43 protein-coding genes and 3 pseudogenes are annotated in these 52,610 nt (G+C 50.9%); 20 read left to right on the top strand and 26 right to left on the bottom strand.

Translation table 11 applies throughout. The features are described from left to right. Window positions 1-148: 148 nt before the first annotated feature. The 11 genes and pseudogenes from C4B57_01680 to C4B57_01630 form a co-directional block, all read right to left on the bottom strand. A complete protein-coding gene (locus C4B57_01680) occupies window positions 149-775 on the bottom strand; it encodes a hypothetical protein (protein ID PXF55738.1) in 627 nt (208 codons plus the stop codon). A gap of 333 nt (window positions 776-1,108) precedes the next feature. Then, a complete protein-coding gene (locus C4B57_01675; GenBank protein ID PXF55737.1) occupies window positions 1,109-2,326 on the bottom strand; it encodes a hypothetical protein in 1,218 nt (405 codons plus the stop codon). Further along, window positions 2,274-2,644: pseudogene (locus C4B57_01670) on the bottom strand (four helix bundle protein). The gene C4B57_01675 and the pseudogene C4B57_01670 overlap by 53 nt, the downstream one beginning before the upstream one ends. Before the next feature lie 60 nt (window positions 2,645-2,704). Next, a complete protein-coding gene (gene asnB / locus C4B57_01665; protein PXF55736.1) occupies window positions 2,705-4,582 on the bottom strand; it encodes an asparagine synthase (glutamine-hydrolyzing) in 1,878 nt (625 codons plus the stop codon). Continuing rightward, window positions 4,552-4,782 (bottom strand): hypothetical protein, encoded by a 231-nt coding sequence (locus C4B57_01660; GenBank protein ID PXF55735.1) that lies wholly within the window; start codon window positions 4,780-4,782, stop codon window positions 4,552-4,554. Before C4B57_01660 ends, asnB begins: the two co-directional genes overlap by 31 nt. Beyond that, the gene (locus C4B57_01655; protein PXF55734.1) at window positions 4,782-6,014 is read right to left on the bottom strand and encodes a hypothetical protein; all 1,233 of its coding nucleotides are present in this window, start codon (window positions 6,012-6,014) and stop codon (window positions 4,782-4,784) included. Before C4B57_01655 ends, C4B57_01660 begins: the two co-directional genes overlap by 1 nt. Next, window positions 6,011-7,291: a hypothetical protein gene (locus C4B57_01650; GenBank protein ID PXF55733.1), complete on the bottom strand. Its 1,281-nt coding sequence runs from the start codon at window positions 7,289-7,291 to the stop codon at window positions 6,011-6,013. Before C4B57_01650 ends, C4B57_01655 begins: the two co-directional genes overlap by 4 nt. A gap of 314 nt (window positions 7,292-7,605) precedes the next feature. Next, window positions 7,606-9,186 (bottom strand): oxidoreductase, encoded by a 1,581-nt coding sequence (locus C4B57_01645; GenBank protein PXF55732.1) that lies wholly within the window; start codon window positions 9,184-9,186, stop codon window positions 7,606-7,608. A gap of 258 nt (window positions 9,187-9,444) precedes the next feature. After that, complete coding sequence (locus C4B57_01640) at window positions 9,445-10,392, bottom strand: glycosyltransferase family 2 protein (GenBank protein PXF55731.1); 948 nt, start codon at window positions 10,390-10,392, stop codon at window positions 9,445-9,447. Between the two features lie 258 nt (window positions 10,393-10,650). Beyond that, window positions 10,651-12,888, bottom strand: coding sequence for a hypothetical protein (locus C4B57_01635; protein ID PXF55730.1), 2,238 nt, complete (start codon window positions 12,886-12,888; stop codon window positions 10,651-10,653). A 65-nt stretch (window positions 12,889-12,953) separates the two neighbouring features. Further along, entirely contained in the window at window positions 12,954-15,827 is a 2,874-nt protein-coding gene (locus tag C4B57_01630) for a bifunctional [glutamate--ammonia ligase]-adenylyl-L-tyrosine phosphorylase/[glutamate--ammonia-ligase] adenylyltransferase (protein PXF55729.1), read from the bottom strand. A 526-nt stretch (window positions 15,828-16,353) separates the two neighbouring features. On the opposite strand from C4B57_01630, the gene waaF (C4B57_01625) reads away from it, so the two are divergent. From waaF (C4B57_01625) to C4B57_01575, 11 genes are all read left to right on the top strand, one after another. Continuing rightward, entirely contained in the window at window positions 16,354-17,388 is a 1,035-nt protein-coding gene (gene waaF / locus C4B57_01625) for a lipopolysaccharide heptosyltransferase II (protein PXF55728.1), read from the top strand. A gap of 242 nt (window positions 17,389-17,630) precedes the next feature. Continuing rightward, the gene (locus C4B57_01620; protein PXF55727.1) at window positions 17,631-18,209 is read left to right on the top strand and encodes a D,D-heptose 1,7-bisphosphate phosphatase; all 579 of its coding nucleotides are present in this window, start codon (window positions 17,631-17,633) and stop codon (window positions 18,207-18,209) included. Next, entirely contained in the window at window positions 18,185-19,228 is a 1,044-nt protein-coding gene (gene waaF / locus C4B57_01615; GenBank protein PXF55726.1) for a lipopolysaccharide heptosyltransferase II, read from the top strand. The genes C4B57_01620 and waaF (C4B57_01615) overlap by 25 nt, the downstream gene beginning before the upstream one ends. Before the next feature lie 29 nt (window positions 19,229-19,257). Further along, entirely contained in the window at window positions 19,258-19,446 is a 189-nt protein-coding gene (locus C4B57_01610) for a hypothetical protein (GenBank protein ID PXF55725.1), read from the top strand. Between the two features lie 299 nt (window positions 19,447-19,745). Then, on the top strand, window positions 19,746-20,726 hold the full coding sequence (gene rfaE1 / locus C4B57_01605; protein PXF55724.1) for a D-glycero-beta-D-manno-heptose-7-phosphate kinase: 981 nt from the start codon (window positions 19,746-19,748) through the stop codon (window positions 20,724-20,726). Window positions 20,727-20,757: 31 nt separating this feature from the next. Further along, entirely contained in the window at window positions 20,758-21,291 is a 534-nt protein-coding gene (locus C4B57_01600) for a DUF4416 domain-containing protein (protein PXF55723.1), read from the top strand. 87 nt (window positions 21,292-21,378) lie between these two features. After that, window positions 21,379-22,386 (top strand): YicC family protein, encoded by a 1,008-nt coding sequence (locus C4B57_01595; protein ID PXF55722.1) that lies wholly within the window; start codon window positions 21,379-21,381, stop codon window positions 22,384-22,386. Window positions 22,387-22,404: 18 nt separating this feature from the next. Continuing rightward, window positions 22,405-22,689, top strand: coding sequence for a DUF370 domain-containing protein (locus C4B57_01590; GenBank protein ID PXF55721.1), 285 nt, complete (start codon window positions 22,405-22,407; stop codon window positions 22,687-22,689). Between the two features lie 192 nt (window positions 22,690-22,881). Beyond that, the gene (locus C4B57_01585; protein ID PXF55720.1) at window positions 22,882-23,496 is read left to right on the top strand and encodes a guanylate kinase; all 615 of its coding nucleotides are present in this window, start codon (window positions 22,882-22,884) and stop codon (window positions 23,494-23,496) included. A 102-nt stretch (window positions 23,497-23,598) separates the two neighbouring features. Beyond that, window positions 23,599-24,363 (top strand): 23S rRNA (guanosine(2251)-2'-O)-methyltransferase RlmB, encoded by a 765-nt coding sequence (locus tag C4B57_01580; GenBank protein ID PXF55719.1) that lies wholly within the window; start codon window positions 23,599-23,601, stop codon window positions 24,361-24,363. A 21-nt stretch (window positions 24,364-24,384) separates the two neighbouring features. Then, on the top strand, window positions 24,385-25,674 hold the full coding sequence (locus C4B57_01575; protein ID PXF55718.1) for a hypothetical protein: 1,290 nt from the start codon (window positions 24,385-24,387) through the stop codon (window positions 25,672-25,674). A 40-nt stretch (window positions 25,675-25,714) separates the two neighbouring features. On the opposite strand, the gene C4B57_01570 is transcribed toward C4B57_01575, so the two are convergent. Next, window positions 25,715-26,608 (bottom strand): type III pantothenate kinase, encoded by an 894-nt coding sequence (locus C4B57_01570; GenBank protein ID PXF55717.1) that lies wholly within the window; start codon window positions 26,606-26,608, stop codon window positions 25,715-25,717. 100 nt (window positions 26,609-26,708) lie between these two features. Between C4B57_01570 and C4B57_01565 the strand changes: the two genes are divergently transcribed. The 6 genes from C4B57_01565 (at window position 26,709) to C4B57_01540 (ending at window position 31,563) form a co-directional block, all read left to right on the top strand. Continuing rightward, on the top strand, window positions 26,709-28,250 hold the full coding sequence (locus tag C4B57_01565) for a bifunctional ADP-dependent NAD(P)H-hydrate dehydratase/NAD(P)H-hydrate epimerase (GenBank protein ID PXF55716.1): 1,542 nt from the start codon (window positions 26,709-26,711) through the stop codon (window positions 28,248-28,250). 43 nt (window positions 28,251-28,293) lie between these two features. Next, a complete protein-coding gene (locus C4B57_01560) occupies window positions 28,294-28,515 on the top strand; it encodes a cytoplasmic protein (protein ID PXF55715.1) in 222 nt (73 codons plus the stop codon). 21 nt (window positions 28,516-28,536) lie between these two features. After that, window positions 28,537-29,631 (top strand): peptidase M24, encoded by a 1,095-nt coding sequence (locus tag C4B57_01555; protein ID PXF55714.1) that lies wholly within the window; start codon window positions 28,537-28,539, stop codon window positions 29,629-29,631. Then, on the top strand, window positions 29,621-30,400 hold the full coding sequence (tatC, locus tag C4B57_01550) for a twin-arginine translocase subunit TatC (protein ID PXF55713.1): 780 nt from the start codon (window positions 29,621-29,623) through the stop codon (window positions 30,398-30,400). The genes C4B57_01555 and tatC overlap by 11 nt, the downstream gene beginning before the upstream one ends. A gap of 505 nt (window positions 30,401-30,905) precedes the next feature. After that, window positions 30,906-31,154, top strand: coding sequence for an AbrB family transcriptional regulator (locus tag C4B57_01545; GenBank protein ID PXF55712.1), 249 nt, complete (start codon window positions 30,906-30,908; stop codon window positions 31,152-31,154). Further along, on the top strand, window positions 31,138-31,563 hold the full coding sequence (locus tag C4B57_01540; GenBank protein PXF55711.1) for a VapC toxin family PIN domain ribonuclease: 426 nt from the start codon (window positions 31,138-31,140) through the stop codon (window positions 31,561-31,563). The genes C4B57_01545 and C4B57_01540 overlap by 17 nt, the downstream gene beginning before the upstream one ends. Here the strand turns inward: C4B57_01540 and C4B57_01535 are convergent. The 3 genes from C4B57_01535 to C4B57_01525 form a co-directional block, all read right to left on the bottom strand. Beyond that, complete coding sequence (locus C4B57_01535; GenBank protein PXF55710.1) at window positions 31,545-31,763, bottom strand: hypothetical protein; 219 nt, start codon at window positions 31,761-31,763, stop codon at window positions 31,545-31,547. The genes C4B57_01540 and C4B57_01535 overlap by 19 nt on opposite strands. Before the next feature lie 157 nt (window positions 31,764-31,920). Beyond that, window positions 31,921-33,513, bottom strand: coding sequence for a DUF1957 domain-containing protein (locus tag C4B57_01530; protein PXF55709.1), 1,593 nt, complete (start codon window positions 33,511-33,513; stop codon window positions 31,921-31,923). 2 nt (window positions 33,514-33,515) lie between these two features. Then, on the bottom strand, window positions 33,516-34,364 hold the full coding sequence (locus C4B57_01525) for a hypothetical protein (GenBank protein PXF55708.1): 849 nt from the start codon (window positions 34,362-34,364) through the stop codon (window positions 33,516-33,518). Window positions 34,365-34,801: 437 nt separating this feature from the next. On the opposite strand from C4B57_01525, the gene C4B57_01520 reads away from it, so the two are divergent. From C4B57_01520 to mviN, 3 genes are read left to right on the top strand one after another with little or no spacing between them, the layout of a single operon-like run. Further along, window positions 34,802-37,189 carry a cysteine--tRNA ligase gene (locus C4B57_01520; GenBank protein ID PXF55707.1) on the top strand — a complete coding sequence of 796 codons (2,388 nt, stop codon included), beginning with the start codon at window positions 34,802-34,804 and terminating at the stop codon, window positions 37,187-37,189. Between the two features lie 8 nt (window positions 37,190-37,197). Beyond that, window positions 37,198-38,046: a hypothetical protein gene (locus C4B57_01515; GenBank protein ID PXF55706.1), complete on the top strand. Its 849-nt coding sequence runs from the start codon at window positions 37,198-37,200 to the stop codon at window positions 38,044-38,046. A 10-nt stretch (window positions 38,047-38,056) separates the two neighbouring features. Then, window positions 38,057-39,658, top strand: coding sequence for a murein biosynthesis integral membrane protein MurJ (mviN, locus tag C4B57_01510; GenBank protein ID PXF55705.1), 1,602 nt, complete (start codon window positions 38,057-38,059; stop codon window positions 39,656-39,658). 59 nt (window positions 39,659-39,717) lie between these two features. Here mviN and C4B57_01505 read toward each other — a convergent pair whose 3' ends face one another. From C4B57_01505 to C4B57_01455, 11 genes and pseudogenes are all read right to left on the bottom strand, one after another. After that, window positions 39,718-40,800: a mannose-1-phosphate guanyltransferase gene (locus C4B57_01505; protein PXF55704.1), complete on the bottom strand. Its 1,083-nt coding sequence runs from the start codon at window positions 40,798-40,800 to the stop codon at window positions 39,718-39,720. An 18-nt stretch (window positions 40,801-40,818) separates the two neighbouring features. Further along, window positions 40,819-41,770 (bottom strand): annotated as a pseudogene (locus C4B57_01500) (glycosidase). Further along, window positions 41,751-43,103 carry a mannose-6-phosphate isomerase gene (locus C4B57_01495; GenBank protein PXF55703.1) on the bottom strand — a complete coding sequence of 451 codons (1,353 nt, stop codon included), beginning with the start codon at window positions 43,101-43,103 and terminating at the stop codon, window positions 41,751-41,753. The pseudogene C4B57_01500 and the gene C4B57_01495 overlap by 20 nt, the downstream one beginning before the upstream one ends. Window positions 43,104-43,107: 4 nt before the next feature. Beyond that, entirely contained in the window at window positions 43,108-44,076 is a 969-nt protein-coding gene (locus C4B57_01490; protein ID PXF55702.1) for a glycosidase, read from the bottom strand. A 31-nt stretch (window positions 44,077-44,107) separates the two neighbouring features. Beyond that, window positions 44,108-45,463, bottom strand: coding sequence for a phosphomannomutase (locus C4B57_01485; GenBank protein ID PXF55701.1), 1,356 nt, complete (start codon window positions 45,461-45,463; stop codon window positions 44,108-44,110). Window positions 45,464-45,493: 30 nt separating this feature from the next. Further along, entirely contained in the window at window positions 45,494-46,720 is a 1,227-nt protein-coding gene (locus C4B57_01480) for a hypothetical protein (protein PXF55700.1), read from the bottom strand. After that, entirely contained in the window at window positions 46,710-49,043 is a 2,334-nt protein-coding gene (locus C4B57_01475; GenBank protein PXF55699.1) for a glycosyl transferase family 1, read from the bottom strand. Before C4B57_01475 ends, C4B57_01480 begins: the two co-directional genes overlap by 11 nt. Before the next feature lie 13 nt (window positions 49,044-49,056). Then, the gene (locus C4B57_01470) at window positions 49,057-50,187 is read right to left on the bottom strand and encodes a hypothetical protein (protein PXF55698.1); all 1,131 of its coding nucleotides are present in this window, start codon (window positions 50,185-50,187) and stop codon (window positions 49,057-49,059) included. Then, window positions 50,105-50,533 (bottom strand): hypothetical protein, encoded by a 429-nt coding sequence (locus tag C4B57_01465; GenBank protein PXF55697.1) that lies wholly within the window; start codon window positions 50,531-50,533, stop codon window positions 50,105-50,107. The genes C4B57_01470 and C4B57_01465 overlap by 83 nt, the downstream gene beginning before the upstream one ends. Before the next feature lie 552 nt (window positions 50,534-51,085). Continuing rightward, window positions 51,086-51,940 (bottom strand): RimK family alpha-L-glutamate ligase, encoded by an 855-nt coding sequence (locus C4B57_01460; GenBank protein PXF55696.1) that lies wholly within the window; start codon window positions 51,938-51,940, stop codon window positions 51,086-51,088. A gap of 284 nt (window positions 51,941-52,224) precedes the next feature. Continuing rightward, window positions 52,225-52,482, bottom strand: a pseudogene (locus tag C4B57_01455) (cytoplasmic protein). Between the last annotated feature and the right edge of the window lie 128 nt (window positions 52,483-52,610).

Raw genomic sequence — 52,610 nt, 5'->3', positions numbered from 1 at the left:
GCCCCTTGCGATATTCTTTGCTTATGGCGATAACCTCCCATGAGCAAGTTTACCACGATCCCTTAACTGCTGAAGCCTTTCGCCTGAAAGGCGAAGGTTTTAGACCTGGCGCATGGAAAAATAAAACTACCCCAAACCACTCCAATCATCACATCAGCCCTTCAGTTATCTTCCTCTCATTATTGATAAAGAATGCCTTGACTTCATCCCAGGTTGTTCCGTTCAGAGATACGGGATCCGGAGAATCTTCCGCATCCTGAAAATAGAAAAAGGACTTAAGTATATGATAGCAATTGATTCGTCGCCTTCCGTATTTTTTCAAAAACATGTCTTTTAGCTCTAATGGCTGGAAATGCTTCAGGATTTCATATAAATCATAAAAGTCTTTCTTGTCGGCCCGCTGGGAAATGGCAACGACTTTCATGGAGGCAATGTCTTCAATGCCGGCTATTCTTATACCGTTAAATTTCTGTAAAGGCTTGATGAGCTTATATGGGTAAAGCAGCAGTGACAATTTCATGCCTTCGATATCGGCGTGTATCGTTTCTTGTTCGGCAATTAGTATTTGTCCGTTCAGGTTTTCAATTGTTTTACATAATTTTTCAATTAAGAATTCTCTCTCCGAGAACAGATCAAGGTCATCACTTTTCCTGTGACCAAGATGCAGTGCCAAAGCAGTACCGCCGGCCAGGTAAAACCTCTCTGCAATGTCGGCTATGGAGAAAAGCTTTCCGGCTAATAAAAGCAGTCTTGAATCAACGGCCTGTTCAAACATAATATTTCCTTTTCGGGGATATGGTAATGAATTGACCAGTAACTGGCCGTTTTTCGATCTATTGTTTTAGATCTTTTGATAACGTCAACGATATCATCTTTCGAATAATGATCCAGAAGCCAGTGAATATCTTCCGGCCTTCCGTATTGGAGCATTCTCTCAATAACAAATCGTTTGTGTCTATGTAGGTCCAGGGTGTCCTGGTCAATATCCCAAAACAAATAAGTTGGTAGCACGTTTTGCATAATATAAGGTTTTTTCTGAAAAAGAGCCAAAAAATGGGAAATTTTCGATCAATTTTATTGTTCAAAATACATCTAAGCAAGACGATAGTCAAGCCCTGGTTTCTGCTATGCCTTGTAAAAGACGGACGTACTTTGAACCTATCTGTTCAAGGTCAAAGTCCTGTGCCCGTTTTCTTGCCTGATCCTGAAAGTACGCTCTGCGGGGTTCATCAGCCAGCAGTCCTTCCACGCCGCGGGCCAGGGCCTCGGGGTCGTCCACCGGCACCAGCAGGCCATATTCATTATCGCCTAGCATTTCACGCGGTCCTGTTTGACAGTCAGTGGCTATTACCGGGCAACCACACGCCATTGCTTCCGCTAAGACGTGAGGCCGACCCTCGTATCGAGAGCACAGGATAAGGGCCTTGGCTCGAGCCATAAATGCAAAAACGTTTTCCTGCCATCCTGCCAGAATAACCGATTCGGCAAGATCCAGGTCCTTGACCATGACTTGGATTTGCTTTTTGTCAGGTCCTTCGCCTACAAGGATCAACTTCAGATTCGGATGGCCAGAATGTAATTTTTTAAAGGCATTGAGCAGGATATCATGGGCCTTATGAGTTACCTTCAGCCGTCCCACATGGAGCAGGTAGTCACCAGGCAGGGCAATGGATGGTTCCCTTTTTGACATTTTAGCTATAAATGATATGTCCACCGGATTTGGGATTACTGCTATCCGTCGAGTATCCAGAAAGTAATCCGATATAATGATTTCCTTGATTCCGTTCGACACGGCAATAATCCGGTCAGCCTTTGGATAGAGCCGGGCAGATGTCTGTGAGATCGCCCTGCCCAATAGGCCTTTGCCCTTATATTGTTGCCTGGGATTTATATGTTGAGAGATAACGGCATGGTGGCCTGTAATATATGAGGCCATGATATTTATGATATTTGCCTGTTCCATGAAACTCAGGACTACTCTTGCCCTGTGTCTGCGTATGAGCCGTGCCAAAGCCAGGATGTGATATGGGATGCGGATAATATGGGCTGTGTGGCTGTTAAGCGATTCGGAAAAGGCCGCCACCGCCACTTCTGCCGGTATTGGATATGACCGGCGGTTCTCAAGCAACACCAGAGTCAGGTCAAAGTGCCGGGCCAAGTACGGGAGCAAGGTGGTTGCCACCCGCTCGGCCCCGCCGCCTGCCAGAGACGGAACGAGAAAGATCAGCCTGGGGCGGTCTGTTAATTCGTGTATTCGTTTATTTATCAAATCGTCAACTCGTTGAGTTGTTTTTCTTCTTGCTGTGGAGATGGCGGATGTAGCCATTGAGCAACATTAGGGTCTTTTCGATTTTATTAATGATTTCTTGCACCTCTTCTTTCCCTATATATTTGCATTCTTCCGCAACTAAAATATGATCAATTAATTCATATAGTGAACCGCGAGCCTGACGACAAAACTGAATATTCTCTTGATAATGATATCGGCCACAGCCCTCTGCAATGTTCGCGGTAGACGACCGGGATGCCCGTATGATTTGATCTGCTAGCGTTCATTTGGCGGTAGACGAGAAGATAATTCCCACATTGCCATTCGAATTTTACGGCACTCTCGCCAAGTTTCCAGGTTTCGAAAATCTCCCATAAGCTCTCGCCAATTGCCTTTCAGTGTTTCCTCGACTCCACAAGTCAACGAATCAACGATTCAACGATTCCACCACTTATGCCATGCATGCAAAAAGAGCAAGAGCCAGAGCCGGTGCCCGTGGTCCGTACGTCCGTATTGGTGGTCTTTAAGGAGTCGTCCGGCCTCCTCCTTGTTTACCAAGTCTTCCATGGAACTAGATAGCACGATATCTTCATAGACAGCCTTGAGAGGTCCCTGGAACCAGTCCCCCATGGGGACTGCAAAGCCGTGTTTCTGTCTCTTGAGGGGTCCTGGGGGAAGATCTTTTGCAAAGGCCTTGCGCAACAGATGTTTGGTGGTCAACCCCCTCAGCTTGTATTGCAGGGGCAGGCGGCAGGCGAACTCCACGACCCGGTAGTCCATAAATGGAGAGCGGACTTCAAGGGAATGGGCCATGCTCGCCCGGTCCACCTTTGTCAGGATATCGTCCGGCAGGTAGTGTAATATATCCGAGCGCATCATAAGCTCTATTGGGTCCATCTCTTGAGCTGCCGTCATTTCAACATTTTGATGTTCATGTTCAATAGAAATCTGTTCAGGATCAAGGAGCCGGGCAAGATCCTCTGTCTTGAAAAATGCAGGATAGATATCGTTCGGATTGTCGGTCACCCGCTGGTCCAGGTCCACAAAGAGGCGCAATTTTTTGATGAGACTGTGGTCGTAATATGCGGTGCCCTCCGGCAGACGCTTTATCAGGGCTGCCAGGCACTTCCTGCGTACTGATTGCGGCAGCTTCTGATACCACGCCAGCAGACGGCGGGCCACATACCTGCGATAGCCGCAGAACAGCTCGTCCCCACCGTCACCTGAAAGGGCCACGGTAACATGACGGCGGGTCTCCTGGCAGAGATGCCATGTCGGTATGGCCGAAGAGTCTCCGTAAGGCTGACCGTAATGACGTACCAGATCAAAGAGTAAGTCCCCGGCCCGCAAGGCCTTGCGGCTTTCATGGTGAGTGGTGCCCATGTAATCCGCAACCTGTCTGGCAAATGGACTCTCGTCAAAGCTCGCCTCTTCAAACCCGATGGCAAAGCTATGGATGCCTGTTTCTCCGAGGTCCCGCATGGCGGCAACGATGACGCTTGAATCCAGGCCGCCGGAGAGAAAAGCCCCAAGTGGGACGTCGCTCCTTAGTCGAAATTGTACTGCAGAGCGAACAAGGTCGCGCAGCTCTTCAGCAAGCTCGGACTCGGATCTGTGTTTCCACCCGGAGTCAGGCAATGGAGGCTCCCAGTATGGCCGGACTTCAAGTCCATGCCGGCTGTAACGCAGGAAATGGGCCGGCCGCAGTTCCCGGACCCCCTGGAATATGGTGTCAGGGGATCGGATGAAACCATGGCGCAGGTACTGGACAAGAGCGGATGGACAAACGGAAAAGTCCAGGGGCAACCCGCGCAGGGATTGAAGCTCGGAGGCAAAGGTCAACAGGCCTCCGCGCCCTTGGCCAAAGAAAAAAGGCTTTACGCCCATACGGTCCCTGGCAGCAAAAAGTATCTGCTCCTGCCTGTCCCAGACCGCAAAGGCAAACATGCCGTTCAGGTATTCAAGACAGCCAGGACCATAGGTGATATAGGCGGCCAGCAGGACCTCCGTATCTCCCTCTGTTCTGAAACGGATTCCATGTTTTTCCAGGTCTGAACGGAGTTCCAGATAGTTGTATATCTCGCCATTGAAGACCAGGATATAGCGGCCGGTTGGGTCCTGCATGGGCTGGATGCTGCCTGCCAGATCTATAATGGAAAGGCGGCGGTGTCCCAGGGCGACACCAGGTCCATGCCAGAGGCCCTCGGCGTCCGGTCCCCGGTGCACCAGACGGTTGGCCATTAAGCGGACAGTGGATGGCAACTCGAGGCCGCTTCTCATATTCAAGTCAATAAGTCCACAGATTCCGCACATTTAATTTTAATGCTTTTAAAAACCGCTTCCTTTTTTAGATTATACTGATTCCACTGAAAAAAGTCCTGAAATATGATTCCGCTCAAAAAACCCAAGATGCAAGGCGCGAAATTTTCCAGGAATAAGGCGTACTTAGCGTACGTCGCAATGACTGGAAAATTGAAGCAACGCCGCAGATTGGGTTTTTTTAGCGGAATCATTATGCTGATTTTAATGCCTCCATATATAAATTACGATATAGTCCAGCCGTATTATCCCAGGTCAGCCCTTGCTCCAGCATCTTCTGCCGGCCGGCAAGGCCGGCTGCCACAAGATTTCTCTTGCCGCTGATGATATCATCAAGCGCGCTTGAGAGTGCGTCTGTATCTCCCGGAGGCACCAGCCAGCCGGTTTGACCATCTGTAACCAATTCGCGTGTCCCGTTGATATTCGTAGCCAATATGGGCAAGGCAGCCGCCATGGCTTCGAGGACCACGTTTGGCCTGCCTTCTCGATAGCTGGGGAGAATAAGGATATGGTGATCATTCATAAGCTGAGGAATTTTCTCAGGCGATACGCTTCCGAGGAAACGGATGTTTGCGTCAATTTTTAGGCCTGTTGCAATGGATTTGAGATGATCTCCTTCAGGACCGTCCCCGGCCACGGTCAGTGTCCATGAATGCAGCGAGTCTATCACGGCCAGCGCCCTTAAAAGCACATCCAGGCCCTTACGAGGAATCAAGCTCCCGATGAAAAGCAGCTTGAATGGGGATGTAGCCGGATATTCGCGTCCGGCCGGCAAGGCATAGAAAGCACTGTCCACGCCATTCGGAATAAATCTGATCTTGTCTGCCATGCCGGGATGTTGCCGTCCGAGTTTATCAGTTATGGCCTGGCTCACACCGACTATAAAGCTCGAGCCCTGGACGGCCTTTTTGTGCAGTAGAGAAAAGGCCCCGGCTTTATTTGCCCTATGGATATCTGATCCCCTCAGAGTAGTGATAACCGGCTTTTGGTGAATTGGTTGTGTCAGCACGGCCACGGCCCCGCAGACAGACCAGTGGGCGTGTACAATATCATTCTGCCCGGCCAGTCTGATAAGGGACAGGGCCATACCGGCCAGAAAAGATGGAAGCAGGCCATACAGCCAGGGCCGGCCGGCCAGTGCCGCGGGTATTCCCCCGGGCCGCTGGGCCAGGCGTTGCCAGGACCATGGCGCATAACGGAAACGGCATACCTTATATGCATCAGGCCAAGTCGAGGTGTTCGCAGGTGCAGGGGTGAGGACACGGCATTGGATACCTAGCTTTTCCTGAGCCTTAAACAGACGAAAAATAAAAAGACCGGCGGCATCGTCTGGTCCTGAAGGAAAGGAAGTAGTGAGGTGCAGGATGCACAAGGAATTGCCCACTATTCCACCTGATTGTAGCGCATCTGGTGTTCTAAATATCATTCAAGCAGCCATTTCCAGACCGGAATCACTTTGATGTCAACACCTTCTGCGCCAAAGGTATCTTCATCATCCCAGGTAAAGATTATGCCTTCATCTATGGCAAGCCATTTGCGTGCCTTTACCAGCCCGTTCACCTCTCTTTCTCTGCTTTTTTCATTCAACTCCAGGCTTACCTGCATGGCAGACAACCTGTCATCTTCACCCCTTGCTATAAAGTCACACTCTATCTTCTCATCAAAGTAGAAAATCTCCTGTCCTTTTCTCTTCAATTCCAAAAATACGAGATTCTCCAGCAGCCTGCCCTGGTCCAACGAGGTTGTCCTTCTGCATATTCCAGTATCTACAGGATAGATCTTTGCAGGGTTTCTCATCCTCTTGTAAGTGGATTCAGAAAACTTCCTCACCTCAAAGATGAGCATGCTCTGGAGAAAATACCTGTAGTATCTGAATAGCAAATCCTTTGAGAAAGGAAACCTGCCCCTGTACTGTTTGTAAAATGCGGTTAAAGAGAATTTTACGGAAAATGAGGAAAAGAGCCTGTCCGTGAGGCTGTCTAATAAGGGTATATTTGTTATGTCATATCTTTCCACCAGATCCCTGAAATACATTGCGCTGAGATATTCCTTTAAAAGCTTTCTTATTTCAAACTCAGACTTAAGCAAAGAGACCTCAGGAAATCCGCCCCATTTCATATATTCAAAAAAGTGTTTTTTAACAAGCGCCTTTTGGGGTCCGTAAATAAGATTTTTATCATTTATATCAATATGTTTTGCGATCAAATATTCTCTAAAGGAAAAAGGGAATACCTCTACGCTCCATGCCCTTCCTCGCAATTCAGTCTGAATTTCGTCAGGCATCATCCTGGAAGATGATCCGCCGGCAAAAACCCTTATATTTTCCCGCTCCGCCGCCCTCCGGCAAAATTTTTCCCACCCCTCAACATTCTGGACCTCATCCAATAGAAAAACCAGTTTTTTTCCTACTAAATGCGGCTTTAGATCCAGAAACGCGTCTTTCAATAGCCTGAAATCCTTGAGTTCAAAATCCAGCAGACGCTCATCTTCAAAATCGAGATATAGAGAGATATCCCGGTATTTCTTAAAAAGATCATATAAAATAAATGTCTTGCCGCTTCTCCTCACCCCGTAAAGCACTACAACCTTGCTTAAGGTTTCAGGAAATAGGACCCCCTCCCTGGCCACAATATTTCCCGCATACTTCAGGATAAACTCTGCATTTGTTGTGATTATTTCTTTTAGAATATGCTTGCTTATCATGTACTATACATCCTTACCATAAGGACAATTACCAAATTTTATGAGCTTATGTCAAGGATATAAATGCTCCGATGACAAAAACATTGGAACTGTACACTATTCAAAAATCAATCACGAAAACACGAAGGTACGAAAACACGAAATAAGACATAGAAATGCACTTAGCCGCCTTCGGGCGGCTTAGAAAATTTTGAACACAGATTTTCGCAGATATACACAGATAATATTATTGTTCATAAATTTAAAAATCTGTGTTCATCTGTGTTCATCCGTGTCCAAAAGTGGAAATTCCTATACCATCAAGTTACGGCAAATCAGCTACTTCCCGGCTCAAGCCCCTTTTCAGATTCCTGATATACAACACCGCATACCGGGCAAACAAGATCATCACCAAGGCGTTCACCGCACTTGCACATCCAACCGATCCGACGAGCAGGATTCCCTACCACCAGGGCATGGTCCGGAACGTCTCTTGTAACTGTGGCTCCGGCCCCTAAAAAGGCATAGCGGCCAATAGTGACCCCGCAGACAATAGTGCAGTTTGCACCCAGAGTGGCCCCGTGGCGCACAAGCGTGGGGCGCAGTTCCTTCATGCGGGGGATCTCTGCCCTGGGGTTGAACACATTTGTGAACACGACTGATGGACCGCAGAACACATAGTCTTCAAGGGTTACGCCTTCATAAATCGAGATGTTGTTCTGGATTTTGCAACCTTTGCCGACCCGGGCACGAGGGCCTATGACTACGTTCTGACCAATGTTGCAGCTTCCGCCGATTACAGATCCGCTTAAGATATGGCTGAAGTGCCAAATGCGGGTCTTGGGACCGATCGTCACGTCGTTGTCTATTACGGCTGTGGGGTGAATAAAGACCTGGTTAGCGGAAACCTCTCTTCCCAGGAGCGGCACTGCCTGATTCTCCCTGAGGGCTCTTTGACAGGCATTGAGGACCCTGAGCACCTGCAGGCCTTCTTTCCCGTCCGTGCGAGGCTGCTCTCTGGTAGCCATGCAGTGAAGAAAGTGCGTGCATTCAGCCCGCAGTGGTTCTTCCTGTTCTACAGCAACTGGTTCGGCTTCCGCCTTTACTGCCAACGGGATATTGCCATGCCATGCCACATGGTGCGGATAGAGAGTGAGTTTTTCACCCCACTGAGCAGTGTCGTCAAAGACCGCCATTTTCTCATTGCCCACCACAACCAATTTTTGTTCCTTAAAGGGATGGAGCCAGGAAACAAAAATATGGGCCTTTATCCCACTGTCAAAGGACAAGAGAGAGACAGTGACGTCAGCGATTCTCTGATGGAGGTAGTTGCCGCCCTGTGCCTGAACTGATTCGGGCATCTCTTCAACAAGGCCCAAAATTACTGAGACATCGTGTGGGGCAAAGGACCAGAGGACGTTTTCTTCACGTCGAAGCCTTCCCATATTAAGACGATTGGAATAGATATAGCGGATGCGGCCAAGATCGCCGTTGTTCACCAGGGCCTTTAGCCTCAGAAGGGCCGGATGATACCAGAGCAGGTGCCCCACCATGAGGATCCTGTTACTCTCCTCTGCTAATCGAATAAGCTCCTGTCCCTCAGTTTCGGAAAGGCAAAGGGGTTTTTCGACAAATACGTCCTTTCCGGCAAGCAGCGCCTCTCGTACCAGGGCCCCATGGGTCTCGGCTGGCGTAGCAATAGCTAAGCCATTAATGGCCGGATCGTTGAGGACTTCTGAGTAGGAGGCTGTTACCTTGGCGTCAGGATAATCCCCGGCCATTCGGTCAAGGATTTCGGAATTTGTGTCAACTATTACTTGAAGGGCCCCCAGCGCGCTGAAATTCCGGACCAGGTTTTTCCCCCAGTAGCCGGTTCCTATAACAGCAATGGAGGGATCTGTTGATTTATGTTCCATAGTTGCCTTTCTCTCTTTTCTATCCACAGATTAAGCAGATTAATAAGACCAATTATTATCCCCATAACCTGACATGGGGCCGCTTGAGTATCTCCGGACCCAATCGTTCAAACTCTTCCTGGGAAAATCCCAGCGTACGTATCTTCCTCTCAATATATCGTTCGGTTTTTTTGTTAAATTTCCTATGTATGAACGGGCCTGAAATATTACCAGGGTTGGAGGGAAATGACGTTGTAGGGTGAAGTACATGTAATGGCATTATCGAAGATGTCGATTGTAGTCCATGTCAAACCACATAGCGAAGAAAAGGGACTGGAGCCCTGAGATATAGAGGAATGCGGCAAAGAGTGCGCTGGTTTCATTCACAGGGCCGTCCAGAAGACGATAGAGTAAAAGATAGAATCCAAAAAAGAAGCCGCCTGGTGTAAGGGTCAGCCCTAAAAGGTAGAAAAAGACCAATGGATGGAAGTCCGCAATAACATATTTGGTGAACAGACGCCTGAAGAATCCCTTCATGAGAAGCCATGGGATGGTGAACAAAACCTTCCTGAGCCGTATCCCTGATTGTTCACCTACATTATAGACCGGACGGATAGGCACGTCGCGCACACGCAAGTTTTTCTCGTTCAACCGAATCAGGATATCATTCGGCATGCCGTAGCTTTTATAAATGCGGTCAAGATCCAAGAGACGCAGGGCCTCCAGCGAAATGGCAGTGTATCCTGCCTGTGAATCTGCTATATGCCAGTATCCCGAAGCGATTTTTGTAAGCAGTGAGAGGAATGAGTTGCCCAAGTAACGGTATTTAGGCATAATTTTCCATGCCTCGCCGTGAAAGAGACGGTTGCCCTTGGTGTAATCCGTTTCGCCTGTTGCAACCGGCCCCACGATATTGGAAAGATCTGCAGGGTCCATCTGGGCATCGCCTGCCATCACTACAGTAACATCTATATTGTGATCCCTTGCCCATTTGTAACCGGTCACAATGGCGGCTCCGACACCTTCGTTTCGCTTATGACACAGTAATACTACCCTGCCTCCCGGCTCAATATAACGTCGAGCCACATCAACCGTTCGATCCTGACTGCAGTCGTCCACGACTACAATATGGTCCACAAGTTCCGGCATGGTCTCAATGACCTTACCAAGTAAGTACTCTTCATTGTAAGCCGGGACAACTACAGCTACTGATTTTTCCTTAAACATATAGAATCCTTCAGGATCTGAAATACCCCATGTAAATATCCGGTGAACCAGTGGTCCACTGTGGAAGTTGCCATCCGCGCCCTGCCGCAGGAGCGGTTTGCCTTTTGCAGGGTTTCGATCGCGGGCCGGATTGCACTGCCTCTCCGGTCCGCGATGAGTGAGCTTTGAAACCCGGAAAAAGGTAACCGCTTCAAGGCAGGATATAACGGGTTCACCGGATATTTACTACCCCATTGTAGTCACAAAACAGATAGGCGTTCATGGAGCGCCGTCCATATCTCCAACTACCTCCAATAATTGATAAGATGGGGTATTCGTGGCCACAGGTCTGAAGTACTTTGGATTAAAGGTATGCCTTAAAAACAATTTATTGAAAACCGACCCTGAAATATACTCGTCCATCAGGGCACCAAACCTTGAAGGGGCAAATATCTCAAACCGCAGTCCGTGATCTCTTTGGTAGCTTTTGGTCAGCACCCTTTGTCCATCACATTTAACCAGATGCGTAAGGCCTATTATGCGATTGCCTGTGCGCAATTTCCCCTTTTTTATATCTATATCCAGCCCCTCGTTTCCTTTTATATGTCCATTTTTCTCATGTATATCATAAAAGGCCTTGTACAGCGGATGTATTCCTTCTCTCTTTTCCACGTCCCATGTACCTAGCCAATACCACCAGTAGCTGGTGATGGTGAGCCGCCAGTCAAGAAAGAGATATACGGGACGCGTCTTTTCAGGATAGAAGAAGCGAAGCCACTGATCCACATTCTGCAGATTTCCTACGGGCGCGAGTTCGGCCGCGGCCAGCAACCCTCTTGCCTTTTCAGGACCAACAGAAAGGACATTTTTTATAAGATTCACACCTCGGACAGGGTCATTGCCCACGGCCTTGTATACATTTCCGATGCCATCCATTCCGGAATTGACATAAAAACGCATGAAGTTGGCTGCCAGACGTTCGTCGTGCGTAGCAAAGGGAAGACCATTGTAAAATGACCTGTGCCCGCCGTGAAGCGTACCATCACCCACGGTCCCCCTTCCGGCCCAGTAATTAAGAGGATATCCGTGGTCCCACCACGCCCATATTACCGCATCTTCGGGAGTTTCTTTTGATGCCATATCCATCCCGGCAATAAGGTGCGGGGGCTCCTTGGGCCAGAAGGTCTTGGTCATGTCCTTGCTCAGGGCCGGCCAGACAAGAAAGATCACCAGGATCGGTGCCAACAGGGAAAGCACGAAAAATCTTCGGCGCCAGTACCAGATTTCGGATATCGCATACCCTATTCCAAGGGCTGTAACAGGGGCCAAAAAGATCATAAAACGTTTTGCGAAAAGAAATGACAATGCAGCCAGGATCAATGGCACTGATATAAACAGGCTCTCCTTGGGACGGCGGTAGAACAGCCAAGCAAGACCCGCGCCGGCCACAATGAAGGCAGGCAGGCTGTCAGTTGTCTTGGCGACGATCTCGTTGAGTGACGGTACGGCCTCTTCTGAGATTGTGGCCCCTATGGGAGGCCATATGCCGGCTACTTCCTTGGTAGATATGTAGTGAAACGTACCGGCTATACTTCTAAAGATCTTGAGCGGAAGATCCAGTCCCATCCACAGGAGTATCACTCCGATTCCCAATCCTCCTGCTCCCAGAAAGATACACGCCTCTCTTCGTCCGGGACGATAGAAAAATACCAGTGCCACAACTAACGGTAACATCGAAACAACAGTCGCTACCTGAGGCGTTGAATCCCACCACCACAGGAAAAGCAAAAAGATAGCAATTCCGCTGATAAAATACAGATACCGCTTCCGGCCGGCTTCAACGCCAAACCGCAGGAAGCAATAAGCGGCCCCTGTAGCCCAGGTGACGTTCATGCAGTCCGTGTCGAACCAGCCCAGACTGCTCCTATAGACATAGTAGTGTGAGAGCAGCCCCATCAGCGCTGCAGTAAGGCCCATGGCCGGACCTCCGTAGAAACGTCCTAGTGTATACAGGGGCAGGGCCAGCAAAAGACCAAGCAATGCAGGGAGGACCGCTCCAATCCAGTTCAGGGAAAAGGGCGTTATCCGGGCCAGGCCTGCGGCTGTCACGGAAATGAGTGGAGGCGGGAATCTCCTGGATACACCCTTTGGCACATCACGATTGTTGTCTATAGATGTATAGGTGCCTTCAGCCAGGTCCTTTGCCAGGGTCAGATAGAAATAGCCGTCAAAGGTGGTAAGTAGGGGTTCCCCCTTGTAGAGGGCCAGCTCAGGATGGGCATTCCAGTCACGAACATCTTCGATACGCACAAGCAACCCCACTACCAGGATAAGAAAAAGCGCCATGGCCTCTATCCATCGGCGGTATGGGGTAAGGTATTTAGTCCTATCCTTTACGGAGCTTTCCCACTCATGAATACGCAATCCCATACCTTGAGAGCTTGTCGTTGGAACGGCAGTGCCGGGAGCGGGTTTCTTTTTGGTTTTGGCCAAAGGCCTTCTTCTTTTACGGCCCACTATATCTTCCTGGAAGGGTTCAAAGGTTCAGGGTTACCTTTGAACCCCTGAACCCCTTCTACACCTCATTTCATGACCTCATCCCAGATTTCCATTACCCCGGACCTCAGGCCCGCGAAATCGCCGGCCTCCACACAAGCCGGTCTTTCCTGCAGGCTGAGCCTGTTTATCGCTTTTCTGTAGCTCACATATGCCTCCAAAAGTATATCCGCATATCTCTTTGGTATCAGGCCCTTCTGTTCAAAGGCCTCAAGCAGTCCGATACTATTGCTCAATTCAGCAAGGTCCGGATACCGGAAAGCATTTGCCAACACCGTATACTGGATCAGGAATTCTATGTCAGTCAGCCCGCCGGGATCATGTTTAAGGTCAAATTTGTCCGGATGCCTGTTTCCATATTGGCTTATCAATCTGTCTCGCATGGAGATGACGGAATTCTTTAAAATATCAATGTCACGGGAACTGGCAATCACTTTTTTTCTCAATTCATCAAATTTCTTGCAGACCCGGATGTCACCGGCAATCGCCCTCGCTCTCACAAGGGCCTGATGCTCCCATGCCCAGGCCCGGTCCGTTTGATACCGGGAAAAGGCCTCCAGGCTGCTGACCAGGACTCCTGATTCCCCGCTGGGACGAAGGCGCATGTCTACTTTATACAGGATTCCTGCCTGGGTATGGACTGTCAGAATATGAATCATTCGCTGTCCCAAACGGGTATAAAACATGGTGCTGTCCAGGGGCTTGGGACCGGAAGTCATCCGGCCCGCTTCAGCGGTATGGAGAAAGACCAGATCCAGGTCCGAGCTATAGCCCATCTCCTTTCCTCCAAGGTTGCCGTAGGCAACAACCGCAAAACCACTGATCCCTCTTTCATCTTGGCCGGATATGCACTGGGGCATGCCATGCCGGTCCATCAGGTGGTCCCGGGCAAGTACAAGGACCCTGTCCACTATTACCTCGGCAGTGTCCGTAAGGTGCTGGCTCACGTCCAGGACAGACAGGGCTCCTGAGATGTCAGCCGCAGCTACCCTTAGCATATTTGCCTGTCTGAATCGCCTGAGTTCGTCCATCTGCTGCTCCAGGTCGTCCGGCGGTACTCTGGAGAGCATTTTCTTTATATCCCTCTCCAGACTCGGCCTGTCAGGAGGCGAGTAAAGGGTCAGCGGGTCAAGGAGTTCATCCAGCAGGACAGGCTGTCTCAATAGAAGCGTCGCGATCCATGCCCCCCTTGAACAGAGCCTTGTCAGGTGCGACAGGGCATCAGGATTTTCAAGCAGAAGGGAGAGGTAGCAGGTCCTCCTCCCAATTGATTCAATCAGGTCGAGAGTCCTTTTGAGGGCAAGGTCCGGCTGTTCCGTCCCTGCGGCTTCCTTGAGCACAAGAGGGATCAAACGGTTAAGCAGGTCTCGTCCTGGCGAACTGAGACTCAATCTCATCCTGGAGTCCTTAAGGCCATGGAGAAAGTTCAAAACCTCATCGGCTTTATGAAAACCCATTGATTGAAGAGTTTGTACAGCATGGCCTTTGTCAACCGTACCGAACCAAATGCCTGACAGGAGCTGTTTCGCTGAGTCCTTACCCTGATCGTCCTCTCTGGAGAAAAGTCCCTTAAAGTAATAATGGACTATATCCATGTGCCAGCGGAGCGTATCAATATATTCTTTCCATGTCTGAAAACCCATGGATAGTGCGAGGCGGATCTGAGAAAGAGGCTCGAGAGGCAGCCTGTGGGTCTGCTGGTCAGCGTATTCCTGCAGACGATGTTCGGTATTGCGCAGGAATATGTATGCATTTTTTAATTTCCGGCATACGTCTTTGGGCAGGAAGTTATGGACGGCCAGGAGATCCAGGACCCGAAGAATGCTCCTTTCGCGAAGTTCGGGTATCCTGCCGCCCCGGATGAGTTGAAAGGCCTGGCATGTAAACTCGATCTCACGTATCCCTCCTACGCCCAGCTTTATGTCGTCTTTAAGGCCTTTTTTTTGCGTCTCCTGCTCTATCAGTTGTTTCATTTCCCTTAAGGATTCAAATGCTCCGTAGTCCAGATAACGGCGGTAAACAAAGGGCCTCAGTATTTCCATCAGCGTGTCTCCATAAGTGCCGCCGGCAACCGGGCGGGCCTTGACCATCGCATATCGTTCCCACTCTCTCCCCCGGCTTTGATAATATTCTTCCATGGCATCGAAGCTCAGGACCAGGGGTCCGTTTTCTCCATATGGCCTGAGTCTCGTGTCCACACGAAAAACAATGCCGTCAGCAGTAGCCGTGCCTATAACACTTATCAATCTGCGGCAAAGCCGGGCAAAGAACTCTTCGTTAGTGACGGATTTTGCCCCGTCTTTAGTATATCCGGGCTCAGGATACGCAAATATCAGGTCGATGTCCGATGAAAAGTTGAGTTCTCCGGCTCCGAGTTTACCCATCCCGAGGACGACCAGGGATTGGGGGTCGCCCTTCTTGTCTGCAGGGCAGCCAAGTTCCTGACACTGCCAGGAATGGAGGAGGCTGAGAGCGCCCTTCAGACAGGCCTCTGCCAGGGATGAAAGGTCCGCCATGGTCTCTTTGAGATCTGACCACCGGGCAAGGTCTCTCCATGCTATCCTGACCATCTCCCGTCTTCTCAGCCGGCGCAGGATTATTCCGAGTTCTTTATGGTCCCTGGCCTCCTTGATCGAATTATTTACTATCCGGTCATAGTTGCCGTTCGCATAGGATTTTACCAGATCACCGCTTTCCAAAAGATCTGACAGCAGCCCTGGTTCCTTGATACAGTTCCTTGCGACAAATTCGCTAAAGACCCATACCTGTTTTGCCGTATTTATTATGTATGGGTCATCAGGGACCGTAAGTCCGGATGACAGCGAAGCCTCAACGAAACTTTTCCAATAGTTATCCGCCTTTGACATAAGTCCTTCAGGTAGTAGCCTTTGGAGCAACATTTTTTCTCGAACAAGATTCTGGAATTTTGTATCCAGCGTATTATGTTCTTACAGTCTTTACAGTGAAATTAGAAATGTAAATATTCGGTGAACCCGTTATATCCCGCCTTGGAGCGGTTACCTTTTTCCGGGTTTCAAAGCTCACTCATCGCAGACTGGAGAGGCAGTGCAATCCGGCCCGCGACCAGAAACCCTGCAAAAGGCAAACCGCTCCTGCGGCAGGGCACGGACGGTAACTTTCACAGTGGACCACGGATTCACCGAATATTTACTTGGAAATTGGGAAGAACACAAAGATTTAAATGTGTTACTTAATTTCAAATTTTGACATAGGCATTTAATTCGATAATACATGCTTTTTCGAAAGAAGTATAAACTGGTAAATGAATGATGCCGTCTTTTTTATTTATATATTATAATATTTAAACAGATCAAAGGACAGGGTTCAGTCTTGAGCACTGGAAATGATTTAGGGTCAAATCCCCGGATATTGATTAGATCTGCTAATTGGATAGGAGATGCCATCATGACTACACCGGCATTGATGGCGCTCAGAAAAAACTATCCAAAGGCCCATATTTCTGTCCTGGCAAGGCCTTGGGTAGAACCTGTCTTCTCCGGGAATCCCGCTGTAGATGAAGTTATATCTTGCGGCAGTACAGGACGTAATAGTTCGATTTTTGAAAAGATGGTACTAGCCAGGTCTCTTAAAAACAAAAAATTTGATCTGGCCCTCCTGTTCCCGAATTCCTTTGAGTCGGCCCTGATTGCATGGCTTGCCCGTATACCCAGGCGCGTGGGATATGCCACTGACGCAAGACGCATGATTCTTACCTTACCGGTATCAGTACCTGAGGACCGCAGGAACAGACACGAAATATTCTATTATCTGAACCTTGTTGATCATATAAGCCGCTTGAGTTTTAATACCCGCTCAAAAAATGAGGAAGTCAGTAAAGGGCGAGCCGGGCTGTTTCTTGAGGTCCCGGCCCAAGGGGAGTCAGGGGCTGGGCGGATACTTAATCAAATGGAGTTGGATCAAGGAGCGTTACTCATAGGGTTTAATCCAGGCGCTGCATACGGGCCTGCCAAATGCTGGCCTGTAGAGAGATTCGTATCTTTGGGGAAGGCCCTGGTCGGGCGTTTCAAAGATTGTCATGTACTTGTCTTTGGGACCAATAAGGAGGTATCGGTGGCAGGGGATATCTGTGATCCTCTTGGTGAAAAAGGCCACAATCTGGCAGGAAGGACAAGCCTTGCTGAGGCCATGGGGCTGATATCAAGGCTCGATTTGCTCGTGACAAATGACTCCGGTCTCATGCATGTCGGCGCGGCACTGGGAGTTCCCTTGGTTGCCATTTTCGGCTCTACAGACTCGGTTACAACAGGTCCCTGGTCAACCAATACTGTTATAGTCCGCCACGATCTTCCATGCAGCCCATGTCTTAAGCGCAGTTGTCCAACGGATTTTAGATGCCTGCTTGGGATTGAGGTTGAGGAAGTCTTGCAGGCCTGTCTGCAACAGTTGAAAGCCGTTTACGGCCTGAAATTGGAAATTTGAAATTAGAAATTGGGGAAAGATAAACTACTAAAAAAATGAACATCGAACATCGAACGCCCAACATCGAATGTTGAATGGGGAAAAGATGAAGAAGCAGAAGTGGTTGGTATTGAATATTCGTTTTTCATTCGATGTTCGATGTTCGATGTTCGATGTTGGACGTTCATCTTTTAGAACAATTCCGTATGGCATAAATGAAACCCTGAACCTTTGAACCCCTGAACCCCTGAACCCTCACAGAAATGAATATTAAAAGAGCGGTATTTCTCGACAGAGACGGAACAATCAATGAAGAGGTCGGTTATCTTTGCCGGATGGAGGATCTTATATTGATAGAAAGGGCGGGTTCAGGTATTCGCCTCCTTAATGAGTCAGGATATAAAGTCGCTGTGATAACCAATCAATCCGGGGTAGCGAGAGGCCTCTTTGATGAAATCCATGTCAGAGAGGTACATGAAGAGATGGCAAGGCGTCTCTCAAAAAGTGGGGCCTATGTAGACAGGTGGTATTACTGTCCGCATCATCCGACCGAAGGAAAAGGAGGGTACAAGGTAGAGTGTGGTTGCCGCAAGCCATTCCCAGGCATGATAGATCTTGCCGCCAGGGAATTGGGTGTGATTCCGGAGGAATCCTTTGTTGTAGGAGATAGCTTGAGGGATTTAGAGATTGCCTGGCGTGTGGGGGCAAAGCCCGTGCTTGTCTTGACCGGTTATGGAAAGAAGACCCTTTCACGGCTTTTACCTTACCAGAAGGAGCGGTTGCCCCACGTTGCATCTGATCTGTTTGATGCCTGTACATGGATATGCGAATACTGCTGGTAAAGCTCAGCTCTATAGGCGACGTGGTACATACGCTTCCTGCCCTTGCCGCTTTGCGCAAGAGATATCCTGATGCACATCTGAGCTGGTTGGTGGATGAAGCAGCCTCTGACCTGCTCTGCTCTCATCCCATGTTGAATGAAGTAATAATCTACCCCAGGCGCGGATTTGGAGAATTAAGCAGCAATCTGAGGCAGTGGCCAAGATTGATTAAAGAGGCCAGGAATTTTATTAATCACCTTCGAAGTAAAAGCTACGATGTTGTGATAGACTTTCAGGGTCTGCTGAAAAGCGGCGTCTTGACCTGGCTTTCTCGGGGGACACGCAAGCTTGGTTTTGCAGAAGGAAGGGAGTGGAGTTCCATATTTCTGACGGAAAAACTGCCCCGCTATGATCCAGACGAGCATGCAGTGCTCCGCTATCTGAGGCTGGCCTCCCATCTGGATGCAGACGTTGAGAAACCGGAGTTTCCCTTGGCTATCGGGAAAGCTGACACAGAGAGGGCAGGCAGACTGCTGGAGGAAGCGGGTGCGGGAGATCGCCGCATACTTTGCCTTAATCCGGGAGCTGCATGGGAAACAAAGAGATGGACCCCAAAAGGATTTGCTAAAGTAACAGACAGTTGTTTCGAACGCTGGGATATGGTCACCGTCATAATCGGAGGGCCGGGCGACAATATCCTTGCTTCTGATATTGCAATGTCTGCAAGGCATCCTGTTATTGACCTTACCGGACGAACCAGACTCAGGACCCTTGCCGCCCTGTATCAGAGGGCAGGGGCTGTAGTGAGCACTGATACAGGTCCCATGCATCTGGCAGCCGCAGCCGGAGCACCTCTGGTTGCTCTGTTCGGACCTACGGCCCCATGGAGGACCGGTCCTTTCGGCAGGAAACAACAGGTCATTAGATTGGGACTTTCGTGCAGTCCATGTTTTAAACGTCACTGCCATGACCCGAAATGCATGATGGATATTTCTCCTGAGCAGGTAATCGAAGCGGTCGGGAAAATCAGGAGGTGGTGATTGAGTGATTTGGTGATTGGAGGTAAGTTATGAGCAAGCCCATTAGTTCCGAACTGCTGAATATTCTTGCGTGTCCCAAATGTAAGGGTGAGGTAAAGCTTACCGAAAAGGAAGACGGGCTGATTTGTGAGAGCTGTGGTCTGTTGTATGAGATACGGGAAGGCATTCCCGTGATGCTGATAGATGAGGCCAAACCTTATCCTGTAAATAAAAAATAACCGTTCATGGTTCAGGGTCAAGGGACAAGAAAAAGATGAACATCGAACATCGAATGTCCAACATCGAATGTTGAATGGGAAAAGATGAAGACTTATGACCCGGGAAGAAAGGCTGCTAATTATTGCAGGAGATGGTATATCAGTATACTTCAGCCTTCAGCCTTTAACCTAAATGGCTAACATACAGAAATAGCCTCTGAATGTTCGGTATTGTATATCTGTTTTTCATTCGATGTTCGATGTTGGACGTTCGATGTTGGACGTTCATCTTTTAATGTAACCTGTGAACGTTTACAAAAATGAAAGATCGCATAAAAAGACTCAAGGAGGCCGTCCGCCGGTTTGACTCCTCTTGCCTGCTTGTGGCCGGAGATATTATGCTGGATCAGTTTGTTTGGGGTGAGGTGTCGAGGATATCGCCCGAAGCGCCGGTCCCTGTGGTGAAAGTACAGGAGGAAACCGTGCTCCTTGGCGGTGCGGCGAATGTGGCAAACAACCTCAGGGCCTTGGGCAGCCCTGTAATCCTTGGGGGCGTGGTCGGAAAAGATGCCATGGGCGAAAATCTCAGAGAACTCGCCAGATCCAGGGGTATAGATACGGCTGCCGTTGTTGACGGCATACGCCCTACCACGATCAAGACCAGGATAATCGCCAGAGGTCAGCAGGTAGTGAGGGTTGACAGGGAGAGCAATAACACACTCAATGACTCATCAATTAAGGCCTTGGTCGAGGCCTTTGAGAGGCTGGCTCCCGGAATTGACGGAATCATTGTATCTGACTATGCTAAAGGTGTGGTTGCGGTTCGCATCATGGATGAATTAAGGAAAATCTCAGACGCAAGAGGTATTCCTTTTTTAGTGGATCCCAAGCCTGCAAACAGTCACCTTTACCATGGAGTTACATTAGTGACCCCTAACCGGCAAGAGGCAGAGGCAATGGCAGGCCTTGAGATCAAGGATACGGAGAGCCTCAGTCAGGCTGCACAAAAGATCCAGGCAAGGCTGGGAACAGAGGCGGTACTCATCACCCGGGGATTGCACGGGATGGCCCTCTGGCAAAGAAAAAACGGATTATTTACCGTGCCAACCATGGCACGCGAGGTCTTTGACGTTACCGGTGCAGGTGATACGGTCGTAGCAGCCATGACCTTGGGAATAGTCAACGGGCTCAGTTTCCCTGAAGCAGCCTATTTAGCAAATATTGCCGCGGGTGTAGTTGTTGGAAAGATCGGGACTGCTACTGTAACTGCTGAAGAGATCATGGAGATATTGGAGAGATAAAGGACATTACATATCCAGCAAAACCCGGATAATGAGCACATTACAGACACCGCCACCAGCCAAGCTGGTTTGTAGTATATTTTCTCAACGAGAAAGGCTTATAAGCAGAGTGGCCGATGCCTTGTCCAGTGCATACGGCGCTATTGATTTTGAGAGCCCGGTCATGCCGTTTGACCGGACTTCTTATTATGAGCCGGAGTTCGGGAACAGCCTCAAAAGGATATTCATAAGTTTTGCCGAATTGATATTTCAAGATATCCTTGCCGAAATTAAGCTCGCCACTGATAAACTGGAGCAGGAATTCTGTACAGAAGGAAAGAGGCGGGTAAATATTGATCCAGGCATTTTAACTGCTGAACGTCTTGTGCTTGCTACCGGCAAAAATTATTCCCACCGGATTTATCTTGGCCGGGGCGTATATGCAGATCTGACGCTTATATACCGGAAAAGTTCTTTCAGACCCTTACCATGGACTTATCCGGACTATGCCTCACAAGAAGCGGTAGAGTTCTGGAACAGGGTAAGAAAATCCTATCTGAAAGGGCTCAGAGGGGCGAGAGCCTGACACGATCCAATGGCTGGAGGCGCCTCAAGTAATCCGTCATGGATATGATTACACTGCGAAAAGTCCTGAAACAGGATTCCGCTCAAAATGCTCCAGATGCAAGGCGCGAGATTTTCGAGGAACGAGGCGTACTTAGCGTACGTCGCAGTAACGAGGAAATCGAAGCAACGCAGCAGATGGGGTATTTTGAGCGGAATCAGAAATGGTGATCCAATGCTGCGCAGCATGACTTCATTTGCACGTATGGAATATAAAGGAGATGGCTGGCATTGCGCAATGGAGCTGAGGTCTGTAAACGGAAGGTTCTGTGATGTCAATATTGGGTTGCCGAAGTGGATGAATCCCATTGAAGACCGTATAAAAAAAATGGTGCAGGAAAAGATGATTCGCGGCCGCATTGACCTGAGCATACAGTACGAGGGTAGTGAGGCGGCAAGGTCCGTCTTTGTAGCCGATCTGGAGCTTGGACGTTCTTATCTGGATGCAGCCAGATCTCTGGCTGATGGTCTTGGTTTAGAGGGCACCCTGGATCTTCCGACGCTTTTGTGTTCTTTAAAGGACGTTATCAACGTCCGGGAACAGGGACCGGACACCGAAAAGGCATGGGAAAGGATGAAAGGTCAATTAGAGGATTTGCTTGACAAGGCTGTAGCGATGTCAGCCAAGGAGGGAGCTGCTCTGGAGAAAGATCTGGAATCAAGGCTGTCTCAGATTGAACAATGGATTGAAGACATATCAAAGCGGACAGAAGAGCACCTCAGGAAGGCCCAGCAGGCGCTCAAGGACAGAATCCAGTCAATTTTAAGAGATTTTTCTGCAGACGAAGGACGTTTAAATCAAGAGATGGCTGTACTTGCCGATAAGTTGGATATAACAGAGGAGATAGTCAGAGTTCGCAGCCATATAGAGCAGTTCAGGAAGTTTTTTGCCGGGCGGGAAGCCGTCGGCAGGAAAATGGATTTTTTACTCCAGGAGCTGTTCAGGGAAATTAATACTATGGCATCCAAGTCATCTGACTCCCTGATTTCTTATTTGGTGGTTGAGATCAAGGGTGAACTGGAAAAGATGCGCGAGCAGGTTCAGAATATAGTGTAGGGATAAGGAGAACATATTATGAGCTGTAGATGCAAACTGCTTAATATTGGTTTTGGCAATACCATAGTGGCTGAACGTGTCGTTGCCATAGTCAATCCGTCATCTGCTCCCATGAAGCGTTTGAGAGAGGAGGCAAAGGTCAATAACCGCCTTATTGACGCCAGTCAAGGTCGTCGAACTCGTTCCATAATTATAACAGACAGCAACCATATTATACTCTCTGCCATACAGGCGGAGACGGTTTCCCAAAGACTCGGTGCAGACGTTTTGACCAAAATGGAAGAGAAAGACCCAAAATATTAATTCAGACCTCGTTAAGTGGTTGAGTAGTTGATTAGTTGAGTGGTTATTACTGTTTGAATTTATGTGGTTTGCGCAAAAATTGGACACTTGATGTAGTTGACGATCTCTGTACTGATTTAACATGCTTATTTTCCGACTCAACGACTCAACGACTCAACTATTTGACGATCTCTGTAATTATATCCGACTTCAATGGAACAGGGGAAACTATTTGTGATTTCCGCCCCTTCAGGGGTTGGGAAAACCACTTTATGCCGCAGATTGCTCGATCGGATTTCCGGGCTCTCTTTTTCTGTGTCATATACTACCCGTGATCCCAGGCAAGGGGAATTTGATGGTATAGACTATCACTTTATTTCCCAGGATAGGTTCGAGGAGATGATCTCTGCTGATGCGTTTCTTGAATGGGCACGGGTATACGGCAACTTTTACGGAACAGGTAAATCAGAAGTGCTGTCAAGGCTTGAACTGGGAGAGGATGTACTTCTGGACATAGATATCCAGGGGGCCAGACAGATCCGCAGGCTGTTCCCGGAAGCCGTTCTGATATTCCTGCTGCCTCCGTCGTGGTCGGTATTGGAGGCACGGCTCAGGGATAGAGGAAGTGAGGATTCCTCGAGGTTGAAACTCAGGATGGCCAATGCAAAATCAGAGCTGGAGGCAGTGCATGAGTTTGACTTCGTTGTGGTAAACGACGACCTTTCAAGGGCCACTGAAGACCTGAAATCCATAGTGATCGCCCAGAGATGCATAACACCCAGGGTTTTGGCAAGGCATGGCCTTATTCAGGCCCTTAAGTCTTGGTAGCCATTCATAGGTTCAAAGGTTCAGAGTTCACCAAAAATCTGAGCCGTTGATTCGTGAATTCTGAAAGGTAACCCTGAATCTTTGAACGCCTATTATTCTTCAATGCCTCCCGAATCAAGAAGTAAACCCATAATTATCTGGGGCATACATCCGGTAAGGAAATTTTTAGAAATCTGTCCTGATGACTGTCATAGGCTATTTGTGCATCCATCCTTTGGAAAGAAAAAAGTACAGGCTGGTCTGTTAACTCTGGCAGAGAGGCGGGCGATTTTTGTGGAACGCTCGGAAGACCTCAAAAATGCGGGCGTTCCTGCAGGCGCTGTACACCAGGGAATTGCCGCCCTGGTAAAACCTGTCTGGTCTATTGACTTTTCCGGTCTGCCCTTGTATTGGAAAGATAAAAGTCCGTTAACAGTGATATGCGATCAGGTAACCGATCCACAAAATGTGGGAGCTGTTATACGTTCTTCGGTTGCCTTGGGCGCCCAGGCAGTTTTGCTCCCCGGCCGGAGAACCGGCCGGATTACCGGAGCGGTGGCAAAGGCGTCTTCCGGTGCACTGTTTCACATAAAGGTATGCCATGTGGGAAATTTAGTAACAGCCATGAGGCAGCTTAAGGAAATGGGACTCTGGATAGCAGGGTTAAGCCCTGACGGCGAGCATCCGCTCTGGGAATTAGATTTAAACAGGCCTTTAGCTCTGGTGGTTGGTGCAGAGGGGGCGGGGTTGCGCCGTCTGGTCAAGGAGACATGTGACTTCCTTGCAAGAATACCTCATTTTTACCCTGTTGGTTCTATTAATGTTGCCTGTGCTGCCAGCATAGCCTTGTATGAGGTTGCCAGACAGCGTCATTATAAGCCGGTTTAGGCGGCATGAGGCGGTGATTTTATGATAGGCCTGTATGAGAAGATGACCGGGGCCGCATATGCGGTATTCAGCCCTTTCCTGGAATTGTGGTCCAGATTGGAGGGAAGCAGTGGAATGTGGTCCGGTCGCCTGGGACATCTCTCCAACCATGTTGCTGCAGCAGGTCCTCAGGATTTATGGCTCCAGGCGGTTTCAGTGGGAGAAGTAGCCGTGGCGGAGGCCCTGGTCCATGCCATTGACCGCCGGGCACCGGAACTAAAAATACTCATATCAGTTACTACGCCGGCGGGTTTTGCAAGGGCAACGTCCTCCCTGGGGGCCCGCTGCTCCATAATTCCTTATCCTCTTGATTTTCCACAAACGGTACGCAGGATGACACGTGAGGTCCGTCCCAGAGTGTATGCATGCCTTGAGACCGAACTCTGGCCAAACCTTATCAGCACGGTGAGGCAATTCGGTGGCAAGACCGTACTCCTGAACGGCCGCATTTCAGCCAGGTCTTTTCCCAGGTATTTGAGATTGCACTCTATTACCAGGCCATTGCTTGCCGGTTTTTCAAAGATCTGCGCCATTTCTGACGTCCATGCAAACCGGCTTGCCGCACTTGGGGCCCCCATGGACAGGATACTGGTCACAGGAAATGCCAAGTTCGAGGGTCTTTTGTCCAGACCTGATCCTGCTCGCATGATGGGGCTTCGCAATCGACTTGGCATTGAAGAGCCAACCAAGATCCTTGTTGCGGGAAGCCTGAGAGGAGGCGAGGAGAAAGAGATAATGTACGCCCACGATTTACTTCGGTCCCGCTGGCGTGACATGATATTCTTTTTGGTTCCGAGGCATCTGAAAAGGGTTTCTTCTATTATAGGCATGTTAGACAAGAAGGGCATACCATACCAGCTCTGGAGTGAACTGGAGGTAAATCAGTATCGGACCGAAGGGGTCATAGTGGTGGATGTAATAGGCCCGCTTTTCGATCTCTATGGATTGGCTACAGTGGCCTTTGTAGGAGGTTCTCTGGTGCCAAAAGGTGGACAGAATCTTATGGAGCCGGCTGCCTGGGGATGTCCTGTTATCTACGGTCCCCACACGGACAATTTTGAAGAGGCAAGAATAACCCTTGAGTCCCGCGGTGGAGGTCAAGAGGTTGCTAACGGAAAAGACCTGGCGGAGTCGGTAGATCGATTATTTGAAGAGCCTTTAAAAAGAGAAGAGCTGGGCAGGTTGGCACGCAGGGCCCTTGAAGATCTTTCCAGCGGGGTTGCTGCAAAGCAGACAGATATACTGCTGCAGGTGCTTGAATCCCAGAGTTGATCCTGCTCAAAATATCTCGTTTTAAATCCAAAATTAAAATCTAACTGCCGGCAGCCTTAAATCTCTTATAGACTATCAACAGGCCTTCCAAAATAAGGTTTGGCAATACTGTTTCTACCAGAGAGCAATACGGGACTATTATAGAAGCCAGTCCTCCTGTAGCTACCACTCTTGGTCTTTGGGCAAACTCTGTTAAAAGACGACTTATGATGCCGTCTGTCAGGCCGGCAAAGCCGTATATGATACCGGCCCTTATTGCCGAGGCAGTATCCTGGCCCATAGCAGTTTCAGGTCCGGTAAAGAATTCTACCCTTGGAAGTCTGGATGTACCTTTGAAAAGGGCCTCTGTCGCAAGAAGCAGGCCCGGAGCTATAGAGCCTCCCAGGTATTCACCTTTTGATGAGACACAGTCAAAAGTGGTTGCAGTTCCATAATCAACTATAATTACAGCATCTTTATACCTTGAATACGCAGCCAGAGAATTTACGAGCCGGTCTGCTCCCACTTCATAGGGGTGCTTATAAAGAATGGGCATTCCAGCAGGTATATTTTCCTGAACGACCAGGGCCTTTTTTTTCACATAATGAAGGCTTAGTTCCTCCCAGCTATGTATTAAGGGTGGCACAACACAAGATATCACTATGTCAGAAACATCTCTCAGTTCTATTCCTGCAAGCCGGCACAACTGGTCCAAAGACATGGCAAGTTCATCAGATGTGGCTTCCCTGTCCGTATGAATTCGCCAGTCTCTGAGGAGATAGTCATCCTGGAAAAGACCGATTACAGTATGCGTGTTGCCAATATCTACGGCCAGAAGGTATTCTCCAGAGTGTTTACTGTTTTCCATGGAAGATATGACCCCTTGATTATCTTCTCGTATTTTTATGTTATTGGAACTAATATGGCCTGGATATTTCAAATGGAGTAATACCATAGCCAGGCCTTGGACGGCAACGGCGCAAATAAATGATTGCTAAGGTTACTTACACTAAACAACGAAGAACCTTATTTATTTCTCGCAGGAGGATTCTATCATGTTACTGGTAACCACAGCCCAGATGCAGGAATTAGATAAAAAAGCCATGAAAGAGTTCGGCATCCCGGGCCTGATACTCATGGAAAACGCCGGCCGCGGAACCTTTGAGCTCATCTGCCGGCATTTTGCAGCAAGGCTCCGCCAGGGGGTCACCATCCTGGCGGGACCCGGCAACAACGGTGGTGACGGTTTTGTCATAGCCAGGCATCTCAATCAGGAGGGGGTTAAAGTTGAGCTCCTGATCCTGGCGCCCGGGGAAAAATTCAGGGGAGACGCCCTTGTAAACTACAATATAGTAAAAAAGTTGGGGCTTCCTGTCACAGAGTGCCTGGATTCCGATACCCTTTCAAGCATGTCCGAAACCATCGAGAAATCAGGCCTTATTGTTGACGCCATTTTCGGAACCGGTCTTGTCAGGGAAGTTACGGGAAGGTTCGCCCAGTCCATTGAGATGGCAAATGCGAGCCCGGCACCAATAGTCGCTGTTGATATCCCTTCCGGATTATCATCTGATACCGGGCGTCCGCTCGGTACGGCAATACGGGCCGATCTCACCGCCACCATGGCCCTTGCCAAGCTGGGGCTCGTCCTGCATCCCGGAACCGAATATGCGGGAGAGCTCCATATTGTTGAGATCGGCATACCCGATACGGCAGTTGCTGAAGCAGATATCAAAACCGAGCTACTTGACGAAAGCATATTCAGGGCCATCCTTCGACCAAGGCCGTCCACAGGCCACAAAGGCACATTCGGGCATCTTTTAATACTGGCAGGTTCAAGGGGAAAGACAGGGGCCGCTGCACTCGTGGCCCACGGAGCACTCAGGTCAGGGGCAGGGCTTGTCACTGTGGGATGTCCAGCAGATGTACAGCCTGTGCTTGCCCAGAAACTCACTGAAGCCATGACTGAGGATCTCCCTGAAACCAAGTCAGGAACTGTTTCCAGCAAGGCCATTCCGATAATCAAGACCCTGCTGGAGAGAAAAAAGGCCCTTGCCATCGGACCCGGCCTGGGGCTTAACGATGAAACCCGGGATGTTGTGCGCCACCTTTTTGAAGCAGCCCCCGTACCCATGATAGCAGATGCTGACGCGCTCACCGTCCTGGACACGGATCACAGTCCGGTGGCACGGGCAAAACAGCCCCGGATATTGACGCCCCATCCTGGTGAAATGGCCCGTCTGCTCGGATGCACAATTGCCGAGGTCCAGCATGACCGCATGGCAGCAGCCCTTTCCCTTGCCTGTTCCTCAAAGGCCGTTGTGGTCCTTAAGGGGGCCGGGACTGTAATTGCCGCACCTGACGGAAGGGTTGCCCTGAACTCCTCGGGGAACTCCGGTATGGGAGCAGGGGGCATGGGGGATGTGCTTACCGGCATTATTGGAGGCTTTTTAGCCCAGGGTTATGATGCATGGGATGCTGCAAGGCTTTCTGTCTTTGCCCACGGGCATGCGTCGGATCAACTGGCAAGGGTCAGGGGCAGATGGGGATACCTGGCAAGTGAGGTAGCTGATTGGATGCCTCACCTGTGGACCTCATGAACCTCTTTGTAATGATAAAATTTAATCTGAAGGAATTGAACTCATGAATTTTTCCTCCCGTACTATCACACAAAAAGCCGGTTTCGATCAATTTGAGGCAACAGCTCTCTACTGCCCCAAGTGTAAAAAAGCCGTTCCGGTTAGAAAACATCTCCTCCTTATCCTGCCTGAAGGAGACAAATACGATTATGTTTGTGTTTACTGCGGCACTTCACTCGGCAATAAAATAGACAAGACGTCAGGTCAGAATGCCATTCTGGTCTGATACTTTGTGGATAAGAAATATATGAAATCTCATTACTTACAGCGTTTGAAGCGGGTGCGTGCCATCCTGGCCGGCCGGGGCCTGGATGCGTTTCTTGTAACGTGTCCTGAAAACCGCCGCTATTTAAGCGGATTTACCGCAGAGGATGTGGGCATCTCCGAATCGGCAGGCGCCCTCTTGATCCTTTGCAGAGAGGCCATTTTGCTCACAGACGGACGCTACGAGGTCCAGGCAAGGGATGAGGCCCCTGACTGGCGCCTGGTCATATACAGACAGGGCCTGGCCCAGGCCCTGAAAGATCTGATGCATGACTGCAGTGTACACAACCTTGCTTACGAACCTGATTATTTGTCTTGCCGGCGCTTTGATGCCATTAAAAAGGCCCTGCCCGAGACAGAGCTTGTTTCGCTCGGGGGCCGGATCGAGACTATGCGCTCAATTAAATCGTCTTCAGAGATTGAGTCTATAAAAAAGGCCGTTTCCGCAGCCGAGAGAGTGCTTGAAAGCATATGGAGAGATATTGGACCCGGCATGACTGAAAAGGAGATTGCCTGGCGTATCATCGAGGAGCTATGGCAATATGCTGAAGGCCCTTCCTTTTCTCCCATTGTGGCCTCAGGACCCAATGCCGCCCTGCCCCACGCCGTTCCCACGGACAGGCCAATCCAAGAGGGCGAACCCGTACTCATAGACATGGGTGCCAGGCTGGGAGGTTACTGCTCGGACATGACAAGGACTATTTTTCTTGGTGAACCTGAATCGCTCTTCAGGAAAATATACATTATAGTCCGCAAGGCCCAAATTGCCGCCCAGGAGGCCCTTAGAGCCGGGCTAACAGGCAAACAGGTGGATCAAGTAGCCAGAGATATAATCAAAGATGCCGGCTATGGCCCAGGATTCGTCCATTCCCTGGGGCACGGAGTGGGACTTGCAGTCCACGAGGCGCCGATCCTCTCACAACGGTCACGGAAAAAGCTCAGGCCCGGGATGGTGGTCACTGTTGAGCCTGGAATATATCTCCGGGATCAGGGCGGGGTGCGTCTTGAAAACATGGCGCTTGTAGAGGCCGATGGGGCCACAATACTCAGCAAAAATGACTGGTTCTATGAATTTTGATAAAGCGAATAGACTGCCTGCTTATTGCCTGCTGCTCGCCGTCCGGGAAGAATCAAGTCTTACAGAGCACCTTGCGGAATTACGCCGGCGTCTGATCGTCTGCTTTATTGCAGTATTTGCAGGCTTTGGCATTTGCTACGCCTTGATCGGGCCGATCTTTGCCATGCTTTCAAGACCCCTTGAGGAAGTCCTGCCTCCTGGAACAAGCCTGATCTTTACATCATATCCCGAGGCCTTTTTTACCTATCTCAAGCTGGCCCTTACATGTGGAATCTTTCTGGGAAGCCCTGTTATTCTGTATCAGATATGGGCATTTGTGGCCCCGGGACTGTATGAACACGAAAAGCGCTGGACCCTGCCCTTTGTCATATGCTCGTCATTCATGTTCATCGGGGGCGGGTTCTTTGGATACATGGTGGTATTTCCCGCTGCCTTCAAGTTTCTTGCCGGTTATTCAGGTGAGGGCCTTCGCCTCTTGCCCAGTGTGAGCGAATACTTCACGCTGACGATCCGCCTCCTTCTGGGTTTTGGGCTCGCCTTTGAGCTACCTGTTTTCATGGTATTTCTGGGCCTGATAGGCCTTCTGGACGCCCATACACTCAGAAAACACCGCAAGTATGCCATTCTCATAGCATTCCTTGCGGCGGCAATACTTACCCCGACACCTGATGTCCTCAACCAGATACTCATGGCAGGACCTCTTCTGGTCCTGTATGAACTCAGTATTTTTCTGGTATGGCTGGTGCGTGCAAAGAGAAGAAAGGCATGATATATCTGATATCGGAATGAATGCTATGTCGGGTTTGGAGGTTCATTTGAGAAATGAATATAAAAAGGGGTAATAGGGGAATGGAGTAGTTCAGTAACGCTGACAATTATACACCTGGATCATGGGTCACTAAGAAAAGAGAAATTTGTTCCCCTCATTCGCGCCGCTCCGCGGCGCGAATGCGCGAGTTGACTTCGTCCAACGCTTGGACCCACACCGCTACGGCGTGTTGCAAGTCTAATTAATTAAAAAACCACCGGCTTCAATTGCTTCATTATCCCACCGGTGAATAGCTGGAATTGGTGGATAAAAGAGGAACTATTCTTCGGACGTTCCGGCAAACAAATGTACCCCATTACAACATACTTCGTCTTCCTATCAACCAGTATGCAAAAAGCCGGCGAAAACACTGGAGGATCATTGTCCCCCATTACACCCGGTTAGTTCTTGACGACAAAACTCTTACATGATATTTTTATAAAAGTAAGAAATCGGAGGCAGTATCATGAGATCTACTGTGTCAGCAAGAGGTCAGGTGTCCATTCCTGCAACGCTTCGGAAAAAATTTCATATCGAAGCCCAGATGGAGCTGGAATGGGTCGAAGAAGGCAACGCCATCAAGATAATTCCGCTTCCCAAAGATCCCGTTAAGGCCTTTCGCGGTGCGGGAAGGGGTCGTTATACCTCGGACAAGCTTGTCCGTGATCGCAGAAAGGAACGGCTGAAGGAAGAAGAGTGTGACAACCGGCAATGAGACATTTGTGCTCGACACCTCCGCGATACTTGCACTTTGGAACAACGAAGAAGGCGCCGACACGGTCGAAAAGATTTTGCGCGAGGCGAAGGGACAGCAGCCCGTTCTTGTCTCGTTTATGACCTTCATGGAGTGCCGGTATCGGATATGGAAAGATCAGGGGCAACAAACTGCCGACGAGATGTTGCGGTCGCTACGCCTCCTTCCTGTCGAGCAAGTGGATGTGACCGAAGCCATTCTCGCTACGGCATCTGAGTTGAAAGCCAATTACCGCATTTCCGTGGCCGATAGTTGGATCATCGCTACCGCGATTAACCGAAACGCAGTGCTTGTCCACAAGGATCCTGAATTTGAAGCCCTGTCAGACAGGGTGGCCCTAAAGACTTTGCCTTACAAGAAGACGAAGTAATCTTCATGCTTCCGTTGCATCACAGTCAAGAAAATCGCTTTCTCAACGTCAAATTCAAACTTCCGCTCTGTACTTGCCAATATACTCCGAATAACTGCCCCAATACCCAACTGATTCCATAGACGCCCAAATATAAGGTCAGGCCCAATGCGTACAGCATCTGCGCTGACATCTTCTTTGTCTGTTTGCCAAAGAGGCAAACCGCTCCTGCGGCAGGGCACGGATGGCAACTCACGAAGTGGACCACGGACGGGTTCACCGAATATTTACTTGAATGTTCGGTATTGAATGTTCGTTTTTCATTCGATGTTCGATGTTGGACGTTCATATTTTTTTATGTCTTGTTTCGCGATTGATTTATGCGATCGCATTATTATAAGAGCGGTAGTCAATCCGGGGGAAGATGTTGTCCTGGCTCTCAACGATTGAGAGCCAGCCTTCATCTATCTTCCGGTCTTCAATTTCTCTCATGAGCCTGCCCAGTCGCGAGAGGTGCGTCTTTGTCCGTCGAGTCCCATACTCTGCCATAGCGCCCGAATTGATCATAAAGGCCCAATCACTTGCCTGTGCCATCAAGAGCTCCCTTGCCGCTTGATTGAGCGCCCTCAGTGTCAGACCCTCGGCCCGGGGATGATTCATCGCCAGCCTCTCCATAAATTCCGCCCCCTGATACAGGTAACGATAAATCCAGTCATTTGTCCCATTGAGCCATGTCTCGTTGAAGCCCTTATATCCCCAACTGGAGGGGGAAGGAGTTGAGACCTGATTGATTGGGCATTCCTCCAGATATTCAGAAAGTGTGATCAGCCGGATCGTTTTTTGCCCGGAGTTGATCTTGCGAATAAGATGATCAAGCCAATTTGGGCCCTCAAACCACCAGTGGCCGAACAGCTCGGCATCGTAAGGTGCTACGACTATCGGCTTCCGATCCATGACCGAGGCCAGATATTCAATCTGTTTTTCCCTGTTAAACATGAAATTTTCTGCATGCAGTTTGGCCTTTTTCTCTGCCTTTTGCGGGATATAGACCTCTTTATGATCAGTCTTGCCGGTAATGCGGAAGTACTTGAAGCCGGTATCCACCCGGATGCCGTCTCGATGAATATAGGGCCTGATATAATCAAGATCCAGATCATAGGCAATGTCACGATAGAATTCCCGGTAATCATAATCCCCTGGATAGCCTTCTATCGAACTCCAGACCTGCCTGGACGATTCAGGGTCGCGCGCGAAGGCGGTTACCCCCGATGGGCAGCAGATCGGTGCGTACACACCATATTTTGGCCTCGGTGTAGCGCGAGTGATACCGTGAGTCTCTAAAATAGTATAACGAATGCCTTCCTGGCCGAGAAGCTCGTCAACTCCGGGATAATAGCCGCATTCAGGTAGCCAGAAGCCTTTTGGATCTCGACCCAATATCTCTTGATAATTTTTGATTCCGACCCGGATTTGTGCTCGAACAGCCGATTTATTGACGGAAAGCAGTGGGAGGTAACCGTGAGTGGCGGCGCTGGCGATGATCTCCAGCTTCCCAAGCTCCTGTAATCGCTTAAAGGCCTGGACCAGGTCCTGATCATAACGGTTGAGGAATGCCCTGCGCACTTGCACAAGGCGTTTGTGATACATCAGAGCCAGCATGTTAAACTCGTGCCGGTATCTCGTTCGTTTGGCCTCTTTCTTGCCCAGCTCTATCAGCCGCTCAAGCCTGTCCAGATAACGGGACCGCAAGAACGGGTCAGCAAGCATCGAGGCAAGAGTGGGTGTGATTGACAAGGTCAATCGAAAATCGATCCCGTCTTTTACGAGGCCATCCAGTACGAAAAGGAGGGGGATATATGTATCGGTAATGGCCTCAAAGATCCAGTTTTCTTCCAGGGAATCCCTATATTCAGGGTGCCTCACAAAAGGCAGGTGTGCATGGAGGACTATGGCTAAATAACCTCTTTTCATTTTCAGGACCCGTCACTGGAATTGTTCTTTCCCTGTGTTGAGGAGATAAATTCTGAGGATATGCCGAGACTGAACCCCCTCTCGCTTAGTTCCGTGAAATCAAAATCTGTCCTCTTTTCATGTCGGGCTTGAATACTTTGAGGCAAGGGCGGCTCCGGCTTGAGAGGCCCTGCCCTCCGGATCTCTGCCTCTGCTTCTGCCCCTTCGGCTTCGATCAGGTCATCACGGATAGTTTCTTCAGGATTTTCGATTTTTGGCAGGCCTTCTTCCGCATCTTCTGCAGCGAACATATAGGGTTCGTCAGCCTCAGGGGCAGGCCATGCACGGGGTGTCCTAACAACATTTGACCTGGTTACAGAGAGAAAGAAACCATCTCTGGTCTTAAATCCTAAATCAACAAAATACGATTTATCCGGGCTCCAGAGATCTACATACCAGTTCCTGGATTGAAGATCGATATCTACGTCGAAAGTGTCATGGGCATTCGTGCCGTCAAAAATGATGTTGGTGATATCATAGAATCTCAAGACGGCCTGTGAACTTCTATAGTCATTACCCAGCCGCTGTTTCGCCTTCTCGATGTCCTTATGGGTAACCTCCCAGCAGGCATGTATCAGGTAGGGTTCGACAGGAAGCAAAATGACCCGGCTTTTGCTGTATCCTTTGTACAGGTCACGAAAATCCATAGACTCCCGTGCGAATCCATGGGCAGTCTGAGAGACATCAAGATCTGATTGTTCTGCCTTCTCCTGTCTCTCCGATCCAGGTTTGTGAGATTTCGGTCTTTCAATGTCTTGTTTTTCGGCAACTTTGCCTTGTATTGACTTTGTCAATTCGCCCTCTTTCTCCATCCGCTGTTCATGGCCGACTTCCAGTATAAAACCACCTTACTTAATAAATAAGGACAGACGTCCAAGGTTACAAAAAATCCAGGAAAAACTCAATCACTATTGATTCATTCATCCTGAATCAAATCTCTTGAAGTGACCAGCACGATGCCTTGTCCTGGCCGGAGATCGTATGAAAACGTCACAGGGATATAATCCATCGGGTATTCCATAGCCCGTTTCTGCCGGACCTCCCCTCCCCTCTCAATCACTCCTCATCACCTTCCACCTTTTTCATAAGAACTACGGTTGCTTTGTCAAAAGGACCTGGCAAATCATCAAGGCATGCAGCCTCTGCCAGGCGGCCGGAGGTTTTGCCCGGTACGATCACAGCCCTTGTCAAAAAAAGGCTGTATATTTATGTTGATTAATATACTAAATAAAAAAATCTTTTGTTTTTAATGTCACAATATGGAAGGATCGTGTTTGTTTTGAGAAGATTCAATAAAGACATCCTCGACACGATCGGCAATACCCCGCTTATCCCCATCCGCCGCATCTATACCGGCAAGAAAGTCACTATTCTGGCAAAGATGGAGAGCTTCAATCCAGGAGGCTCTATTAAGGATCGCATAGCTCTTTCCATGATTGGAAGGGCGGAAGAACGGGGAGAACTCACAAAGGACAAGATAATCCTTGAGGCAAGCAGTGGTAATACCGGCATCGGTCTTGCGATGGTATCCGCCGTAAAAGGCTATCGCTGCCTTATTGCCATGAGCGAGGCGGCCAGCATCGAGCGCCGTCAAATAATGCGGGCTTACGGTGCCAAGATACTCCTGACCCCTGCCCGCCTTGGGACCGATGGCGCCATAGAGGCCGTATATAAGCTTGCAAGGGAAAACCCTGACCTCTATTTCTGCACGGACCAGTACAACAACCCTGACAACTGCCTGGCACACTATCATGGCACTGCCCCGGAGATCTGGGAACAGACCGGGGGCAAGGTAGATGTAATAGTCGCTGCCATGGGAACCACCGGTACCCTGATGGGAATTACGCAACGCTTCCGCGAACTCAATCCAAAAGTCCGAATAGTCGGAGTAGAGCCATATTTTGGTCACAGTATACAGGGACTCAAAAATATGAAGGAATCATACCGGCCCGGGATCTTTGACAAACGCATGCCGGATGCAATTGTCAATGTCCATGATGATGAAGCACTCGAGCTGACCAAAAGACTGGCGCAAGAGGAAGGTCTTTTCGCCGGGATGAGTTCAGGGGCCGCCATGGCTGCAGCGCTTTCAGAGGCTGCAAGGCTTGAACAGGGCCTTGTGGTCGTGATCTTTCCCGATGGAGGAGACCGTTACCTGAGCACGGACATTTTTTCAGTTCCGCAGGTTGAGGAGGCGGATCAGGCCAGGGCACTGAAGCTCGTCAACACACTTACCAGAAAAAAGGAGATCTTTGAACCCTTAAATCCGGGAAAGGCAGGGATCTACTCCTGCGGACCCACGGTCCATGAATTCGCGCACCTGGGACTATGCAGGAGACTGGTGGTTGCGGATCTTTTGAGACGCACGCTAGAACACCAGGGTTATGATGTTACCCATGTGATGAATATCACGGATATGGATGACAAGACGATCCGGGCCTCGCTGTCTCAGGGCAAAAGCCTCAAGGAGCTCACCGACCGCTATACCCTGGCCTTTATGGAAGATGCGTCTGCCATGAATATAAGGCCTGCGGACAGCTATCCCAGAGCAAGCACCCATGTTGAGACAATGATTCAACTGACCGAGCGATTGTTAGATGCAGGTTATGCATATGTCAAGCATGGCTCCGTTTACTTTGACATCTCAAAACTGCCATCCTATGGAAGGCTTTCCAGGGTGGACCTTTCAGGCATTGACATCGGAAGGACGGTAGATCTCGACGACTACGAGAAGGACAGTCCTGTTGACTTCACGCTCTTCAAGCGTGTGACCCTGAATGAACTCAAAAAGGGCATAGGGTTTGAGACAAAATGGGGGCAGGTCAGACCGGGCTGGCATATTGAGTGTGCTGCAATGTCAATGCGCTACCTGGGAGAATTTTTTGACATCCATACCAGTGGCTGTGACCTCATTTTCCCGCATCACGAAAACGAGATTGCCATTGCAACGGCCCTTACGGGCAAACCGCTTGCCCGGACCTGGATTCACAGCGAGCTTGTTCTGGTTGACGGAAAGAAGATGTCACGCTCCGCAGGAAATGTTGTCACCCTGCGGGATTTAAACAAAAAGGGCTTTACCGGAAGGCATGTGAGGTTTTTCCTGCTCAGGACACACTACAGAAAGCCCCTTAATTTCTCGTATGACCATCTGGAAGAATCGGCAAGGGCCATAAAGCGGCTCGACTACTTTGTCTCTGAGATACAGTCTCTTGCTATTGGTGAAGGGCGCGCAGCAGAGCCGGGACCGGCAATCAAGAAGGCCGTGGAGGTCATGAAAAATGACTTTACTATTGCCGTTAATGATGACCTTAACATCTCAAAGGCCCTGGGGGCGGTTTTCAGGCTGGTAAGGCATGTGAATTCGCTTATTTCCGCCCAAGGTCTTTCACCAGTGGATGCCGGAAGCATCATGGACGCACTCAAGGATGTGGACAAGATCCTGGGGTGCCTGGATATTTCCGTCCCTGATCCCGGGCTGTCAATGGAAATCCATGATCTTATCTCCCAAAGGGAAGAGGCCAGGGCCTCAAGGGACTGGGACAGGGCGGATGATATCCGGCAGCAACTCCTCGGTCTCGGGGTGGAGGTAATGGATACCCCGGGCGGGATTCGCTGGAGATGGATTAAGGAGGTTTAGAAAAAAATATGCGCACATTTTTGGACTGCATTCCCTGTTTTATGCTCCAGGCCTTGAGAGCCGGCCGTCTGGCAGGCCTTTCCGACGAGAAAATCCTGAGACTGCTGATGGATCTGGGGGAGAAAATCAGAAATATCAAGCTGGATGATCCGCCGCCCAAGACCGCGGTGATGGTATATGATCTTATAAACAGCTATACAGGCAAAACAGACCCTTTTAAGACAGTGAAAAAACAAAGTACTGAGAAGGCACTTGCCCTTTATCCCCGGCTGAAAAAGGATGTCTCGGAATCAGAAGACCCTTTGGGGCTTGCTATACGTCTTGCCATAACGGGAAACGTCATTGATTTCGGCGTACCATCAAGTCATGACCTGGAATCAGAGATTGAAAAAATAATGGAGCAGTCTTTTGGCCGACGGGATGAAGAGGAATTTAAAAAGGCGGTAACCGGGGCAGAATGGATACTCTATCTGGGTGACAACGCCGGTGAGACGGTCTTTGACCGCCTGCTGATAGAGACCCTGGCCCGTCCCACAACTTATATAGTCAGGGAAAGGCCGATAATCAACGATGCTACCAGGGAAGACGCTCTGGCAGCAGGGCTTGACAAAGTAGCAACCATCATTTCATCCGGATGCGCTGCTCCCGGTACAGTGCTGGACCAGTGTACTCCTGAATTCAGTGAGCTGTTCAGGAAGGCCCCTGTCGTTATCAGCAAAGGTCAGGGGAACTTCGAGACCCTGTCGGAATCGGATGCCCCTGTCTTTTTCTTTCTGAAGGCGAAATGTGATGTAGTGGCAAGACACCTCGGAGTAAAAAAAGGTGATCTGGTCCTTGCTTCCCGCTATCTGAACTAATCAGGCAATCTTGAGTCCGCAACGCACGTCCAATCATGATGGAAACGCCGCCCATCTCGCACGGTCGGCAGGATCGGTGAGTATTGCCGTATTCTTTTCCCGTATATTGGGCCTCGTGAGGGAGCAGGTGCTTGCAGGCCTCTTCGGTGCGGGTACCGCAATGGACGCCTTTGTTGTGGCCTTCCGGATACCCAATCTTCTGAGGGACCTTTTTGCAGAAGGTGCCCTGAGCGCGGCATTTGTCACGGTCTTTACCGAATACGATCAAAAGCGCTCGAGAGAGGAGACCTGGCGCCTTGTAAACAACGTCCTGGCAGTACTCACCGTGGTGGTTTCCCTGACCGTGATTCTCGGCATGATCTTTTCCAATGAACTGGTAATGCTGCTCGCCCCGGATTTTGCCAAAGTCGCCGGCAAAGTGGAGCTCACACGGCGGCTGACAATCATAATGTTTCCCTTCCTGCTATTGGTTTCCCTTTCATCCCTCCTCATGGGGATACTGAACACAAGAGGTTACTTTTTTATCCCGTCTTTTGCATCCAGTTGCTTCAACATGACATCCATAGTGGTGGGTGGAGGGCTTGCGTTGCTGTTTCCATTGTGGGGGAAACCGGCCATAGCGGGTATGGCTATAGGGACCCTGCTGGGCGGTCTGTCTCAAATGGGAGTACAGGTCCCTGTCATTCTGCGCCAGGGGTTCAGAATAAAGCCCGTGATGGATCTGGCGGACCCTGGGCTGAAACACATAGGCCGGCTGATAGTACCCGCCGTAATAGGTCTTTCCGCAACCCAGATCAACATCTTTGTAAATACAAATTTCGCCTCTCGCTGCGCAGAGGGGAGTGTTGCCTGGCTGAATTACGCATTCCGGCTCGTACAGTTCCCGATAGGTCTCTTTGGTGTGGCTGTCTCCATGGCAACGCTCCCTGTCGTGGCAAGGCTGGCAACTGAAAAAGACCTTAAACTGCTGGGTGATACGCTGGTTTCGTCTCTCACCCTGGCCTTTGCCCTCACGATTCCAGCTGCCGTGGGGCTGTGGGTCCTGGCAGAACCCATAGTGGGACTCATCTTCGAGCACGGCAGGTTTACCCAGTCAGACACTTTCATGACTGCCCAGGCCTTGAGGTTCTATTCCATCGGCCTTCTTGCCTATGCGGCGGTAAAGATAGTAGTGCCGGTGTTCTATGCCCTGAATGACACCCGGTGGCCGGTCATGGGAAGCTTTTTGGCAGTAGTACTCAATATATGCATCATACTTGCCACACTGGACAGATTGCAGCACAGGGCCATAGCGCTTTCCACCTCCGCCACCATGATACTCAACTTCATGCTCCTGGCCGCGGTGCTTTATAAAAAGATAGGCGGATATCCTGCAGGCAGGCTTTTCATGTCCCTGACAAAAATCCTCGCCGCCTCGGGCATAATGGGCCTGCTGGTGTGGTGGACACAGATTCGCATCGCAGGCAGTCCGGGGATATGGCTTTTAACCGTCAAGGTATTCGTATCTGTGTCACTAGGCGTTGTTTCATACGGTATATCGGCTTATGTCTTAAAACTGACCGAATTCAATGAAATCATCAACAAAATTATAAGGCGGCTGATAGGCTCGTAACCCGAAACTCGTAACAGTAAGTATCCGGTGAACCAGTGGTCCCACGTAACATCCAATCCCTATGATTGTGCGAGCATGGACTCGACAATCTGCTTCACATCTTCCAAGCGGTCCTTGTGGGCGACCAGGGTCTTCACGCCGGCACGGACTACCACCACATCGCTGACGCCCACCAGGGCCAGCGTCTCATGCGGCTGGTCGCAGAATACCAGATTGCCCTGGGCGTCCAAGGCGTGAACCCGGCCCTTGATATAATTCCCGTTCGCATCGCATGCCAAAAAATCCTGAATCGCCAGCCACCCGCCGACATCCTTCCACGAGAATTCACCGGTCACACAGCGGACATCACGCGCCTTTTCCATGACGGCGAAATCGATGGAAATTCGTTTGAGCGCCGCAAACCGGTTTCGCAGGGCCTCGTCCCATTGCGCCGTTCCCATTTTCTCAACGGCCTTGTTCAGGTGCTCGACATATTCTGGAAGATGCAACATCAATTCACCAAAAATGGCGTCCGCGGTCCAGACGAACATGCCCGAGTTCCACAAGTACCGGCCGGATTCCAGATACCGGCCGGCGGTTTCCGCGTTTGGCTTTTCCTTGAACGAGATGAGACGAAAATGCTCTATCCCGCCGTCCTCGGCTGTTTTTTCGCCGATCTCCAAATAACCGTAACCTGTGGCCGGATAGGTCGGCCTGATCCCGAAGGTATAAAGCGCGCCGGTTTTTCGGGCCGCTTCAACCGCCGAAAGCATCGTCCGCTGAAACAGATCGACAGGCTCTATCAAATGATCCGCTGTCAACACGATGATCACCGGATTGCCGAAGCGCTTCATGGCGACCAGGGTGCCGAGACAAACCGCGGCGGCGGTGTCCTTTCGCTCGGGCTCGCCGATGATGTTTTGAATGGGCACTTTGGGAAGCTGCTCGCTGACCAAAGAGGTAAAATGCTCATTGGTCAAAACGATGATTCGTTCATCCGGAACGATTCCCGCCACGCGGTCGTAGCTTTTTTGCAGCAGGCTCCGCTCGTCGAAGAGCTGGATGAACTGCTTGGGTTTCTCGTGCGTGCTGAGTGGCCAGAAGCGCGTTCCCACGCCTCCGGCCATGATGACGGCCACCAGATTCTTATCAATGTTCTCCATTATCTCACCTCACCTGGCTCAAAGCGCGGGACGGGGATTTGAGAGGCACAAATCCACCAAATCCTCAATCATCGCGGTTCCGACGCACATAACCGAATCCGCTCCGCCCCAATAGATCTTCAGCGTCCCGTCGTCTTCCGCCACCGCTCCGCAACAGAAGACGACGTTATGGACATAACCGCTGACTTCCCAAAGGTCACTCGGGTTGAAGAATCCAATCGTCCGCCACCCCGAGGACCCTGGAAGGGTCATGCAGATCATGAAGCGCCGCGCCGAGCCGATAAACGGCCCCGTTCATGGTTTTAAACACACCGTGAAAAATGTTCAGCCATCCCTTTTCGGTCTTGATGGGCGTGGCGCCCGGTCCGAGCTTCATTTCGTCCCAATGATAGGCCAAGGGCTTGATGACGACCTTGGCATCCCCCCAATGAACCAGATCCGGCGAAAAGGAAATCCATATGGACCATGGTGATATTTCGGAATGGGGTCGATCCAGACGGGCATAGCGACCGTTGAACTTCTCCGGGAAGATGACCACGTTACGATAGTCCGCCTGGGTGATCAATGCGACGCGCTCGAGACGCTCAAAGTCTCTTGTCTTGGCCAGGGCCACGCGTACACCGTATCTGGAATACGCAGAGTAAGTGATCAGGTACTCGCCCTCCATAGCACAGATCCGCGGGTCTTCCACACCATATTCCTCATAGGTTGCGAACGGCTCGGCCTTGGCCGGGATTATGAACGGCTCCGGTCTGACCGCAAAACGCAACCCATCCCTGCTTTCCGCCAGACCGATGATCGATCGGCCGTTTCGCAGATGGGATCTGAAAAGCATCTCGTATACCCCATCGTGCTTGACCACGCCGGCGTTGTGCACCGTCTCCACCGGATAGGGCACATCGTGCCTAGTCAGGATGGGGTTTTTCTCGTAACGCTTGACAATCGGATCTCTATATTCTCCCGTAGTCATCCTCCGACCTTTCAATATCATCCTCGCCGAAATAATCGCCGGTCTGCACCTCGATGAAGACCATATCCTCAGTGCCCGGATTCCGGATGCGGTGCCATGTCCGCACAGGCAAATCAATGGCCTGGCCGGATATCAATTCGATATCTTCATTGTTTTTTGTCACCACCGCTTTTCCTCTGATAACATACCAATGCTCGGAGCGCCGGAAATGACGCTGGTAACTCAGACGCTGGCCTGGGTAGACGGTGATCCGTTTGACCTTGTGATCCGCGCTGTCTGAAAGAATCTCATAAAAGCCCCAAGGCCGGTGGTCCTCACGTTTGGTCTGCTGGATGATCCTTTCATAAACCCTGACATAATCGGTTATCATGCGGTCCGCGCTGAACCGCTCCTCGACCCATTGGCGACACTTCCGGCGGTCAAGGTCTTTCACCTTTGGAACAAACCGGGCCATTTCCTCGGTATCAGCGGTCAGGTAACCCGTCACACCGTCGGCGACGATTTCCGGCATGCTTCCCCGGGAAAAGGCGACCACCGGTGTGCCGCAGGCCATGGCCTCCACCACTGAAAGACCGAAAGGTTCGTCGAAACTGATGGGATGCAAAAGGGCAAAGGCGCCGCCTAAAAGTTTGTCGCGCTCTTCCGGTCCAGCGCTGCCCACATAGCGGATGCGGTCATTGTCCAAATGGGGGCTGATTTGTGTCTCAAAGTATTCCCGATCCTGAACAATGCCGGCCAGAATAAGCTTCATTCCGGTCAGCCTGGCCACATCGATACATTCCCGCACCCCTTTTTCAGGATGGATGCGGCCGAAAAAGAGAAGGTAATCCCCATGGTCCGGTTGGAACGAGAATCGATGCAGATCAATGCCGTGATGGATGGTGGCAATGTAATCCAGATCCGGAGACTTGTCAGACTCGCTGATGGCCACGTAGAATGTGTTTTTGTTGTACTTTTGATACACCGGCAGGATTTTGGGCGACGAGAATCCGTGAATGGTGGTCACCACTGGTGTCGTGGTCATGCCCGTATAGGTCAGCGGCAGATAATCAAAATGGTTGTGAATCAGGTCGAACCGTTCACCCTGCTCAAACACCTCGGATATGTGCAAACACTCCCACACCTTTGGCAGAAGATCGGGGTCTTCTTCATACCCCCTGGGACAAACACTTCGCAGTCGGCCCTTGGTTTGTGAATCACCAGTGGCAAACAAGGTCACCTCGATACCGCGGTCCACCAGGCCCTCGGTCAGCAGGGAAACCACATTCTCCCAGGGACCGTAATGCCTCGGGGGCGTGCGCCAGGCAATGGGCGAAAGCATAGCGATCTTCATAAGACTAACTCCAGACCCTCCTTTCCTGTTGATCGTGCTTCTCAAGCCAATCTAAAAGTTCCGGCACACGTGCCATGGCCAGAGCGATGCATTTGTCAGCACAGCCGTAGTAGAGCCGGACATCGTCTCCCTCGGTCACCCAACCGCAGGGAAAGATCACTTTGTCGACGTCACCGGCTACCTCGTAATCTTCTTCCGGCGCAAAAACCCATTCGTCGGATCGCGCCAACAGCCTGGTCGGATCTTCAAGATCCAGAAGCGCCAGGCCCAGGCGGTAGATACAGCCGCCGGCCGTGTTCCGGACCCCGTGATAAAGGACCAGCCAACCTTTTTCGGTCCGCAGCGGCGGCGGGGAAAGGCCGACCTTGTTGGCATCCCACCATCCGCCCTTGCGTGCCGGAATGAGAATTTGATGATCGCCCCAGTGCTTCATGTCCGGGCTGAAGGAGATCCAGATGTGCGCCCCGACACCGGCAAATCCGGGAACCGGTCGATGGAGCATGGCCCAGCGGCCGCTGAACTGCACCGGAAAGAGGGCGGCGTCCTTGTCTTCCGGCGGCATGACAACCCCCTTGCGCTCGAAGGTCTTAAAATCTCTCGTGGTTGCCAGGGAGACCAGCGGCCCGCCTCTGGAATAGGCCGTATAAACTACGGCCCATAAATCCAGGGTTTCGATGCGCGTGACCCTTGGATCTTCAATCCCCCAGATTTCTTCGGGATAATTTTGCGGGCTGGCCGGCAGCGTTGGTTCGGCATCGATCCGCCACTCGGTTATACCGTCCCGGCTGCACGCCGCTGTAAGATGTGAAATCCCCCTGCGGTCTTCAACGCGCATCAGCAGCAAGGTGTCGTCGCCGACACGGGTAGCCCCGGCATTAAAAACCGAGTTGGCCTGGTAGGGGATATCCCTTGCCTGGATGATGGGATTGGCGTTGTACCGTGTAAAAAGCTCTTTGAAGCATGTGTTGCCCATTCCTGACGATCCCTTTTCGAATTCTCAGACTCTACGTCAATTCGGACCTGGCCTTGTCGATCACGGCTTCCACCAGACCTCTGATTTCCTGAAGCCGCGATTCAGTCTCGGCTTCAAAGCGCAAAACGATGACAGGACTCGTGTTGGACGCCCGGACAAGCCCCCACCCGTCGGGGAAAACCACCCGCACTCCATCGATGTCGATTACCCGATGTTCACCTGAAAGCATCTGTTTTACTCTTGATACAAGTTGGAATTTCTTTTCTTCAGGGCATTTGACACGGATCTCCGGTGTATTGTAAGTGCGGGGAAGGTCTGCAAGATAAGCCGACAGGGGTTGTCTGCCCCTGGACAAGATCTCCAGTAAACGACAGGCAGCGTAAATGGCGTCATCAAATCCGAAATAACGGTGCCGAAAGAAAAAGTGGCCGCTCATTTCTCCTGCCAAAAATGCTTGTTCCTCCTTGAGTTTTTGCTTGATTAGAGAATGTCCCGTCTTCCACATGATGGGTATGCCGCCATTGGCCTTGATCTCGTCGTACATGATCTGAGAACATTTCACTTCTCCGATGAATTTCCCCCCTGGATTATCCTTCAGGATATCACGGGCGAAGAGTATCATCAGCATGTCGCCATAGAGAATTCTCCCCTCTTCATCCACAACGCCAAGGCGGTCGGCATCCCCGTCAAAGGCAATACCCAACTCCAGGCCTTTATCGACAACGGTTTGCGACAGGGTGGCCAGATTCTGCAGTACCGTCGGATCGGGCTCGTGATTCGGGAAAGTGCCGTCCGGCTCCATAAACAGCTCCACCACCTCACAATTCAGGCGTTTCAGGATGGGGCCGGCCGCCAGGCCGCCGGTGCCGTTGCCGGCATCCACAGCCAGGCTGACAGGGCGTTCAAGCCGGATATTGTTGACCAGATAATCACAATAGGCATGCATAATTCCGTATTCATCAAGCGAGCCGTTTCCGGATGAATACTCCCCGGATTCGATGATTTTTTTGAGCCTCTGAATCTCCTCTCCGAAAATCGTATCGGAGCCTAAGCAAATCTTGAACCCGTTATACTCGGGAGGGTTATGACTCGCCGTGACCATCACACCCCCATCGGCTTTCAGCTGCCGCACTGCAAAATACAAAACCGGCGTAGGGCACAGTCCCACATCGATCACGTCTGCTCCGCCTTTCATCAGCCCCTTTATCAAGGCATCCCTGATTTCCGGTGAACTCAGACGGCAATCACGGCCTACCGCGCATCTCCTGCCGCCGTGCCCGGCAAGGTAAGTTGCATAACCACGGCCGATTTTCTCCACGTCGCCCAGGTTGAAATCCTTTTCCGCGACACCGCGAATATCATATTCCCTGAAAATCAAAGGATTCATTTTCCCGCATTCCTTTCCCTTTTCCCAGCTTCAGAATTCCAGATCCAAGGCTATGGGCTGACCGGTTTGGACGGCCTTTCGCGCCAGATTATAAGCCTCGTTGTACTGTCCGGCCACCACTTCCCAACAGACCACACGGTCCAGGTAGCGCTTCAGGTTTTCCCCCAGTTCCAGACGCAATTTCTCATCCGTCGCCAGCTTGATCACCTTCTGCCGGAGCATCTCCTTGGTGGTGAACAAAAGGCCTCCCTCGCTTTCCAGGGTCTGGGCGGTCAACCCCTCCATGGGCGCGGTGGTGATATAGGGCTTGTTCAGCGCGATGATGCGCGCCAACGTGCCGGACTGGGTTTCGTCGGTCGAGGGCAGAACAATAAAATCGCAGATCGCCATAATTTTATAATAATCTTCTCCGCGCGGGATAAATTCATAATAGTGGGCCAGTCCTTTACTCTCCAAGAGCTGAACTTCTGACTTCCACTTTTCATAGTCCTGCCTGTGCCTGGGGTCGCGCATGGCGCCGGCGGCCAGTAAATCCCAGTCCTGGTCTGTACGTGCCTTTATTTCGTTATGAATATCCTCCCACATGGAGAGCAGGATGTCCCAGCGCTTGTTGGACTGAATCCACCCGATCATGCCCACCACATGGCCGGCCAGACCGATCTTGTCCAGACCGAACTGTTTTCTCAGCGCCGGTATCTCATGCATCCCCCAGCGCCTGTCGGACCGTGCCCCGTGGGGCACCACCATGATGTTTCGCGGCGTCGGCCAGTCTCTGCCCCGAAAGGTCCAATCCAGTCGCCACTTCTGATAGTGGCACTTGAACAGCACCAGGTGGCTGCGCTGGCACATCTTGTAAATAAAATCGGCCTCGAAGTCCCTTAACCGTCCGTGAACCGTATGGGGCTCCACGACAATGGGGAAGTTCCCGATCGCCTCCAGCAGATCGAGAAAGCCGCTATTGCCGTCTCCTATACCCCTTGGGTCCCGGTACTCGTAGAGGCCGTATTCATGCTCGATATGAACGGCATAAGGATCCAGTTTTTCAATCTTCCTGACCACGGGCTTCCACCAGTCGTACCGTTGCATATCGATAATGGGAAACACTCCCTCGCCCCGGCCGTCGGTGTGGCTGATCACCAATACCTCGCGGTCCGGGTTGGCTTTTTGAATGAACTCCCGCGCCTCCTCGCAAAAGGTCGCGATGCCGCACAGCCTGGGCGGATAGGAGCTGATCATGACAATAGGTCTATTGACCATGAACCATGACCTCCCGGTAATCTTCCGAATCCGTTACTGTGGTGGCCTCCACTGAAATTTGACGGCTGCGCAACTGATTGAGATTGAGCAGCGACAGGAAGCAGACCAGGGTCGATTCAGCGCCCTGGTTGCGGTTGGGGCCGTCAGCCTGCAGGCCATCGCAGCACCCGCCGGTTTTATGATTATACAGCGGCGCGTTCAAATCATTGCGCCCCAGAAACCATTCCATGCAGCATTGTGCATGGGTAAGCCATTTCGGATCGCTGGTGACCATATAAGCCTCGCGACAGGCCTCGATCATATCCAGCGCCTCAATGGGCTGCTGATCGAACCGCGCCTTTTCACCGCCCCTGGGATACCAGCCGTTGTTGCCAACCGGAACGAAATGCCCCTTCACGTCCGTCTGAATCTCCAGAAGCCATTCCAGGCTGCGCAATCCCGCCTGCAGCATCTCGTCATTGAACAGCCACCGGCCGGACATGATAAGCGCCTGGGAGATTTTACCATTGGCATAGGTGACCATGTCTTCGATCCAGGGCCAGTCCTCGCTGGCGTTTTTCAGGTATTTCCGGAACAGTTTGCCGGCCAGTTTTTCACGGATGCGCCGCACCTCGCTGTCGCCGCTGTACCGGCGCAGATAGGCGTGGATGCCCACCAGTGCAAAGGCCAAGGTCCTGGGAAAATTAAAATCCGTCAGCACAGGCAGCGCTTTTTCAAATACGGCCTGGGCCGCGGCCCGGATATCGTCCGATTCGGCCAGGGCCACCGCTTCCCCAAGGCCCCAAATCGCGCGTCCATGGCTGTCCTCGGACCCCTGCTCTTCCATCCACCTCCGGTCATAGCTCATGAAATTGCGGAACCGGCCGCTCTCTTCGTTGAAGGCATAGTGCAGAAAGCTGAGATAGGTGCACGCCAAGTTGGTGACGGCCTCACCGTCGGCAATCATATCCTGGGCCATCAGTACCGCGATAAGCGCCCTTGCATTGTCATCCGTGCAATAGCCGTGATGACGGTCCGGCACGATGAACCTGGCATGCTGGACAATGCCCACATCATCCGTGAGCCGGATGATGTGATCCAGCTTGGGCTGGGGGACTTCACGAGGGACGGACCCTATGGTCTTTGCGCGGAAAACCGGCCTTGGCGTGCTTTCCCTCTCCCGCTTCACCTCGCCGAAGACTTGCAGATATCTTCGCGCCGCCTCTTTCCAGACCATTTTCCGGCAAAAGGTGTAGGCCCGCTTGCGCATGGCGTGCCGCTCCACCTCGTGAGTTAACAGGTTATTCACCTGCTCGGCCAGCGCTCCGGGATCTTGAAAGGGAACGATCCGGCCACGGCCCTCGGCCAGCATCTCCTCCGCATACCAGTAAGGGGTTGAAACGGTCGCCTTGCCGCTCCCCAAGGCATAGGCGAGCGTTCCCGAGACGACCTGCTCCCGGTTCAGATAGGGAGTGACGTAAATGTCGGCTGCTCCCAGGAATTCACACAACTCCCTTAAATCGACGAAACGATTGTGGAAGATCAGGTGGTCGCCGACCCCCAACTCCCTGGCCCGGCGTTGCAACAAAAGGCGGTAGGCTTCACCATGTTCCTTTTTCACATGGGGATGGGTCGTACCTAAAACGATATAGACGGCTTCAGGATGTCTCCTGACCACCGCCGGCAAGGCATCGATCATGGTTTCAATGCCCTTGCCGGGCGAGAGCAGTCCAAATGTCAAGATCACCTTGCGGCCCTCGACGCCGTATTGGTCTTTGTAGTAATTGGGCTCCACAAAGGGAACGTCGGGAATGCCGTGGTGAATCAATGCGATTTTTCCTGCCGGCACCCCGTAGACTTTTTGAAGTATTTGTTCCGCCTTCCGGCTCATGACCACCAGCCGCTCTGACAACTGGGCGATGCGTTTAATGACGATCATCTGTCCGGGCGCGGGCGCCTGAATCACCGTGTGCAAAGTAGTCACCAGGGGCATGCGCAGGTTGCTCAACAAATCCAGCACGTGCGCGCCGTTCTCACCGCCGAAAATTCCGAATTCATGCTGGAGACAGACTACCTCCACACGGTTCATGTTCAGGAAATCCGCTGCCAGATGATAATCCGCCAATACACGTTGATTGATCTCGAAACGGACCCGGCAAGGATATCGATACCCTTCCGGCACATCGTTCATCACTATGGCCCAGTGTTCGCCTGCTGGATTTTCCTCGGCCAGGGCCGTCAACAAGTCGGTAGTAAAGGTGGCGATACCGCATCGGCGGGGAAGGTAATTCCCGATCAGAGCAATTTTGCGCGGATGCGAATGGTATTGTCCGGACTGAAGCATGTCAGTTCTCCTGTCATTGTTCCTGGTAAAGGGACTTGCTCGCTGGATTGGGGTTATACAAAGGCTCCTCAAACGGACCTCTTGCGCCGATTCCATAAAAAGCGTTTTTCATTCCGCCGGCCTCAGCCTCACTGCCGGACGATTCGGCGCTTGCAAGAACCTCTACGGAATCGCCGTCCCGAAGAGGCTGATCCATGGCGGCGGCTTTTCCGTTCACCTTTACTATCGCGCCCTTGTGGACTTGAACGTTGGCGATATTCAGATAATCACGAACCGTGGCTTTTTCGGCAAGGCGAACAATGCGGCCGCCGTTTCCGAAAACCACCAAATGATCGTGGAACACCTGCCGGTGCAACAGGTCGATAAAGGCCTCGGCGCTGTCCGCCTTTTCGTGCTGGCGCGCGAGCCCTTCCATCCACTGCGTTCTGTAGTGATCCTGCGCCGCTGCCGCTGTCCCGCTCTTGTAGCGCCAATGGGCCGCCGAGCCGTGCTCGGCCTCCATGTGCATCAACTCGGTGCGTATCTGGAATTCAATGGGTTTGTGGGAAATCTCGCGCACAGGGTAGACGCATGTATGCAGGGACTGGTAGCCGTTGTCCTTTGGAAGGCCGATATAGTCGTCGAAAGTACCTGGAATCGGCCTGAAATGGGTGTGCAGCAGGCCCAGGACCGCATAACACTCTGGAACCGTTGCCACGATAATCCGCAGGCCGATCCGGTCCATGATCTCTTCCAGGGTCTTGCCCGTGCGCATCATCTTGCGGCGGATGCCGTGCAGGCTTTTGGTCCTGCCCTGGACGCGGGCCTGGATACCGTTGTTGCTGAGCAGGCGCTGGACACCGGACAGCAGGATCCGGAGACATCTGTCGTCCTCGGCCTGGATAGGAGTGACTTTTTGCCTCAAGCGCTCATACTCCGCCGGCTCCAGGATATGAAAACACGCGTCCTCCAATCGGCGGCGCAGCTCACCCAGGCTCAACCGGTCGGCGATGGGTACGTAAAAGTCGAGGGTCTCCCGGGCCATTTTCCGGACACCTGCTTTGCGGAACCCGGTCGCGTTTTCAAGGGCCAGCAAGCGAAAAGTGATTAAAAGAAGGGCCTTGTGTGGGACACCCCCCCATGGAGGCCAACAGGGCGCGGACATCCTTCCGGCGGTACTGCCTGGTACCGGAGTACGAAATAGAAGGGAAACTCAGGTCTTCAAGCACAGCGGCAACCGCCGGTCCGAAGCGTTCCCGGATGTCACCGGGATCGGCGAGGTCTTGCCATATAAGCGGGGCTAACAAGGCACCGGCGACAGTAATCGCGTCGGCGTCCTGCTCAAAAAGCAGACCGGCGGCCTGAAAAGGTGTTGGATCAACTCCACATGCTCTTTCTCTTGAAAAGTCATATGCCCTGGTCACCAGGTCGGCATCCGCTGCCGTGAAGGCTTGTTTGATTCTTTCAATAGATAGGCTGTCATGAGCCAATTCCGGAATATCTCGTCCCATTTGCCCGAAATGTCCAGAATCAACAATATGTCAACGTATTTAAGAAAAATCCTCCTGACTCGGGTCGATCCGAACGCGGATATCCTCAGATAAGTATCAGGAACTCATGGCGATTTGTCTATAAAGATCATCCCTCTGGGACACGATTCGACCTGTCCCAGGGAAAGAATTCAAGTAAATATTCGGTGAACCCGTGGTCCGCTGCGGAAGTTGCCATCCATGCCCTGCCGCAGGAGCGGTTTGCCTTTTGCAGGGTTTCGATCGCGGGCCGGATTGCACTGCCTCTCCGGTCTGCGATGAGTGAGCTTTGAAACCCTGAAAAAAGTAAGCCGCTTCAAGGCAGGATATAACGGGTTCACCGGATATTTACGAATTCAACAAAAAATATAATGCACGATACGGAATGTGCAAGAAGAAATGAACATTTTTCATGCCTCAAAATCGAGCCTGAGCCTCGGACAGCATCGCTTCCCAGCCCTTTGGTCTGCAATGAGTGAGCTTTGAAACCCGGAAAAAGGTGACCGCTTCACCGGATATTTACTCCGTAACAGACTAAATCTCACCGGATGTCACCATGTTGCAGAGTAATTCCCTGTAATTTATGCCGGCCTCCTTGAACCCCTTGGTACCGAAATTCATATTCGCCTCAAGGATAAAAACTTTCCCCTGGTGCTCACACATATCGAGACCCACAAAGTCGAAATTGCACCGGACAGCAATGTCCAGTGCCAGGTCCAGGATATCTTCAGGGACAGGATCCAACAGGATCTTCCCCCCCTTGGCCACATTGGTGCGGAATTCTCCCGGAGCTGATTCCTTCCAGTAGGCATGGACAATGCGTTTGCCCAAAATCACTACCCTGACGTCTCTTTCCATGGGTATATATTGTTGAATATAGGCTATCCTGGTCTTGCTGAGATACGCCTCCAGGTCATCCTCGGTCTTGATCAGAAAAACCCCCTCCCCTTTTGAAGATCCGACAGGCATCTTACCTACACAAGGAAGATCAAAGTGATCAAGGATCTTCGTCTTCCGTTGCCTGCCATAGAACAGCCGGGTCTCAAGCATAGGCACGTCCAGGAGACGGAAAAGAAGCGTCTGCTTGATCTTGTCCCCCAGATGCCGATAGCACTGCACGCTGGGAAAAGTCTTCTTGCCCATGGCATCAAGGGCATCCGCGAAGAATATGGTCGGGAAATACACCTTGGAGGCATTCCGGATCAGGGCCCTCTCCTCTGGTGAATAGTCAGCAAAGTTCATCCTCACTCCGAGAGAAAGAACTGACGGGCAACGCCTGAGCTGGTAGCCCAGGGCAACCAGCAAATCCCGGCCGTCCCGGTTGATGTCTTCCGGCATATTTTTTATATAAAATCCCCGATCGTCAGCCTGCAACCCTTCAATCCCCAATTTCTTAAAGGGCGATATTCCAGATTATAGCCGAATATGGGAAACAGTTCATGATATATATTGACATACCAGGTTTACCGGACTGGTTGACAGGTCGGATACCAAGCCCGAATTTGTACCGGTTCTTGATAAAGCAGTTGAAATATTAAAGGCAAATCCTGATTTAAACGTAATTATTGAAGGTCATAGCTGTCATTCATGTTATCTTATTTCGCTCTCGGCGTTATCAGGGACCGGCATCGCCAGCCCACTTGCTTCCATGCCTGCCTGGAATCGGTGCTTTTTTATTCGTTTTCAAGATCCTCCCAGGAGGTCTTTTCTTTCACATCATTAATGAGAAACCGCACGCCCTGGTTGTCCGACGGGTTCAGCCAGAGCATCTTTTCAAATATGTGCTCCGCCTCGTCAAAGCGCCCGAGACGCCAGAGACACAATCCATAGCCGTGCATGCAGCGCAGAAACGGGCGGTTGTCGATAAGGCCCCACGGCAGCACGCCGGTAAAGCCGTCACCCAAAGACAGCTCACCGATACGCAGACCGACTGTGCGCCACGAGCACACTCGATATAGTTGAGATGTGCGCAACTGCACAGAAGATGAGGGTTTGGCCCCTCGAAGCCGGCTTGCAGGAGCAGGCTTCAAACCGCCTCAAGCTGCTGTGGTAAAGAGCC

The organism is Deltaproteobacteria bacterium, assembly GCA_003194485.1.
Taxonomy (GTDB): domain Bacteria; phylum Desulfobacterota; class Dissulfuribacteria; order Dissulfuribacterales; family UBA3076; genus UBA3076.
The sequence above is the reverse complement of the archived record's forward strand: the minus strand, read 5'-3'. Positions and strand labels throughout refer to the sequence as shown.

Bases quoted from the DNA above. Each gene is read 5' to 3' on its own strand.
- C4B57_01680 (PXF55738.1), bottom strand. From the start codon at position 775: ATGTTTGAACAGGCCGTTGATTCAAGACTGCTTTTATTAGCCGGAAAG.
- C4B57_01675 (PXF55737.1), bottom strand. From the start codon at position 2,326: ATGGCTACATCCGCCATCTCCACAGCAAGAAGAAAAACAACTCAACGA.
- asnB (PXF55736.1), bottom strand. From the start codon at position 4,582: ATGTGCGGAATCTGTGGACTTATTGACTTGAATATGAGAAGCGGCCTC.
- C4B57_01660 (PXF55735.1), bottom strand. From the start codon at position 4,782: ATGATTCCGCTAAAAAAACCCAATCTGCGGCGTTGCTTCAATTTTCCA.
- C4B57_01655 (PXF55734.1), bottom strand. From the start codon at position 6,014: ATGATATTTAGAACACCAGATGCGCTACAATCAGGTGGAATAGTGGGC.
- C4B57_01650 (PXF55733.1), bottom strand. From the start codon at position 7,291: ATGATAAGCAAGCATATTCTAAAAGAAATAATCACAACAAATGCAGAG.
- C4B57_01645 (PXF55732.1), bottom strand. From the start codon at position 9,186: ATGGAACATAAATCAACAGATCCCTCCATTGCTGTTATAGGAACCGGC.
- C4B57_01640 (PXF55731.1), bottom strand. From the start codon at position 10,392: ATGTTTAAGGAAAAATCAGTAGCTGTAGTTGTCCCGGCTTACAATGAA.
- C4B57_01630 (PXF55729.1), bottom strand. From the start codon at position 15,827: ATGTTGCTCCAAAGGCTACTACCTGAAGGACTTATGTCAAAGGCGGAT.
- waaF (PXF55728.1), top strand. From the start codon at position 16,354: ATGACTACACCGGCATTGATGGCGCTCAGAAAAAACTATCCAAAGGCC.
- C4B57_01620 (PXF55727.1), top strand. From the start codon at position 17,631: ATGAATATTAAAAGAGCGGTATTTCTCGACAGAGACGGAACAATCAAT.
- waaF (PXF55726.1), top strand. From the start codon at position 18,185: ATGGATATGCGAATACTGCTGGTAAAGCTCAGCTCTATAGGCGACGTG.
- C4B57_01610 (PXF55725.1), top strand. From the start codon at position 19,258: ATGAGCAAGCCCATTAGTTCCGAACTGCTGAATATTCTTGCGTGTCCC.
- rfaE1 (PXF55724.1), top strand. From the start codon at position 19,746: ATGAAAGATCGCATAAAAAGACTCAAGGAGGCCGTCCGCCGGTTTGAC.
- C4B57_01600 (PXF55723.1), top strand. From the start codon at position 20,758: ATGAGCACATTACAGACACCGCCACCAGCCAAGCTGGTTTGTAGTATA.
- C4B57_01595 (PXF55722.1), top strand. From the start codon at position 21,379: ATGCTCCAGATGCAAGGCGCGAGATTTTCGAGGAACGAGGCGTACTTA.
- C4B57_01590 (PXF55721.1), top strand. From the start codon at position 22,405: ATGAGCTGTAGATGCAAACTGCTTAATATTGGTTTTGGCAATACCATA.
- C4B57_01585 (PXF55720.1), top strand. From the start codon at position 22,882: ATGGAACAGGGGAAACTATTTGTGATTTCCGCCCCTTCAGGGGTTGGG.
- C4B57_01580 (PXF55719.1), top strand. From the start codon at position 23,599: ATGCCTCCCGAATCAAGAAGTAAACCCATAATTATCTGGGGCATACAT.
- C4B57_01575 (PXF55718.1), top strand. From the start codon at position 24,385: ATGATAGGCCTGTATGAGAAGATGACCGGGGCCGCATATGCGGTATTC.
- C4B57_01570 (PXF55717.1), bottom strand. From the start codon at position 26,608: ATGGTATTACTCCATTTGAAATATCCAGGCCATATTAGTTCCAATAAC.
- C4B57_01565 (PXF55716.1), top strand. From the start codon at position 26,709: ATGTTACTGGTAACCACAGCCCAGATGCAGGAATTAGATAAAAAAGCC.
- C4B57_01560 (PXF55715.1), top strand. From the start codon at position 28,294: ATGAATTTTTCCTCCCGTACTATCACACAAAAAGCCGGTTTCGATCAA.
- C4B57_01555 (PXF55714.1), top strand. From the start codon at position 28,537: ATGAAATCTCATTACTTACAGCGTTTGAAGCGGGTGCGTGCCATCCTG.
- tatC (PXF55713.1), top strand. From the start codon at position 29,621: ATGAATTTTGATAAAGCGAATAGACTGCCTGCTTATTGCCTGCTGCTC.
- C4B57_01545 (PXF55712.1), top strand. From the start codon at position 30,906: ATGAGATCTACTGTGTCAGCAAGAGGTCAGGTGTCCATTCCTGCAACG.
- C4B57_01530 (PXF55709.1), bottom strand. From the start codon at position 33,513: ATGAAAAGAGGTTATTTAGCCATAGTCCTCCATGCACACCTGCCTTTT.
- C4B57_01525 (PXF55708.1), bottom strand. From the start codon at position 34,364: ATGGAGAAAGAGGGCGAATTGACAAAGTCAATACAAGGCAAAGTTGCC.
- C4B57_01520 (PXF55707.1), top strand. From the start codon at position 34,802: ATGTCACAATATGGAAGGATCGTGTTTGTTTTGAGAAGATTCAATAAA.
- C4B57_01515 (PXF55706.1), top strand. From the start codon at position 37,198: ATGCGCACATTTTTGGACTGCATTCCCTGTTTTATGCTCCAGGCCTTG.
- C4B57_01505 (PXF55704.1), bottom strand. From the start codon at position 40,800: ATGGAGAACATTGATAAGAATCTGGTGGCCGTCATCATGGCCGGAGGC.
- C4B57_01495 (PXF55703.1), bottom strand. From the start codon at position 43,103: ATGAAGATCGCTATGCTTTCGCCCATTGCCTGGCGCACGCCCCCGAGG.
- C4B57_01490 (PXF55702.1), bottom strand. From the start codon at position 44,076: ATGGGCAACACATGCTTCAAAGAGCTTTTTACACGGTACAACGCCAAT.
- C4B57_01485 (PXF55701.1), bottom strand. From the start codon at position 45,463: ATGAATCCTTTGATTTTCAGGGAATATGATATTCGCGGTGTCGCGGAA.
- C4B57_01480 (PXF55700.1), bottom strand. From the start codon at position 46,720: ATGGTCAATAGACCTATTGTCATGATCAGCTCCTATCCGCCCAGGCTG.
- C4B57_01475 (PXF55699.1), bottom strand. From the start codon at position 49,043: ATGCTTCAGTCCGGACAATACCATTCGCATCCGCGCAAAATTGCTCTG.
- C4B57_01470 (PXF55698.1), bottom strand. From the start codon at position 50,187: ATGTCCGCGCCCTGTTGGCCTCCATGGGGGGGTGTCCCACACAAGGCC.
- C4B57_01465 (PXF55697.1), bottom strand. From the start codon at position 50,533: ATGGGACGAGATATTCCGGAATTGGCTCATGACAGCCTATCTATTGAA.